The 57671-nt window shown below is 43.3% G+C and carries 63 protein-coding genes and 1 pseudogene (2 of these 64 cut by a window edge); 17 read left to right on the top strand and 47 right to left on the bottom strand.

Annotation, left to right across the window (positions count from 1 at the left end):
* The 30 genes and pseudogenes from JZ787_RS07695 to JZ787_RS07550 all read right to left on the bottom strand — a co-directional run.
* On the bottom strand, window positions 1-1326 hold the 5' portion of the coding sequence (locus tag JZ787_RS07695) for an NAD(P)/FAD-dependent oxidoreductase (RefSeq protein ID WP_346312046.1). It extends 165 nt beyond the left edge of the window; the window shows 1326 of its 1491 coding nt (coding positions 1-1326); the start codon lies at window positions 1324-1326; its stop codon lies off the left edge, out of view.
* A gap of 195 nt (window positions 1327-1521) precedes the next feature.
* Window positions 1522-1887, bottom strand: a complete 366-nt coding sequence (rplQ, locus tag JZ787_RS07690) for a 50S ribosomal protein L17 (RefSeq protein ID WP_004691290.1) — start codon at window positions 1885-1887, stop codon at window positions 1522-1524.
* Between the two features lie 18 nt (window positions 1888-1905).
* On the bottom strand, window positions 1906-2913 hold the full coding sequence (gene rpoA, locus JZ787_RS07685) for a DNA-directed RNA polymerase subunit alpha (RefSeq protein WP_004691292.1): 1008 nt from the start codon (window positions 2911-2913) through the stop codon (window positions 1906-1908).
* Window positions 2914-2929: 16 nt separating this feature from the next.
* On the bottom strand, window positions 2930-3556 hold the full coding sequence (rpsD, locus tag JZ787_RS07680; RefSeq protein WP_004691294.1) for a 30S ribosomal protein S4: 627 nt from the start codon (window positions 3554-3556) through the stop codon (window positions 2930-2932).
* 12 nt (window positions 3557-3568) lie between these two features.
* Window positions 3569-3955 (bottom strand): 30S ribosomal protein S11, encoded by a 387-nt coding sequence (gene rpsK, locus JZ787_RS07675; RefSeq protein ID WP_001040166.1) that lies wholly within the window; start codon window positions 3953-3955, stop codon window positions 3569-3571.
* A gap of 19 nt (window positions 3956-3974) precedes the next feature.
* Window positions 3975-4331 carry a 30S ribosomal protein S13 gene (gene rpsM, locus JZ787_RS07670; RefSeq protein ID WP_004691296.1) on the bottom strand — a complete coding sequence of 119 codons (357 nt, stop codon included), beginning with the start codon at window positions 4329-4331 and terminating at the stop codon, window positions 3975-3977.
* 107 nt (window positions 4332-4438) lie between these two features.
* Entirely contained in the window at window positions 4439-4555 is a 117-nt protein-coding gene (gene rpmJ, locus JZ787_RS07665; protein WP_000867907.1) for a 50S ribosomal protein L36, read from the bottom strand.
* A gap of 19 nt (window positions 4556-4574) precedes the next feature.
* Window positions 4575-5894 carry a preprotein translocase subunit SecY gene (gene secY / locus JZ787_RS07660; RefSeq protein WP_171054269.1) on the bottom strand — a complete coding sequence of 440 codons (1320 nt, stop codon included), beginning with the start codon at window positions 5892-5894 and terminating at the stop codon, window positions 4575-4577.
* Between the two features lie 45 nt (window positions 5895-5939).
* Window positions 5940-6380, bottom strand: a complete 441-nt coding sequence (gene rplO, locus JZ787_RS07655; RefSeq protein WP_004691300.1) for a 50S ribosomal protein L15 — start codon at window positions 6378-6380, stop codon at window positions 5940-5942.
* 3 nt (window positions 6381-6383) lie between these two features.
* Window positions 6384-6560, bottom strand: coding sequence for a 50S ribosomal protein L30 (rpmD, locus tag JZ787_RS07650; RefSeq protein ID WP_004691302.1), 177 nt, complete (start codon window positions 6558-6560; stop codon window positions 6384-6386).
* A 6-nt stretch (window positions 6561-6566) separates the two neighbouring features.
* Window positions 6567-7064, bottom strand: a complete 498-nt coding sequence (gene rpsE, locus JZ787_RS07645) for a 30S ribosomal protein S5 (protein WP_004691304.1) — start codon at window positions 7062-7064, stop codon at window positions 6567-6569.
* Window positions 7065-7066: 2 nt separating this feature from the next.
* A complete protein-coding gene (gene rplR / locus JZ787_RS07640) occupies window positions 7067-7417 on the bottom strand; it encodes a 50S ribosomal protein L18 (RefSeq protein WP_004650473.1) in 351 nt (116 codons plus the stop codon).
* Between the two features lie 14 nt (window positions 7418-7431).
* Window positions 7432-7965 carry a 50S ribosomal protein L6 gene (rplF, locus tag JZ787_RS07635; protein ID WP_004691306.1) on the bottom strand — a complete coding sequence of 178 codons (534 nt, stop codon included), beginning with the start codon at window positions 7963-7965 and terminating at the stop codon, window positions 7432-7434.
* A gap of 13 nt (window positions 7966-7978) precedes the next feature.
* Window positions 7979-8374, bottom strand: coding sequence for a 30S ribosomal protein S8 (gene rpsH, locus JZ787_RS07630; protein ID WP_004691308.1), 396 nt, complete (start codon window positions 8372-8374; stop codon window positions 7979-7981).
* A gap of 12 nt (window positions 8375-8386) precedes the next feature.
* Window positions 8387-8692 (bottom strand): 30S ribosomal protein S14, encoded by a 306-nt coding sequence (gene rpsN / locus JZ787_RS07625; RefSeq protein WP_004691309.1) that lies wholly within the window; start codon window positions 8690-8692, stop codon window positions 8387-8389.
* A 9-nt stretch (window positions 8693-8701) separates the two neighbouring features.
* Window positions 8702-9238 carry a 50S ribosomal protein L5 gene (gene rplE / locus JZ787_RS07620; protein ID WP_004691311.1) on the bottom strand — a complete coding sequence of 179 codons (537 nt, stop codon included), beginning with the start codon at window positions 9236-9238 and terminating at the stop codon, window positions 8702-8704.
* Window positions 9239-9253: 15 nt separating this feature from the next.
* Window positions 9254-9571: a 50S ribosomal protein L24 gene (gene rplX, locus JZ787_RS07615; protein ID WP_004691313.1), complete on the bottom strand. Its 318-nt coding sequence runs from the start codon at window positions 9569-9571 to the stop codon at window positions 9254-9256.
* Between the two features lie 9 nt (window positions 9572-9580).
* Window positions 9581-9949 carry a 50S ribosomal protein L14 gene (gene rplN / locus JZ787_RS07610; protein ID WP_004657680.1) on the bottom strand — a complete coding sequence of 123 codons (369 nt, stop codon included), beginning with the start codon at window positions 9947-9949 and terminating at the stop codon, window positions 9581-9583.
* 92 nt (window positions 9950-10041) lie between these two features.
* Window positions 10042-10299 carry a 30S ribosomal protein S17 gene (gene rpsQ / locus JZ787_RS07605; protein ID WP_004691314.1) on the bottom strand — a complete coding sequence of 86 codons (258 nt, stop codon included), beginning with the start codon at window positions 10297-10299 and terminating at the stop codon, window positions 10042-10044.
* The gene (gene rpmC / locus JZ787_RS07600; RefSeq protein WP_004650482.1) at window positions 10296-10493 is read right to left on the bottom strand and encodes a 50S ribosomal protein L29; all 198 of its coding nucleotides are present in this window, start codon (window positions 10491-10493) and stop codon (window positions 10296-10298) included. Before rpmC ends, rpsQ begins: the two co-directional genes overlap by 4 nt.
* Window positions 10493-10906 carry a 50S ribosomal protein L16 gene (rplP, locus tag JZ787_RS07595; RefSeq protein WP_004691317.1) on the bottom strand — a complete coding sequence of 138 codons (414 nt, stop codon included), beginning with the start codon at window positions 10904-10906 and terminating at the stop codon, window positions 10493-10495. The genes rpmC and rplP overlap by 1 nt, the downstream gene beginning before the upstream one ends.
* Window positions 10846-11662 (bottom strand): annotated as a pseudogene (rpsC, locus tag JZ787_RS07590) (30S ribosomal protein S3). Before rpsC ends, rplP begins: the two are co-directional and overlap by 61 nt.
* Window position 11663: 1 nt before the next feature.
* Complete coding sequence (gene rplV / locus JZ787_RS07585; protein ID WP_004691320.1) at window positions 11664-11993, bottom strand: 50S ribosomal protein L22; 330 nt, start codon at window positions 11991-11993, stop codon at window positions 11664-11666.
* A gap of 9 nt (window positions 11994-12002) precedes the next feature.
* On the bottom strand, window positions 12003-12278 hold the full coding sequence (rpsS, locus tag JZ787_RS07580; protein WP_004281508.1) for a 30S ribosomal protein S19: 276 nt from the start codon (window positions 12276-12278) through the stop codon (window positions 12003-12005).
* 19 nt (window positions 12279-12297) lie between these two features.
* The gene (gene rplB, locus JZ787_RS07575; RefSeq protein ID WP_004691322.1) at window positions 12298-13122 is read right to left on the bottom strand and encodes a 50S ribosomal protein L2; all 825 of its coding nucleotides are present in this window, start codon (window positions 13120-13122) and stop codon (window positions 12298-12300) included.
* 11 nt (window positions 13123-13133) lie between these two features.
* Window positions 13134-13454: a 50S ribosomal protein L23 gene (rplW, locus tag JZ787_RS07570; protein ID WP_004691323.1), complete on the bottom strand. Its 321-nt coding sequence runs from the start codon at window positions 13452-13454 to the stop codon at window positions 13134-13136.
* A complete protein-coding gene (rplD, locus tag JZ787_RS07565) occupies window positions 13451-14053 on the bottom strand; it encodes a 50S ribosomal protein L4 (RefSeq protein WP_004691326.1) in 603 nt (200 codons plus the stop codon). Before rplD ends, rplW begins: the two co-directional genes overlap by 4 nt.
* Before the next feature lie 11 nt (window positions 14054-14064).
* On the bottom strand, window positions 14065-14703 hold the full coding sequence (gene rplC / locus JZ787_RS07560; protein ID WP_010327592.1) for a 50S ribosomal protein L3: 639 nt from the start codon (window positions 14701-14703) through the stop codon (window positions 14065-14067).
* 60 nt (window positions 14704-14763) lie between these two features.
* The gene (gene rpsJ, locus JZ787_RS07555) at window positions 14764-15075 is read right to left on the bottom strand and encodes a 30S ribosomal protein S10 (protein ID WP_000070912.1); all 312 of its coding nucleotides are present in this window, start codon (window positions 15073-15075) and stop codon (window positions 14764-14766) included.
* 264 nt (window positions 15076-15339) lie between these two features.
* Entirely contained in the window at window positions 15340-16077 is a 738-nt protein-coding gene (locus tag JZ787_RS07550) for a type 1 glutamine amidotransferase (protein WP_062032518.1), read from the bottom strand.
* Window positions 16078-16238: 161 nt separating this feature from the next.
* On the opposite strand from JZ787_RS07550, the gene JZ787_RS07545 reads away from it, so the two are divergent.
* From JZ787_RS07545 to JZ787_RS07520, 6 genes are all read left to right on the top strand, one after another.
* A complete protein-coding gene (locus JZ787_RS07545; RefSeq protein WP_346312045.1) occupies window positions 16239-17447 on the top strand; it encodes a PLP-dependent transferase in 1209 nt (402 codons plus the stop codon).
* Between the two features lie 8 nt (window positions 17448-17455).
* Complete coding sequence (locus tag JZ787_RS07540; RefSeq protein ID WP_234964886.1) at window positions 17456-19039, top strand: helicase HerA-like domain-containing protein; 1584 nt, start codon at window positions 17456-17458, stop codon at window positions 19037-19039.
* Between the two features lie 149 nt (window positions 19040-19188).
* The gene (hmpA, locus tag JZ787_RS07535; RefSeq protein WP_346312044.1) at window positions 19189-20397 is read left to right on the top strand and encodes an NO-inducible flavohemoprotein; all 1209 of its coding nucleotides are present in this window, start codon (window positions 19189-19191) and stop codon (window positions 20395-20397) included.
* 89 nt (window positions 20398-20486) lie between these two features.
* Window positions 20487-20936, top strand: coding sequence for an Rrf2 family transcriptional regulator (locus tag JZ787_RS07530; RefSeq protein ID WP_078390010.1), 450 nt, complete (start codon window positions 20487-20489; stop codon window positions 20934-20936).
* 103 nt (window positions 20937-21039) lie between these two features.
* Window positions 21040-21900: a ribosome biogenesis GTP-binding protein YihA/YsxC gene (gene yihA, locus JZ787_RS07525; RefSeq protein WP_010327597.1), complete on the top strand. Its 861-nt coding sequence runs from the start codon at window positions 21040-21042 to the stop codon at window positions 21898-21900.
* A 140-nt stretch (window positions 21901-22040) separates the two neighbouring features.
* A complete protein-coding gene (locus tag JZ787_RS07520) occupies window positions 22041-22985 on the top strand; it encodes a metal-dependent hydrolase (protein WP_346312043.1) in 945 nt (314 codons plus the stop codon).
* A gap of 56 nt (window positions 22986-23041) precedes the next feature.
* Here the strand turns inward: JZ787_RS07520 and JZ787_RS07515 are convergent, their stop codons facing one another.
* Window positions 23042-24301, bottom strand: a complete 1260-nt coding sequence (locus tag JZ787_RS07515) for a dicarboxylate/amino acid:cation symporter (RefSeq protein WP_131230672.1) — start codon at window positions 24299-24301, stop codon at window positions 23042-23044.
* Between the two features lie 230 nt (window positions 24302-24531).
* Complete coding sequence (locus JZ787_RS07510) at window positions 24532-25404, bottom strand: acyl-CoA thioesterase II (RefSeq protein ID WP_346312042.1); 873 nt, start codon at window positions 25402-25404, stop codon at window positions 24532-24534.
* A gap of 291 nt (window positions 25405-25695) precedes the next feature.
* Here JZ787_RS07510 and plsB point away from each other — a divergent pair, with 291 nt between their 5' ends.
* Window positions 25696-28269: a glycerol-3-phosphate 1-O-acyltransferase PlsB gene (gene plsB, locus JZ787_RS07505; protein WP_346312041.1), complete on the top strand. Its 2574-nt coding sequence runs from the start codon at window positions 25696-25698 to the stop codon at window positions 28267-28269.
* A 199-nt stretch (window positions 28270-28468) separates the two neighbouring features.
* Here plsB and JZ787_RS07500 read toward each other — a convergent pair whose 3' ends face one another.
* A complete protein-coding gene (locus tag JZ787_RS07500; RefSeq protein WP_346312040.1) occupies window positions 28469-30085 on the bottom strand; it encodes an arylsulfatase in 1617 nt (538 codons plus the stop codon).
* A 478-nt stretch (window positions 30086-30563) separates the two neighbouring features.
* Window positions 30564-31370 (bottom strand): NAD-dependent epimerase/dehydratase family protein, encoded by an 807-nt coding sequence (locus JZ787_RS07495; protein ID WP_346312039.1) that lies wholly within the window; start codon window positions 31368-31370, stop codon window positions 30564-30566.
* Between the two features lie 33 nt (window positions 31371-31403).
* Here JZ787_RS07495 and recG point away from each other — a divergent pair, with 33 nt between their 5' ends.
* Together recG and JZ787_RS07485 are read left to right on the top strand one after the other, a co-directional pair.
* Window positions 31404-33449: an ATP-dependent DNA helicase RecG gene (gene recG, locus JZ787_RS07490; RefSeq protein WP_346312038.1), complete on the top strand. Its 2046-nt coding sequence runs from the start codon at window positions 31404-31406 to the stop codon at window positions 33447-33449.
* Window positions 33436-34083: a ComF family protein gene (locus tag JZ787_RS07485; protein WP_346312037.1), complete on the top strand. Its 648-nt coding sequence runs from the start codon at window positions 33436-33438 to the stop codon at window positions 34081-34083. The genes recG and JZ787_RS07485 overlap by 14 nt, the downstream gene beginning before the upstream one ends.
* Here JZ787_RS07485 and JZ787_RS07480 read toward each other — a convergent pair whose 3' ends face one another.
* Both JZ787_RS07480 and JZ787_RS07475 read right to left on the bottom strand, forming a co-directional pair.
* Window positions 34084-34488 (bottom strand): NUDIX domain-containing protein, encoded by a 405-nt coding sequence (locus JZ787_RS07480; protein WP_058870364.1) that lies wholly within the window; start codon window positions 34486-34488, stop codon window positions 34084-34086. It lies immediately after the preceding gene.
* Window positions 34485-35084, bottom strand: coding sequence for a TIGR00730 family Rossman fold protein (locus JZ787_RS07475; RefSeq protein ID WP_346312036.1), 600 nt, complete (start codon window positions 35082-35084; stop codon window positions 34485-34487). Before JZ787_RS07475 ends, JZ787_RS07480 begins: the two co-directional genes overlap by 4 nt.
* 152 nt (window positions 35085-35236) lie before the next feature.
* Between JZ787_RS07475 and JZ787_RS07470 the strand changes: the two genes are divergently transcribed.
* Window positions 35237-36250 carry a CorA family divalent cation transporter gene (locus JZ787_RS07470; RefSeq protein ID WP_004691361.1) on the top strand — a complete coding sequence of 338 codons (1014 nt, stop codon included), beginning with the start codon at window positions 35237-35239 and terminating at the stop codon, window positions 36248-36250.
* Between the two features lie 81 nt (window positions 36251-36331).
* Here JZ787_RS07470 and JZ787_RS07465 read toward each other — a convergent pair whose 3' ends face one another.
* The 8 genes from JZ787_RS07465 to dxs all read right to left on the bottom strand — a co-directional run bounded on the left by JZ787_RS07465 (window position 36332) and on the right by dxs (window position 45467).
* Window positions 36332-36619: an STAS domain-containing protein gene (locus tag JZ787_RS07465; RefSeq protein WP_004691363.1), complete on the bottom strand. Its 288-nt coding sequence runs from the start codon at window positions 36617-36619 to the stop codon at window positions 36332-36334.
* An 11-nt stretch (window positions 36620-36630) separates the two neighbouring features.
* Entirely contained in the window at window positions 36631-37266 is a 636-nt protein-coding gene (locus tag JZ787_RS07460; RefSeq protein ID WP_087527364.1) for an ABC transporter substrate-binding protein, read from the bottom strand.
* Window positions 37267-37286: 20 nt separating this feature from the next.
* The gene (locus JZ787_RS07455; protein ID WP_004691366.1) at window positions 37287-37961 is read right to left on the bottom strand and encodes an outer membrane lipid asymmetry maintenance protein MlaD; all 675 of its coding nucleotides are present in this window, start codon (window positions 37959-37961) and stop codon (window positions 37287-37289) included.
* Window positions 37961-38740 (bottom strand): lipid asymmetry maintenance ABC transporter permease subunit MlaE, encoded by a 780-nt coding sequence (gene mlaE / locus JZ787_RS07450; protein ID WP_346312035.1) that lies wholly within the window; start codon window positions 38738-38740, stop codon window positions 37961-37963. Before mlaE ends, JZ787_RS07455 begins: the two co-directional genes overlap by 1 nt.
* On the bottom strand, window positions 38737-39555 hold the full coding sequence (locus tag JZ787_RS07445; protein WP_004691369.1) for an ABC transporter ATP-binding protein: 819 nt from the start codon (window positions 39553-39555) through the stop codon (window positions 38737-38739). Before JZ787_RS07445 ends, mlaE begins: the two co-directional genes overlap by 4 nt.
* A 402-nt stretch (window positions 39556-39957) precedes the next feature.
* On the bottom strand, window positions 39958-41865 hold the full coding sequence (locus tag JZ787_RS07440) for a DEAD/DEAH box helicase (protein WP_242759710.1): 1908 nt from the start codon (window positions 41863-41865) through the stop codon (window positions 39958-39960).
* A gap of 753 nt (window positions 41866-42618) precedes the next feature.
* A complete protein-coding gene (locus JZ787_RS07435; protein WP_004691373.1) occupies window positions 42619-43449 on the bottom strand; it encodes an inositol monophosphatase family protein in 831 nt (276 codons plus the stop codon).
* A 116-nt stretch (window positions 43450-43565) separates the two neighbouring features.
* On the bottom strand, window positions 43566-45467 hold the full coding sequence (dxs, locus tag JZ787_RS07430; RefSeq protein WP_346312034.1) for a 1-deoxy-D-xylulose-5-phosphate synthase: 1902 nt from the start codon (window positions 45465-45467) through the stop codon (window positions 43566-43568).
* Window positions 45468-45772: 305 nt separating this feature from the next.
* Between dxs and ribA the strand changes: the two genes are divergently transcribed.
* Window positions 45773-46375: a GTP cyclohydrolase II gene (ribA, locus tag JZ787_RS07425; protein ID WP_058870370.1), complete on the top strand. Its 603-nt coding sequence runs from the start codon at window positions 45773-45775 to the stop codon at window positions 46373-46375.
* 60 nt (window positions 46376-46435) lie between these two features.
* Here the strand turns inward: ribA and hemN are convergent, their stop codons facing one another.
* The gene (gene hemN, locus JZ787_RS07420) at window positions 46436-47809 is read right to left on the bottom strand and encodes an oxygen-independent coproporphyrinogen III oxidase (RefSeq protein ID WP_346312033.1); all 1374 of its coding nucleotides are present in this window, start codon (window positions 47807-47809) and stop codon (window positions 46436-46438) included.
* Between the two features lie 259 nt (window positions 47810-48068).
* Between hemN and hemF the strand changes: the two genes are divergently transcribed.
* The 3 genes from hemF (at window position 48069) to aroE (ending at window position 50392) form a co-directional block, all read left to right on the top strand.
* Window positions 48069-49010, top strand: a complete 942-nt coding sequence (gene hemF, locus JZ787_RS07415) for an oxygen-dependent coproporphyrinogen oxidase (RefSeq protein ID WP_218288546.1) — start codon at window positions 48069-48071, stop codon at window positions 49008-49010.
* Between the two features lie 286 nt (window positions 49011-49296).
* Window positions 49297-49503, top strand: coding sequence for a hypothetical protein (locus tag JZ787_RS07410; protein ID WP_010327619.1), 207 nt, complete (start codon window positions 49297-49299; stop codon window positions 49501-49503).
* 100 nt (window positions 49504-49603) lie between these two features.
* Entirely contained in the window at window positions 49604-50392 is a 789-nt protein-coding gene (aroE, locus tag JZ787_RS07405; RefSeq protein WP_346312032.1) for a shikimate dehydrogenase, read from the top strand.
* 43 nt (window positions 50393-50435) lie between these two features.
* Here aroE and JZ787_RS07400 read toward each other — a convergent pair whose 3' ends face one another.
* Window positions 50436-52844 (bottom strand): hypothetical protein, encoded by a 2409-nt coding sequence (locus JZ787_RS07400; RefSeq protein ID WP_346312031.1) that lies wholly within the window; start codon window positions 52842-52844, stop codon window positions 50436-50438.
* A 231-nt stretch (window positions 52845-53075) separates the two neighbouring features.
* Between JZ787_RS07400 and JZ787_RS07395 the strand changes: the two genes are divergently transcribed.
* On the top strand, window positions 53076-54899 hold the full coding sequence (locus JZ787_RS07395; RefSeq protein ID WP_346312030.1) for an acyl-CoA dehydrogenase C-terminal domain-containing protein: 1824 nt from the start codon (window positions 53076-53078) through the stop codon (window positions 54897-54899).
* Window positions 54900-55255: 356 nt separating this feature from the next.
* Window positions 55256-56017 (top strand): substrate-binding domain-containing protein, encoded by a 762-nt coding sequence (locus tag JZ787_RS07390; protein ID WP_346312029.1) that lies wholly within the window; start codon window positions 55256-55258, stop codon window positions 56015-56017.
* A gap of 124 nt (window positions 56018-56141) precedes the next feature.
* Here the strand turns inward: JZ787_RS07390 and hchA are convergent, their stop codons facing one another.
* The gene (hchA, locus tag JZ787_RS07385; protein WP_346312028.1) at window positions 56142-57011 is read right to left on the bottom strand and encodes a glyoxalase III HchA; all 870 of its coding nucleotides are present in this window, start codon (window positions 57009-57011) and stop codon (window positions 56142-56144) included.
* A gap of 500 nt (window positions 57012-57511) precedes the next feature.
* Between hchA and JZ787_RS07380 the strand changes: the two genes are divergently transcribed.
* Window positions 57512-57671 carry the 5' end (the start) of a hypothetical protein gene (locus JZ787_RS07380; RefSeq protein WP_148825419.1) on the top strand. The gene runs 218 nt beyond the window's last position, so only the first 160 of its 378 coding nucleotides appear in the window; it begins with the start codon at window positions 57512-57514; its stop codon lies beyond the right edge, outside the window.

Raw genomic sequence — 57671 nt, 5'->3', positions numbered from 1 at the left:
ACGTGCAATATAACCCGAACTTAAACTTCCCATCACAGTATCTTGCATCAGCTCAGTTGCATCACCTTGTGGAATCACTTCGACCCATTGCTTTTGGTCCATATAGTTGAGTAAGCGACAAATATACTGAGCTGCAATATCCACTTTTAATGTCCATGACGCATTAATATAGCCAATAATCATCGCCATATTCGGTACATCACTCACCATCACGCCCTGATACAACATATGTTTAGAGGTATCTAACGGTTTGCCATCAATCGTTGCTTGTATACCACCCAAGATTTGAATTTCTAGACCTGTGGCTGAGACGACAATATCTGCCTCTAAATGCTGGCCAGACTTTAATTGGAGACCCGTTTCGGTAAAGCGTTCAATCTGATCTGTTTCAACACTGGCTTGGCCTGAACGAAGAATTTTAAATAAATCACCGTCTGGCACCACACATAAACGCTGATCCCAAGGATTATATTCTGGGGTAAAGTGTTTCATATCCACTTTACCTTTGAGCTGCATCTTAATCGACTGGAGCAGCAGTCGGCGTAATAATTTCGGTTGTTTCTGCGCGAGTGCGTAAATCCCGCGTTGCATTCCAATATTACGTGCACGGGTAAGTTTATACGCAACATCTTCCGGCAACACTTTACGCATTTTGTCATATACAAAATCGATCGATGGTACCGAAGCAATATAGGTTGGAGAGCGTTGTAGCATAGTGACATGCGCCGCCCCACCTTTGGCCATCGCAGGCACCAGTGTAATCGCTGTCGCACCACTACCAATAATGACGACTTTTTTACCTGTATAATCTAATTTTTCAGGCCAAAACTGTGGATTTACAAACTTGCCTTTAAATACTTCTTTATTTGGAAAATCAGGTTGGTAGCCTTGGTCGTAGTTATAATAGCCTGTACAGCCAAACACAAAATTTGCAATCCAGTTTTCTTTTTTGCCTTTCGCATTCTCAATCACTACCTGCCACTTTTTCTGAGCAGAGTCATAATTGGCGCTGAGTACACGATGCTTAAAATGAATTTTTTCTTTGAGTTTCTGTTCATCAATGACTTCCGCCAAATAGCCCTTAATCGAAGAACCATCTGCCAAAACGCTGGCTTGTTGCCACGGTTTAAAATTAAAACCAAAGGTCGACATATCTGAATCAGAACGAATACCTGGGTATTTAAACAAATCCCATGTTCCACCAAAGCTGTCACGACGTTCAATAATTTCAAACGAACGTTGTGGGCAATGCTTGGTTAAATGTGCCGCAAGGCCAATGCCTGAAATACCAGCACCTACAATGAGCAGATCGACGTGCTTATCCATGTTGTTTTTATCCTGTCTTATATTCTGTTCTTATTAAACCATAAAACTGACAATACACAATGTCAAGTTTAAGCAGATCTGTCGTAAAATATGTCACTACAGGCCAAAATACAAAGATTGTCGAACAAAAACCCATAAAAAAAGACCAGTGAAACACTGGTCTTTTTCTAAGAACAACTGAATAGTTCTACGAAATTATTTAACTTCGCGATCTACTAGTTCAACGTAAGCCATCGGCGCAGCATCACCTGCACGGAAGCCCGCTTTAAGAACACGTAGATAACCGCCGTTACGTTCTTTGTAACGAGGGCCAAGAACGGTAAATAATTTACCAACAGTTGCTGCTGAACGAGTACGAGCAAACGCTAAGCGACGGTTTGCAACAGTATCGTTTTTAGCTAAAGTGATTAAAGGCTCAGCTACACGACGTAACTCTTTTGCTTTAGGCACAGTTGTTTTGATCAACTCGTGCTCAAACAAAGAGTTAGCCATGTTTTGAAACATCGCTTTACGATGGCTGCTTGTACGGCCTAATTTCACACCACTATTACGATGACGCATGGTGATAGTCCTACTTAATTAACGGCTACGATAGGCGAAACGATCGTCCATACGGAGACTAGCTGGTGGCCAGTTCTCTAAACGCATGCCGAGTTGTAAGCCTTTTGAAGCCAGAACATCTTTGATCTCAGTAAGCGATTTTTTACCAAGGTTAGGAGTTTTGAGTAACTCAACCTCGGTGCGCTGTACAAGATCACCAATGTAGTAAATGTTTTCTGCTTTCAAACAGTTAGCAGAACGAACAGTAAGCTCTAGATCATCTACTGGACGAAGCAAAATCGGATCAACTTCTTCACGAGGTTCTTGAGCAACAGGAGCTTGATCTTTCTGAAGGTCAACAAAAATTGCAATTTGTTGTTGCAAGATTGTTGCCGCTTTTCGGATCGCTTCTTCAGGATCAACTGTACCGTTGGTCTCAAGATCAATGACCAATTTATCAAGGTCTGTACGTTGTTCTACACGAGCGTTTTCCACTGTGTAAGACACACGTTTGATTGGGCTATAAGAAGCATCTAACTGTAAGCGACCTACAGGGCGAGTTTCGCCTTCTGGGAAACGCGAGTCAGAAGTTTCATAACCACGACCTTGAGAAACTTTCAAGCGCATTTTTAATGAGCCTGAAGCACTTAAAGTACCGATCAAATGTTCAGGGTTAACCACTTCAACATTATGAGGTAAACGAAGGTCAGCGGCAGTTACGTCGCCAGGACCTTGTTTCTCTAATGTCAAATAAGCTTCATTTTGATCGAACAGCTTAATAGACAATCCTTTTAGGTTCAGCAAGAGCTCGACGATGTCCTGCTGCAAGCCTTCCAAAGTACTGTACTCGTGCTCGACACCTTCAATCTCAACTTCAACCACAGCAGCGCCAGGTAAAGAAGAAAGAAGGATGCGACGTAAAGCATTGCCCAGAGTATGACCAAAGCCACGCTCTAAGGGTTCTAGAATAACTTTTGCCGAGGTCCCGCTAACCGCTTCGACCTTGATCGCTTGCGGAGTTAGAAACTCATTTGCAGTACGCGTCATATTGCTACCTCAAGGATTATTTAGAATACAATTCTACAATCAAGCTTTCGTTGATTTCAGCAGGTAAATCTGAACGATCTGGTGCAGCTTTAAACGTACCTTCCAACTTAGAATGGTCAATTTCCATCCAAGAAGGAATACCACGTTGTGCAGCTAATTCAACTGCGTTTTTGATACGCAATTGTTGTTTAGCACCTTCATGCACAGCAATTACATCACCAGCTTTAACTTGGATAGACGCGATGTTAACACGACGGCCATTCAAAGTGATCGAGCGGTGAGATACAAGCTGACGAGCTTCTGCACGTGTAGAACCAAAACCCATGCGATAAACGACGTTATCAAGACGGCTTTCAAGCAGTTTCAACAAGTTTTCACCAGTTGCGCCTTTCACACGAGCAGCTTCTTTATAGTAATTACTAAATTGACGCTCTAAAACACCGTACATACGACGTACTTTTTGTTTTTCACGTAATTGTAGTGAGTACTCAGATTGTTTACCACCACGCGCTCCGCCATGTTGGCCAGGAGCTTTAGCAGCTTTTTTAGTTTTGACGTCAAATGGTTTAACGCCAGATTTTAATTGCAGGTCTGTCCCTTCGCGGCGAGAGAGTTTGCATTTTGGACCAATATAACGAGCCATGAATGTTTCTCCTTACACGCGACGTTTTTTAGGTGGACGGCAACCGTTGTGCGGGATTGGCGTCACATCGGTAATGCTGTTAATTTTATAACCCACTGCACCTAAAGCACGAACCGCAGATTCACGACCAGGACCAGGACCTTTTACAAGGACGTCCAAGTTTTTCAAACCGTAGTCTAAAGCAGCTTTACCAGCAACTTCAGCAGCTACCTGAGCAGCAAACGGAGTTGATTTACGTGATCCACGGAAGCCTTGTCCACCAGAGGTAGCCCAAGCCAGTGCATTACCTTGACGATCGGTAATAGTCACAATGGTGTTATTAAAAGAAGCGTGAATGTGTGCAACACCTTCAGAGACGGTACGAGTGACCTTCTTGCGTGTGCGAGTATCTTTAGCCATCTTTTAGCTTCCAGAAATCTTATTTCTTAATAGGTTTGCGCGGACCTTTACGGGTACGTGCGTTAGTTTTGGTGCGTTGTCCACGGACAGGCAAGCTGCGACGATGACGAAGACCGCGGTAGCAGCCTAAATCCATTAAACGTTTAATGTTCATGGAAATTTCGCGACGTAAATCACCTTCGGTCGGAACCTTAGCAACTTCTGCACGAATCGCATCAAGCTGGGCGTCATCTAATTCACGGATCTTTGTAGTCGGCGCGATACCAACAGCAGCCAAGATATTCTTAGCAGTGTGGCGACCTACACCAAAGATGTACGTTAGAGAGATAACAGCATGCTTGTTATCCGGAATGTTTACACCGGCAATACGAGCCATTCAATTTTCTCCAAAAAGGCAGTTAAGACAATCAACCGCCCCACAAAAATCTTGAGGGGCGGATAATAACCTAATTAGCCTACTGAAATCAACAGGTCTTGATCAGATTAACCTTGACGCTGCTTATGACGAGGTTCTGCGCTACAAATTACGCGAATAACCCCATTACGACGGATAACTTTACAGCTACCACAAATTTTCTTTACAGAAGCTTGTACTTTCATGATGAAACCTCAAGTGCGCTTATCCCTTAGGATGAGCAGTCGTTTTTCTCATTAACGTTTGATTATCGTACTGATGCGAGGTGAGATGTGCTTGCAGCTGAGCCATAAAGTCCATCACTACCACCACAACAATAAGCAAAGAGGTACCACCTAAAGAGAATGGAATACCAAATGAGCTTTGTAAAATCATCGGCATTAAGCAAATGATGGTGATATAAATCGCGCCAATAAATGTCAAACGGTTAAGAATATGATCTAAGTAACGAGCAGTTTGCTCACCTGGACGAATACCAGGCACATAAGCCCCGCTGCGTTTCAAGTTTTCCGATACTTCTTTCGGGCTAAATACAAGCGCTGTATAAAAGTAACAGAAAAAGATAATTAACGCACCAAAGAGCACCAAATACAACGGCTGACCAGGCGAAAGCACCAATGCCAAATCTTGCAAACTACGTTTGATAATACCCGCATTCGGATCTGCACTACCCACCCATTGACCTAAGCTCGCAGGGAACAAAAGCAATGAACTTGCGAAAATCGCTGGGATCACACCCGCCATATTAATTTTTAATGGCAAATGCGACTGTTGTGCAGTAAATACACGACGTCCTTGTTGTTTTTGAGCATAGTTTACTGGAATACGACGTTGCGCTTTCTCAATAAACACAATTGCAGCTAATACAGCCAGCGACAACACGCCAAAAATTACCAAGCCGATTAGACTGGTTTGACCATTATCTACTGATGATATTGATTGCAGAATTAAATTCGGCAAACCTGCAACGATACCGGCGAAGATGATCATGGAAATACCATTGCCCACCCCACGCTCAGTAATTTGCTCACCTAACCACATCAAGAACATTGTACCTGCAACCAAAGAGGTTACAGCTGGTACGTAGAAAGCCAGACCTGCAGTTAAGGTAATCCCTTGACTGATCAGACCAGCACACATCCCAATTGCCTGCACGAGTGCAAGGAACAATGTACCCTGTCGCGTATATTGATTAATCTTACGCTTGCCTTGTTCGCCTTCTTTCTTTAAAGCTTCCAGCGAAGGAATAACAGTAGACATTAACTGCACGATAATCGATGCAGAAATGTACGGCATAATCCCAAGAGCAAGAATGGACATACGCTCTAATGCACCACCCGAAAACATGTTAAACAAACCAAGGATCGTGCCTTGGTTTGCATTAAAAAGATTTTCAAGTGCGGCATTATTAATGCCTGGTACTGGAATATGTGCTCCTAGTCGAAAAACCAATAATGCACCGATGAGAAACATCATGCGGCGAATAATTTCACGGTATTTCACATGAAATGGCTGGCCTTTCATCATATTGACATGACCTGAAGAACTAGGAGACATAGACACTAGCGATTACTCCTCGACTTTACCGCCAGCAGCTTCAACAGCAGCTTTAGCGCCTTTAGTCACAGCAACACCTTGAACAGTGAATGCACGAGTAATTTCACCAGAAAGTACGATACGAGCACGTAACATATCTTTACGTACAACGTTTGCAGCTTTTAAAGTTTCTAGGCTAACGATGTCGCCTTCCACTTTAGTAAGCTCAGATAAACGTACTTCAGCAGTTTTCAAAGCGATTTGGCTAGTGAAACCGAATTTAGGTAAACGACGATATAACGCAGTTTGACCGCCTTCAAAGCCTGGACGAGTACCACCGCTCTTACGTGAATTCTGACCTTTGACACCACGGCCACCAGTCTTACCAACGCCAGAACCGATACCACGGCCTAGACGACGATTTTCACGTTTTGCACCTTCAGCAGGTGCAAGCTCATTTAAACGCAGAGTCATGGCTTATTCCTCTACACTAACCATATAGTAGACTTGGTTGATCATACCACGGTTAGAAGGCGTATCTTGCACTTCTACAGTATGACCAATACGACGCAGACCTAAACCTTGTAGGCTAAGCTTGTGATTTTTCAAGCGATGCGCAGAAGATTTAGTCTGGGTAACTTTAATCGTTTTCATGATTGATTACCCTTGAATTTGTTCTACTGTAAGACCACGTTTCGCAGCAACCTTCTCAGGAGAAGTCATATCACGCAGACCGTTAAAAGTCGCGTTTACTACGTTTGCAGCGTTAGTAGAACCATAACATTTTGTTAATACGTTACGTACGCCCACAGCTTCTAGAACTGCACGCATAGCACCACCAGCGATTACACCAGTACCTTCAGAAGCAGGCTGCATGTAAACACGGCTTGCACCGTGACGCGCGTTAATAGGGTGTTGTACAGTACCGTTAACAAGGTCAACAGTAATCATGTTGCGACGAGCAGCTTCAAGTGCTTTAGAAATAGCAGCTGGAACTTCACGTGCTTTACCACGACCAAAACCTACACGACCATTACCATCACCAACCACAGTCAATGCTGTGAAAGAGAAGATACGACCACCCTTAACAACTTTGGCTACACGATCAACGGCAACCAGCTTTTCAACAAGACCTTCGTTTTGTTCAACTTTAGCCATGATTAGAACTCCAAGCCGTTTTCACGAGCAGCATCAGCCAAGGCTTTGATACGACCATGATATTTGAAACCAGAACGGTCAAATGCAACTTTAGTAACACCAGCTGCTTTAGCGCGTTCTGCGATTAAAGCACCTACTTTAGTAGCTGCTTCAACGTTACCAGTTGTACCAGCACGTAAAGTAGCATCTAAAGTTGAAGCTTGCGCTAAAACTTTGCCACCATCTGCTGAAATAACTTGAGCGTAGATGTGACGCGGAGTGCGGTTTACACACAAACGAGTCGCACCCAACGCACGGATGTGCAAGCGTGTGCTTTTCGCACGACGCAAACGGGATTGTTTCTTTTCGTTCATAAGAACCTCGCGCCTTATTTCTTCTTAGCTTCTTTACGAAGTACAACTTCGTCAGAATAACGAACACCTTTACCTTTATAAGGCTCTGGTGGACGGTAACCACGGATATCTGCAGCAACCTGACCTAAACGTGCTTTATCAGCAGATTTAAGAACGATTTCAGTTGCTGTAGGAGTTTCAGCAGTTACACCTTCAGGAAGCGTATAGTCGATCGGGTGAGAGAAACCAAGGTTAAGGTTAACAATGTTACCTTTAACCGCAGCTTTATAACCAACACCGATAAGTTGTAACTTACGTTCGAAGCCTTCGCTCACACCTTTTACAAGGTTGTTAAGCACAGCGCGAGCAGTACCAGCTTGCATCCAAGCGTCTTTCGACTCAGCTTTTGGAGCAATCGCTAAAATACCGTCTTCCTGTTTAAGCTCGACCAGCGCATGCAGGGTGAAAGACAAAGTACCTTTGCTACCTTTCACTTCGACCTGCCGGCCGTTCTGAGTAACTGTTACACCGTTAGGTACAGTTACTGGGGCTTTAGCCACACGAGACATGAGGAATCACCTATTAAGAAACAAAAGCAATAACTTCACCACCGATACCTGCAGCACGTGCAGCGCGATCAGTCATGATGCCTTTGCTTGTAGAAACAATTGCAATACCTAAACCTTGCTTAACGCTCGGAAGTGCATCTTTACCACGATACTGACGTAGACCTGGACGGCTTACGCGTTTCACAGTTTCGATAACTGGTTTGCCTTCGAAATACTTTAAAGTCAAAGTAAGAGTTGCTTTGCCTTCAGCATCCGCAACTTCTACGTTTGAAATGTAACCTTCTTGTTGAAGAACGTTTGCAATAGCAACCTTCAACTTAGAGTTTGGCATAGAAACGGTTTGTTTCTTTGCCATTTGCGCGTTACGAACACGAGTTAACATGTCGGCAACGGTATCTTGCATACTCATCTATAGCGCTCCTTACCAGCTTGCCTTAACAACGCCCGGTACATCACCTTGCATTACTGTATCGCGTAATTTGTTACGGCTTAAACCGAACTTACGGAAGTAACCATGAGGACGACCAGTTAAACCACAACGGTTACGTAAACGTACTGGAGACGCATTACGTGGTAATGCTTGGAATTTCATCATCGCTTCGAAACGCTCTTCGTCGCTAGCATTTACGTTTGCAATAACAGCTTTTAATTCAGCACGTTTTGCAGCGTATTTAGCAACAGTAGCTTCGCGTTTCAATTCGCGATTAATCATACTTTTCTTAGCCATATCGACCTCTTATTTGAACGGGAAGCCAAATGCACGCATAAGCGCACGGCCTTCGTCATCGGTGCGAGCAGTCGTAGTGATGGTAATATCCATACCACGAATACGATCAATCTTATCAAAATCGATTTCAGGGAACATGATTTGTTCCTTAAGACCCATTGAGTAGTTGCCACGACCGTCAAATGATTTCGCAGAGAAACCACGGAAGTCACGGATACGAGGGATCGCAATCGAGATTAGACGGTCTAAGAATTCGTACATACGTTCGCCGCGTAAAGTAACTTTACAACCAATCGGCCAACCATCACGGATTTTGAAACCAGCGATTGATTTGCGAGCTAACGTAAGAACTGGTTTTTGACCAGCGATAGCTTGCATATCAGCAAGAGCACCATCAAGGAGTTTTTTGTCAGCAGCAGCTGCGCCAACACCCATGTTGATCGTGATTTTAGTAATGCGAGGAATATCCATCACATTTTTAACGGCTAAAGTCTCTTGTAATTGAGCCTTAAGTTCGTCGTTGTAACGCGTTTTAAGTCTGGCCATTGCCTTTTCAACCTATTACTTCGCTACCGCCACTGATTCACCATTTGACTTGTAAACGCGAGTTTTCACGCCTTCAGTCACTTGGTAACCAACACGGTCAGCCTTTTGGGTTGTAGCATTAAAAATTGCCACGTTAGAGATATGAAGCGAAGCTTCTTGTGTAACTACAGCGCCTTCAGCACCTGTTGCACGGTTCGGCTTTTGATGCTTCTTAACCAAGTTAAGGCCTTCAACCATAACACGGTCATTTGAAACAGACAGAACAGTACCCTGTTTGCCTTTTTCTTTACCTGCGATCACAATAACTTGATCGCCTTTTTTAATCTTAGCCATGATTGCCTCTTATAGAACTTCAGGAGCCAGTGAAATAATTTTCATGAACTGTTCAGTACGAAGTTCACGAGTCACTGGTCCGAAAATACGAGTTGCAATCGGCGCTTTGTTGTTGTTCAAAATAACAGCAGCGTTATCGTCGAAACGAATCACTGAACCGTCTGGACGACGGATACCGAATTTTGTACGAACTACAACAGCATTCATCACGTCACCTTTTTTAACACGTGCGCGTGGAATAGCTTCTTTTACAGTAACTTTAATAATGTCGCCAACAGAAGCATAACGACGGTGTGAACCACCAAGTACTTTAATACATTGTACGCGGCGAGCACCACTATTGTCTGCTACGTCTAGCATACTTTCGGTTTGAATCATTGCCCTACTCCAAAACCGAGCATCACCGGTCACAATTTCGAAAGGCTCAAAGAGTACTCGAAATTAACCGATGATGCAACAGATACGTCTAATTACTCAGCAGCAGCTTCAACAACTTCAACTAGAGTCCAAGACTTAGTTTTAGAAATTGGGCGGCTTTCTTTGATAGTCACAACGTCGCCAGTTTTAGCTGTGTTGTTCTCATCGTGAGCATGTAATTTAGTTGAACGGCGGATTGATTTGCCATACAACGGGTGTTGAACGCGGCGTTCGATAAGTACAACAATAGACTTGTCCATTTTGTCGCTTACTACTTTGCCGGTTAACGTGCGAACTGTTTGTTCACTCATTGTCCGTTCCCCTGTTTTTCGGTAAGGAGTGTCTTAATACGAGCAATTGTCTTACGAGTAAGTGCAACTTCGTGCGATTTACCCAATTGACCAGTTGCTTTTGCCATACGAAGACGGAATTGGTTAAGCTGTTGCTCATCAAGCAAAGCTGTCAACTCTTCTACCGACTTTTCACGTAGATCTTTAGTTTTCATTACATTACCGTCCGAGTCACGATAGTGGTTTTAAACGGAAGTTTAGCAGCTGCAAGCGTAAACGCTTCGCGAGCCAATTCTTCGTTAACACCATCAATTTCGTACAAGACTTTACCTGGTTTGATTTGACAAACCCAGTATTCCACAGAACCTTTACCTTTACCCATACGCACTTCAAGAGGCTTAGAAGTAATTGGCTTGTCTGGGAAAACACGGATAAAGATCTTACCACCACGTTTAATACGACGGCTGATTGTACGACGCGCTGCTTCAATTTGACGAGCAGTCATTTGACCACGCTCAACAGATTTAAGTGCGATTGTACCAAAAGATACCGAGCTACCGCGGTGAGCTAGACCAGTGTTACGGCCTTTCTGCACTTTACGGAATTTAGTACGTTTAGGTTGTAACATGGATTATTCTCCTTTTTCAGCAGAACGATCATTGCGACGACCACGACGCTCTTGACCTTCACCACGACCACGACCGCGTTTAGCTGGACGTTCTTCAGCTGGAGCTGGGTTCATGACTTGTTTCATGCCACCCAAGATCTCACCACGGAAGATCCAAACTTTAACACCAATCGTACCGTAAGTCGTTTCAGCACGCATAGTTGAATAATCGATGTCTGCACGAAGTGTATGCAAAGGTACGCGACCTTCACGATACCACTCAGTACGAGCAATCTCAGCACCACCTAAACGGCCTGATACTTCAACTTTGATACCTTTAGCACCAGCACGCATTGTGTTTTGAACCGCACGCTTCATAGCACGACGGAACATTACACGTTTTTCTAATTGAGAAGCGATCGCTTCAGCAACTAAACGAGCGTCTAAGTCTGGGCGATCGATTTCATTGATGCTTACTTGCGCTGGAATACCCATAATTTGAGTAAGTTCACGCTGTAGTTTCTCAATGTCTTCGCCTTTTTTACCGATAACGATACCAGGACGTGCAGTGCTAATAGTTACTTTAGCAGCGCCCGTAGGACGTTCGATAAGAATATTGCTGATCATTGCATTCTTAAGTTTTTTAGTTAAAAACTCACGAACTTGAAGATCTTTAAGCAAGTATTCAGCGTATTGTTTCGGACTCGCATACCAGTTGGCGTTATGACGTTTTACAACACCAAGGCGGATACCGATTGGATGAACCTTCTGACCCATATCAAACCCCTACCTTAACGGTAATGTGACAAGTACGCTTAGTAATACGATCTGCACGGCCTTTAGCACGTGGCATAATACGTTTAAGGCTAGTGCCTTCATCAACGTAAATCGTAGTAACCTTAAGGTCGTCTACATCTAAACTGTTATTGTGTTCAGCGTTTGCAATTGCAGATTCCAATGCTTTTTTCACCAAAACTGCAGCTTTTTTGTTGCTGAAGTTGAGAATATTAAGCGCGTGAGCAACAGATTTGCCACGGATTAGGTCTGCAACCAAACGAGTTTTTTGTGCCGAGATAGCGGCACCGCGTAATTTAGCAGTAACTTCCATCATAGCACCTTAACGTTTAGATTTCTTGTCAACACCGTGACCACGATAGGTACGAGTTGGCGCGAATTCACCAAGTTTGTGACCAACCATATGTTCAGATACGATCACTGGAACATGGTTACGGCCATTATGTACAGAAATTGTTAAACCAACAAAATCTGGGAGGATCATCGAACGACGCGACCAAGTTTTGATCGGCTTACGGTTATTAGCCGCGATAGCCGCTTCAACCTTAGCGAACAAGTGCGCATCGACGAATGGGCCTTTTTTCAGAGAACGAGGCATTGTCAGATTCCTTTACTTGTTACTTAACGCGACGGTCGCGAATAATCATCTTAGTCGTACGCTTATTGGTACGTGTCTTGTACCCTTTAGCTTTTTGACCCCATGGGCTTACAGGTTGAATACCTTTGCTACGACCTTCACCACCACCGTGCGGGTGATCTACTGGGTTCATCGCCATACCACGAACGGTAGGACGAACGCCACGCCAGCGTGCTGCACCTGCTTTACCAAGTGAACGAAGGTTGCTTTCTTGGTTAGAAACTTCACCAAGAACTGCACGGCACTCAACGTGAATTTTACGCATTTCACCAGAACGTAAACGAACGATAGCGTAAGAACCGTCACGACCCAACAACTGAACTGAAGTACCAGCAGAACGAGCTAATTGCGCGCCTTTACCGATTTTAAGTTCGATGTTGTGAAGAGTAGAACCGATAGGCATGTTGCGAAGCGGTAAACAGTTACCTGGACGAATTGGAGCATCGTTACCAGATTGAACTTTATCGCCAGCGCGAAGGCCTTTAGGCGCGATGATGTAGCGACGCTCACCATCAGCATACAATACTAGTGCAATGTGTGCTGTACGGTTAGGATCGTATTCAATACGCTCTACAGTTGCAGGAATACCATCTTTGTTACGCTTAAAGTCAACTAGACGGTAGTGCTGCTTGTGACCGCCACCAACGTGACGAGTCGTGATGTGACCGTTGTTATTACGACCACCAGTACGTTTTTTAGCTTCAACCAACGGAGCATAAGGCGCACCTTTGTGAAGATGGTCGTGAACGACTTTCTCTACAAAGCGACGTCCAGGAGACGTTGGCTTACATTTTTGAATTGGCATAATTCTCGTCCTTATTCCGCTGCGCTTTCAGCGGTATCGCCCAAGTCAGCCATTTCAACATCTTGGCCAGCTTTCAGGGTGACGTATGCTTTTTTAACATCAGAACGACGTCCTAATGTTTTACCAAAGCGTTTAGTCTTACCTTTAGTGATCGTTGTGTTAACTTTAACAACCTGAACACCAAACAATTGCTCAACAGCTTTTTTGATTTCAAGTTTGTTTGCATCAAGTGCAACTTTGAAAACTTGAACACCAGCAGTTTCGCCTAAAACTTGTGCTTTTTCTGAGAATACAGGTCCTTGTAGGACTTGATAGATACGTTCGTTGTTCATCCGAGTTCTACCTCAATTTTCTTAGCAGCAGCTACAGACATAACAACTTTATCGAACGCAATCAAGCTAACAGGATCGATAGCAGCAGCATCAACCACATCAACGTGTGGAATGTTGCGCGCTGCAAGGTATAGATTCTCATCTACAGATTCTGTAACGATCAATGCGCGAGTAGCATTCAAGTCGTTAAGTTTTGCAAGCAACTCTTTAGTTTTTGGAGCAGCAACAGCAAACTCTTCAACCAATACAAGACGATCTTGGCGAACAAGTTCAGCTAAGATACATTGCATTGCACCGCGATACATTTTGCGGTTAACTTTTTGAGACCAATCTTGTGGGCGAGCAGCAAAAGTTTTACCACCACCTACCCAGATTGGGCTACGAATAGAACCAGCACGAGCGCGACCAGTACCTTTTTGACGGAATGGCTTTTTACCACCGCCAGAAACGTCTGCACGTGATTTCTGAGCTTTTGAACCTTGACGGCCACCAGCTAAATAAGCTGTAACAACCTGATGTACAAGAGCTTCATTGAATTCACGACCGAACGCAACTTCTGATAATTCAACAGCAGAGCCGGAAACAGTATTTAAATTCACGTTATTTCCCCTCAGGCCTTGATCGTAGGACGAACAGTTACGTCACCACCAGTAGCGCCAGGAATTGCACCCTTCACTACTAAAACTGAACGTTCTGCGTCGATAGATACAATTTCTAGACCCTGTACAGTTACGCGTTCAGCACCTAAATGGCCAGCCATTTTTTTGCCTTTGAACACGCGACCAGGAGTCTGGTTTTGACCTGTAGAACCTAAAACACGGTGAGAAACTGAGTTACCGTGAGTCGCATCTTGCGTACGGAAGTTCCAACGCTTAACACCACCTTGGAAACCTTTACCTTTCGACTGACCAGTTACGTCAACTACTTGACCAACTGTGAACATGTCTACACCGATAGTTCCACCAACTTCACGACCTTCAAGATCAGCTTCTGTTGCACGAAATTCTTGAACTAGACGACCAGCAGCAACACCCGCTTTTGCGAAGTGACCTTTCTGAGCATTAGTTACGCGAGATTCGCGACGTTCACCAGTAGTGATTTGAATCGCTTGATAACCATCAGTTTCAAGCGTTTTGATTTGAGTGATGCGGTTAGGATCAACCTCAATCACTGTAACAGGCACAGAAACACCAGCATCTGTAAAGATACGTGTCATACCGCACTTGCGACCGACTAAACCAATAGCCATGTGCATAAACCTCTAAAAAAGCGGCCTAATTAACTTAGAGCGTTAATTAACCCGAAAGCCTTAACCCAATGCGATCTGAACATCAACACCAGCTGCAAGATCTAACTTCATCAATGCATCTACAGTTTTGTCTGTAGGTTGAACGATGTCGATCAAACGTTTATAAGTGCGGATCTCGTATTGGTCACGCGCATCTTTGTTAACGTGTGGTGATGTTAAAACGTTAAAACGTTCAATGCGTGTAGGCATTGGAATTGGACCACAAACTTGTGCGCCAGTACGTTTTGCTGTTTCTACGATTTCTTGAGCTGATTGATCAATTAAACGGTGATCAAAAGACTTCAAACGGATACGAATTCTCTGGTTAGACATACCAGTAAACTCCAAGCCAAATATATAAAGAATCACTCCTGACGCATCTCACCCCACTAAAAGGTAAGTGTCAAGAGCAGTGAAATATCACTAAGGTCATGATCGATGCCACGACTGTCACGATGTTAACTACTTTATTCGCAGTTAACCCCCTTTCATTAAAGGGTCGCTCATTATAGCCATTGTTTAATGCATAAGCAAATCCATTTTTGATTTTTTACAATATATTCAATTTGTTTGGATTATCAGTAGCTTAAAAAAGCATCAATAGATTGTTTGCCGCAACACATAATCAATTGCACTATTAAGAATTTGATTTCCCTCAATAAAATTTAATTTAGGCGATTTTTTCAATTCGGTTTCAGTTGCCACGTATTGCCCCGAAAACTTATTCAGCTCGTCATCATTTTCTAAAAAGAGTGCCAAGGTTTCTGGCACGATCTCTGGGTGAAATTGAAAACCCAATACATTCTTTCCAATTTGGTACATTTGATTGCGACAGACTGTATTTTCAGCCAAATGTACAGCACCTTTTGGAATTTCAAAGGTTTCGCTATGCCATTGCATCACATTAAACTGTTCAGGTAACTCAAAGCATTCTGTTGGGACGTGCTGGATTTTGCGTACTGTCGCCCAACCCAACTCCTGTTGTTCATTGCGACTGACCGCAGCTCCAAGTGCATTGGCAATCAGTTGCCCACCCAAGCATAAACCAATCGCAGGTTTTCCTGCGGCCAAGTAACGCCTTAACCAACGCTTCTCAATCTTTAACCATGGAAAATTCGCTTCATCATTCACACTCATGGTGCCCCCCATAATGATGAGTAAGTCAACATCCTCAACACTCGGTAAAGCTTCTATCTCTAAGGCTTGATCTATAGGTAAAGCAAAAAACTCTGTTGCACTGATCACTGCACCTTGTTGTTTTAAATATGTATAGCAACTGCCGAACCCTTCACCAGCAATATGCTGAAAATAATGTACTTTTAAATGCGACGTCATGCGCTTATGCCTTCTTTTTACTATCCTTGCAGATGATTTAGCAAAATTGAAGCCAACTTTTTATTTTGCTTACCTTTATTCACATTTGTTCAATTTTCTCGCCTATTTAGAAACTTTCTCTTAAGCTAAAAACAATTTATCGCTTTATGATGAGTCGATTCGTGAAAAAAAACCCGCAAACCGCATTGGTTCATGCACCAAGACAAGCGCCTCAGTACATTTCAACGGTCCAACCTCCCCTGTATCGTGCATCGACGATTATTTTTAAAGATACCGATGCACTGTTTAATCGCCATTGGACCGATGACTATGACTATAGTTATGGCACCCATGGCACCCCCACCACCTTTACGTTAGGCGATAACATTGCACAAATTGAGGGTGGAAGGTACTGCCTACTCGCACCGAGTGGTTTATCTGCCATCAACCTAGTGAACTCATGTTTTTTAAGTCATGGTGATGAAGTTTGGGTGGCAGATAATATTTACGGGCCAAACATGGAGCATCTTCGTAATCTAGAAAAACGCTATGGCATTGATGTTCGTGTTTATAACCCTATTGATGTGTCCTCTTTCCAACCGACGGAAAAAGCTAAACTGATTTGGCTAGAAGCCACAGGGTCGGTCACACTGGAGTTTCCAGATTTGGTCGGGCTGGTAAAAAAGGCACAAGCACATCATATGCTCACTGCTTTAGACAACACATGGGGCGCAGGCCTTGCCTTTAATGCTTTTGATTTTAGTGATGAGCACTTAAGTGTAGATGTGACAGTACATGCTTTAACCAAGTACCCAAGTGGCGGTGGAGACATTTTAATGGGCTCAGTCGTGACACGCGAACGAGCTTTACATCATCAACTCTTTCGCACGCATGCCATTCAAGGCATTAGCGTCTCTGGGGATGATGTTGCTCAAGTCCAACGTAGTCTGGCATCAATGCGCGTTCGGTATGCCGCACAGTCTGAAAGTGCGCTACAGCTACTGGCATGGCTAAAACAACAACCCGAATTTGTGCAGGTCTTACACCCTGCTGACTCGAGTGCTGCAGGTCATTCATATTGGAAAGACATTTGTGTCGATCAACACAGTGCAGGTTTAGTCAGTGTCATTTTCAAACCCGAATTTGATCTACAGGATATTCGTCAGTTTTGTGATGCCCTGTCGCTCTTCAAACTCGGCTTTAGTTGGGGCGGTCCTGTAAGTTTAGTGATGCTGTATGACCTCAAAGACATGCGTGCACTTGAGCATACACATTTACAACAAGGTTTATTGGTTCGCTTTTGTATAGGACTAGAACATCCTGCCGATTTAATTCAAGATATAGAAAACGCACTAAAACAACTGAATAACCATCACAAAAAAATTGAATAGGAAGAAGTATGAGCACCCCGATCATCATTGCCAAGAAAACCACGAATACCCAACAAGATGTTGTTCTACACTCGAAGTTTGCCAACCGTCATGGCTTAATTGCAGGGGCAACAGGGACAGGTAAAACCGTAACCCTGAAGGTGTTGGCTGAAAGTTTTTCCAGACTCGGGGTGCCCGTATTTTTAGCCGATGCCAAAGGTGATGTTTCCAGCTTAGCGCAGGCAGGCGCATCCAACCCAAAATTTGATGAACGCATTAAAAGTTTAGGCATCGACAGCATTCCCTTTGCTGCCTCACCCGTGGTGTTTTGGGATTTATTTGCTGAACAAGGTCATCCTATTCGGACCACGATTACCGAAATTGGCCCGCTGTTGCTGGCACGTATGCTCAATTTGAATGACACCCAAGAAGGGGTACTTTCTGCGGTATTTCGTATTGCAGATGATCAAGGCATGTTACTGATCGACTTTAAAGACTTAAAAGCCATGATTGGTTATGTCAGTGAACATGCCGCAGAGTTTAAAGCCGAATATGGCAACCTATCTCCTGCCAGCCTTGGCGCGATTCAACGGAATTTATTGGCACTGGCTGATCAAGGCGGTGATCAATTCTTCGGGGAGCCCAGCTTAAATATTCTTGACTTTATTCAGACCGACAGTAATGGTCATGGTTATATCAATATCTTAGCCGCAGACAAGCTCATGAATACCCCAAAGCTCTATGCCACTTTTCTGCTTTGGATGCTTTCAGAATTATTTGAACAGCTGCCTGAGGTTGGCGATATGGACAAGCCCAAGCTAGTGTTCTTCTTTGATGAAGCGCATTTGCTGTTTGATAATGCCAGTGCAGCGCTGCAAGAAAAAATTGAACAAGTGGTGCGCCTGATCCGCTCCAAAGGGGTTGGTATTTACTTTGTCACGCAAAACCCACTGGATTTGCCTGAAAGCGTGTTAGGGCAGCTCGGCAATCGCGTACAACATGCCTTACGTGCCTTTACCCCGAAAGATCAAAAAGCAGTAAAAACGGCTGCGGATACCTTCCGTGCCAACCCTGAATTTAAGGTTGAGCAAGCCATCACTGAACTAGCTGTGGGTGAAGCTTTAATTAGTTGCCTAGATGAACAAGGCACGCCGCAAGTCGTAGAGCGTGCATGGGTGATGCCACCCTATTCGTCTTTCACTCCGATTAGCTCAGAGCAACGTCAAGCCTTAATTTCTCAAAGTATTGTGGCAGGTATTTATGAAAAAAGTCTAGACCGTGAAAGTGCCTTTGAACTTCTACAAAATAAAGTGGTTGAACGCCAACAACAAGCGGTACAGATAGAGCAAGATAAACAACAAGCCAAAGAACAAGAAGCGCTAGCGAAACAGAAGGCCAAAGAAGCTGAGACTCTGGCCAAGCAACAAGCACGTGAGCAAGAGCGGATTGCGAAAGAACAGCAAAAAGAAGCTGAACGTGAAGCAAAACAGCGTGAGAAGCTAATTCAAGACACAGTAGGAACTTTTGCCAAAAGCGCCGCACGTAGTCTCGGGGGCAGTACGGGACAAAAAATCGTCCGTGGTTTACTCGGCTCATTGTTTGGTCGTAAGTGATCTACTTTTTAAATCTAAAAATCAAAATTTATGGGATATTCATATATCCCATATAAAAGTTAAGCTTTTACCAAAAGATGTATTTACATTACATCTTTAAAGGTATATTTTAAATACATCTTATAAATGATAGCCAAGAGAGATCAAACATGACTCCGCAGCAAATTGAACTTGTAAAAGCAACTGTTCCTGTCCTTCGTGAAAATGGTGTTGCACTCACAGGTTATTTTTATAACCGCATGTTAGGCAACAATCCTAATTTAAAAGAAACCTTTAATATGGGACATCAACGCAGTGGTGCTCAAGCCCAAGCTTTGGCGGGTGCTGTGTTGGCCTATGCAGAAAACATTGAAGATCCTTCAGTATTACTCCCTGTGGTTGAGCTGATTGCCCACAAACATGTCAGCTTGAATATTCAAGCACCCGACTACAATATTGTTGGGGAAAACCTCCTCCATTCGATTAGTGAAGTTTTAAGTATTTCAATGGAGGATCCATTGATTGATGCTTGGGCTGCGGCGTATGGTCAATTGGCTGATTTATTCATTAGCACTGAAAAAGCGATTTATGAGCAACATCAACAAACCAAAGGGAGCTGGTTAGGCTGGCGCAACTTTAAAATCGCGAAGAAAGTGGTTGAAAGCGATGAAATCACTTCTTTCTATCTTGCCCCTGTGGACGGTGGTGATTTACCAAAATATGAAGCAGGTCAGTACATTTCAGTACGTGTATTTGTTGAGGAACTTGGTCTAAAACAACCTCGCCAATACACCCTTTCAACTAACCCTCAAGCTGACTATTTACGTATCTCGGTTAAACGCGAAGATGAAAAAGGTGATTTGGCGGGAGGCTGGGTGTCAAATACTCTGCATGGTTTAGCCGAAGGTGCTGAAATTGAAGTGTCTGCACCAACAGGTAACTTCTACCTGATTGACCCAAATAAACGCAATGTCTTTATTAGTGGTGGTGTAGGCCTCACGCCAATGGTGGCGATGCTGAATCAATTGGTGACTTTGGATATGCCAGAGCCTGTGACTTTTGTGCACGCCTGCCGTAGCAAACAAGTGCATGCCATGAAACAGCACATTCATGACTTAAAAGCCAAATACCCACGCTTAAGTACCTTTACTGCATATGAGTTCCCACATCAAAGCGATGTTTTGGGTCAAGATTATGATGCGAAGGGTCGCCTTGATTTGAGTACCATTGATAGCGCGATTTTACCTGTTCAAGCAGACTACTACTTATGTGGCCCAATGCCATTTATGGCAGAACAACAAAAAGCCCTGATTGCCCGTGGTGTTCCTGCTGAAAATATTCACAGTGAAGCTTTTGGTACAGGTGGTGTTCACCACTAACCCATGCCATCAGCATAAAATAGAGAGGGTTAGTCAGGTTATGCTAGACTAGCCCTTTGTTTTTTTGCTTATCAACGATCAGTACCCTCATGCAGCTCAATAAATTTACCGATTATGCTTTGCGAATTCTGATGTATGTTTCACAGCCGAAAGCGCTGCCGCATACCATTGCAGAACTGGCGCAAGCACTACAAGTGTCTGAAAACCACTTGATGAAAATCGTACACTTTATGGCGAAACAGCAGTGGATTATTACTGCACGCGGTCGTGGCGGTGGGATTCGACTCAATCCAGAAACCCTACATTTAAGACTGGGCGAGATTGTACGCATCTTGCAAGCGGATCAGAACATTGTGGAATGTAACACCCCGCCTTGCGTACTCCGTTCGAATTGCGGACTGAAAGGGATCTTAGATCAAGCGTTGGATCAGTTCTATCACAGCTTAGACCAATATACCTTAGCGGATGTACTGGGTACTGAGGCTCAGAATAAGTTCACAACCCACTCGCCGATTAACCTGATCAATCTTGCCGATTAAGGTCTTTTATAGACAAGATTACGGACTTTACGCTGCAAAGGTCGATTGCCTGCTCGACTTCCATTATAATGGCTGATTGTAGATCATAAATTGAAGTTGAGTTATGCACCACAGCCGAGGAAAATCCAAAAACAGTAAAATTGCTGCTGCCCCAAAGCAAAAAATTAGCTATGAAAAAAAGGTAGATTCTGCAGTTACTGAATATGCTGTGCGCGCTCTCAACTGGCTGCGTAAAGCAGAGTTTTTAATGAGTGCCCCGAAGCTCAACCTGTGTGTAGAAGATACAGGCTATGAAATTGCCTTTGCGGGTCGTTCAAATGCAGGTAAGTCTAGTGCGATCAATGCCTTAACCAACCAAAAACAATTGGCTCGTGCCTCGAAAAGACCGGGTCGTACGCAGATGATTAACTTTTTCAGTCTGGGTAATCCTGACCAACGTCTCGTCGACTTACCTGGTTATGGTTATGCAGCCGTGCCTGAAGCAATGAAAATCGTGTGGCAAAAAGAGTTAGAAAATTACCTGATTCAGCGTAAAAGCTTACAAGGCTTAGTCTTGTTGATGGATATTCGTCATCCACTACAGCACTTTGACGTGATGATGTTGGAATGGGCTTATTCACGTAAATTGTTTGTGCATGTACTGCTAACCAAGTCCGATAAACTCAACCGTGGCCCTGCCTCTAAAGCATTGCAAGAAGTTAAAGCCCAATTGAAAAAGATGAAACTGGATTTCTCAATTCAATTGTTCTCTTCCCTCAATAAACAAGGCCTAGAAGAACTGGCAAGTGTGATGGGCGGACGACTGAATTTTACTTTAGACCAAGCCCAACATTTTGACTTAAGCAGCATTCCAGATGCAACAGCCGATGAGCTGGATGCAGACGAGTTCGATGAAGATCCTGAAGCCGCGATAGATCTTGACGCTGAAGACGATGTGGAAACCAAACCACAGTCTGAGGCTTAAGTTTTAAACGCCAACCTATAAAAGCATCATCTATTGCTGTATCTGTGTCCCCTATTGCTAATCGCAATCGGGGACTTTTTTTTATACTGACTTTATTCAGCTCGTGAAAAAGTTCAACACATATAAAAATAGGTCAGCATATGAAATTATGGTCTCGATTGAAAAAAAACAAAACTCGTTCCTCTATTGCCTACACAATTAAGCCTCGCAAAGTTAAATTTGAGTGGCAAGACAGTCCGATTGATTGGATTCCCAACCACCCTTTTGCCAGCTATTTCATCAATGAAATTAATATGATCCTGCCCGCTGGTGAGTTCTGGTTCTGCCGCCTCTATAACAAAGTCTTACCACAAATTAGCGATGAAAAGCTGAAGCAAGATGTACAAGCCTTTATTCGCCAAGAAGCCATGCATGCGCAGGCACACAACTCAGCCAATAAAGAGTATCTCAGCCAAAGAAAGATTGATGTCTCCCGTAATCTAGCGTTGATGGATTTCTTATTTGGAAAATTACTGGCCGATAAACCACTTGATCTCACTGTACCTAAAGCACTTGAGCACCAGTGGGATCTGTTTCGACTCGGTATTATTGCCACGGTGGAACACATGACCTGTGTCCTTGGAAAATATGCACTGGACAACACCGAATGGGAAAAAATGGGCGCTGACCCTGCGATGCTAGACTTAATCAAATGGCACGGCGCAGAAGAAATTGAACACCGTACCGTCGCATTTGATTTGTACCGACATTTAGGTGGAGGCTATATTGCGCGCTATTATTTGAGTCTGGTGGTGATTGCTGCCGTGCTGGGTTTATGGGTTGATGGTGCAGCTCATATTATGAAACAAGATGACCGCTTTAAGTCGATTCAACCCAGTCTGTTTAAACCTTGGATTTGGCGTGAGTGGCTGTCTATTTCTAAACGAAATCATCAAGTGCTGCCAAGTCCATTATGGCTCATTTCACAGCAATTTGGCTATTTGGTGCCATGGTATGACCCTGTACATGAAGCCAAAACAGAAGATGCGATTGCCTACTTAGACCAATCCCCTGCAGCTAAACGTGCCATGCTCAAAGTCGCTTAATCCCCTAAAATAAAAAAGCAGCTCAATCGGCTGCTTTTTTTATTTTAGAGCAAAACTTAAGACGGATTCGATAAATTGGGCAAAGGTGCATCCAGATCCTTGGTATGTCGATCCACCACCACACTAATCATCATGTCACCTTGTACATTCACCACAGTACGCACGGTATCCAGCAAGCGATCAATCGGCAATAAAATCGCAATTGCTTCAGCAGGAAGCCCGACAGACTGCAATACCATAATCATGGTGACCATGCCCGCACTCGGAATCCCTGGAGCACCTAAAGAGGCAATCATCGCCGTCAGACACACCACCAACTGCTGACTCAAAGTCAAATCTAGTCCCATCAAGTTGGCAATAAACAAAGCTGCCGCTGCCTCATACAGCGCAGTACCATCCATATTGAGCTGCGTCCCCAACGGAATCACAAAGCCCGCTGTTTGCGGACGTACACCGAGATTTTCTTGCGCACATTTCAGTGATAAAGGCATGGTCGCCGAGCTTGAGCTGGTGGCAAAAGCAGTAATTAACGCCACACGCGTGCCTTTAAAAAAGGTCATCGGATTCATCTTGCCAAAAATCCACAGTAATAGCGGCAAGACCACCAGACCATGAAAAATGGTAGTGCCTGTTACCACAGCCGCAAACTCAGCCAGACGACTCAATACCGAAATGTCTTCAGTGGCAATCAACTTAGCAAGTAAGGCAAAAATTCCTAGCGGGGCTAGCTTCATCACCCAACCAATCATCAACATCATGATGTCAAAGAACTGTTGACTCAGCTTACGCACGGTGCGGAATTTTTCTCCGCCCTTGACGAGCGCCACACCTATGAACAACGCAAAAACCACCACTGCTAAAACATTGCCTTCAGCAAAAGCTTTGAACGGGTTAATCAACGTATTTTGAATAAAGTTGGTGAAGAACGAAGATGGGGTGAGCGTATCTGGAGTTTGATGAGAGGCCATGGCGTCTTGGAACATGGCGATATCGACACCTTTGCCAACTTCAAATAAATGCGCGCAGCTTAAACCCAATATCAAGGCCAAAGTCGTGGTGGTGACACAACATGCCAGCGTAATTTTCCAAACACGGGAGAGTTGTCCGCCCGCTTGTAAGTTAGATACCCCCACCACAATTGAGCTAAAAATGAGGGGAATCAAGAGCATTTTTAACAGACCAATAAAAACACTGCTGACCACCCCGATTCCATACAAACTCATGTCTAAAAAAGCGGTACCCGGGAAAAGATTGAGAATAAATCCGAAGATGACCCCAAAGATCGCTGCAATTAGAATTTGCGTGTTTAAGCTCATAGCTTCATGCTTTTCAAAGATTTCTTTGGGAAACTATGCCATGTGAACAGGTGAGAATCGAGCATTTTTTTGTCACAAGTACTGCACATTTCCCCATATACCTCTCCCCAAAAGATGAGACCATTACAATTCAAGCTCAACTTCTAGCTCTGCTCTGACCACCTTTCAGTCATAAAGTCGGTCATAAAAAAAGCTGAGTGATATCACTCAGCTTTTTCTGTACTTAGGCTTTATTGGGCTTCGATTTCACGAAGCCGAATCAAACCTTCTTGCGTGGTACTACACACCAACTCACCGTTTTGCCACATTCGTCCAAAGTTTAAACCACGTGAACTGGCACTGACTGTGGCGTCCATGTCATACAGCATCCAGTCATCCACGCGAAAGGGTTTATGGAAATACATAGCATGATCGATACTCGCACACTGCAAACTTGGCGAAAGATAACTTAAACCATGCGGGCGCAGTGCCGTGGTCATTAAAGTGAAATCTGAATAGAATGCTGCGATCGCCTGATGCAACGAAATCTCATCCACTTCTGCTGCAATGCGGTCATGCGTGCAAATATAGTGCGCATACACAGGTGCTTCAGGCTGTGGTTGATACGGGTTCTGTGGATTGATGGGACGAATTTCCACATGACGATCCCGCATGAAACTTGCACGCACATTTTCAGGCACAAATTCCACCATCATTTTTTTCAGTTCAGCCTCAGACTTTAAAGACTCTGGTGCTGGATACTCAGGCTCACCGATTTGATAATTCAGGCCTTCTTCATTGTCAGCAAAAGACACCATGCACATAAAGATAGTTTTACCGTGCTGAATAGCGCGCACTTGGCGACTGACAAAACTACGACCATCACGAATTCGATCAACTTCATAGATAATCGGTGCGTTCACATCGCCACCAAATAAAAAGTATGCATGTAAAGAATGAGCTGGACGATCCGTCGTATATGACGCCGCACGTAGGGCCTGACCTAAGACTTGTCCGCCAAAAACACGCTTCCCAACCAAATTACGGCTTTGTCCACGAAAGATATTTTCCTCAATTTTTTCGAGGCTCAGTAATTCAACCAACTCTTGGGTTAAGGCATTCATAAGCAACCTACTTAATGGTGAGAGACCAGATTTTTCTGTAAAGTGATGAGGTATGATATCGATATTAAAATCTATTTTGCCATAAATTCAGACTAAAACCCTATAGATTGCTTGACTGAGTTGTCATAAGTTTTTTTCGTTATTTCCGACTAAAAATACGATTTTTAACGATAAAATTCACCATATAAAACAAATTTGTCAGGAAATGACATACGGTTTATGTTTACAATTACGCAAAATAAATACCCCTTCAGACAAACTGCGGGATTGGTCATTTAAGCAGGAGTGTATATGTCCAAAAGTGGCTTTGGTCAAATGTATAGAAAGCTTTCAAGTAAGCTTCTTGACCTCATAGTAACCCCACATGTATTGGGTGAGGTTCCAACAGAACCGACAGCAACAGATGCTGACCCAGCAGCTGCAGGCCATCCCAAAAAAATTGTCTGTTATGTGCTTCAAAATCACTCACGCAGTAATGCGCTGTTGGTGGATGGCGAAACACGTCGTTTAAAGCTTGCTCCTGCACTCGATCCTTTGGTCGTGGGGACACATCAAGAAAAAGCATCGATCGTGTTTTTACAGCATAGCGATGAAAATAATTTACTTAACCCTTCACCACACACCTTTCCACCGCGCCTGTTACGTCTAGTTGAAGCTTTAGAGCAACAACCCGATTTAGACGTGGAGCTGGTGCCTGTGACGGTACTGTGGGGACGTTCACCAGACAAAGAAGACTCTTGGTTTAAATTGTTATTTACCGATACTTGGGCGACACCTAGTACGGTGAAGCAGCTGATGAATATTGGTTTGCATGGTCGTCAGTCATTTTTAGAGTTTCATGAAAGTCAGTCTTTACGTGCTTTGGTCGACTTTGCAAAAACCACCTATCCAAATTTATCGCCTGCAACGTATATTCTAAATACCTTAAATAATCAGCTTGATGCACACCGTGAAGCAGTACTCGGTCCTGACCTTTCAGATCGCCGCAATGTGATGCACTCACTGATTAAATCGAATGACGTACAAGAAGCCATTCGCCGCGAAAGTATTCGCGGCAAAATTAGCATGTTAGACGCAGAACGTCGTGCCATTGGTTATGTCAATGAAATCGTATCGGATTACTCACATTCAACCATCCGTTTTGCGGAAATGGCGCTGGCACGATTATGGACGCAGCTCTATGACGGGGTTGAAGTTCATAACTTCAATACGGTTCGTGAGCTGGCTAAAGACTACGAAATTGTGTATACCCCATGTCACCGCAGCCATATCGACTATTTACTGCTGTCTTATGTGGTGTATAACCGTGGTTTGATGGTGCCTTATATTGCTGCGGGCGATAACCTGAATATGCCATTTGTTGGGCAAATTTTACGTGGTGGGGGTGCATTTTTTATTCGCCGTACTTTCCGCGGTAACGCGCTCTACACTTCGGTCTTTAAAGAATACCTATACAGCATTTTGTCGCGCAACACGCCTTTAGAATACTTTATCGAAGGTGGTCGTTCACGTACAGGTCGTCTACTACCACCAAAGACAGGTATGTTAGCCATGACCGTGCACAGTCACTTGCGTGGTCGTGCCAAACCGATTGTCTTTGTTCCGACCTATATCGGCTATGAACGCTTGATGGAAGGTGCAACCTACGTCGGTGAGATGAACGGTAAACCCAAAGAAGCCGAATCTGTCTTTGGGATTCTGCAAACTTTACGCAAAATTGAACGTATTTTCGGGAAAGTGCATCTCAACTTTGGTGAGCCCGTTTTCCTCGATGACATGCTGAAAAAGCATGGCGCTGAGAATGTACAAATTGCTAAAAATGATGATCCTATTCCGCAAGAAGTCTCTGATGCAGTCAACAGTTCAGCACATGCAATTTTAGAAAATATTAACCGTGCAGCTGTGGTGAACCCTGTTTCACTCTTGTCTTTGGTTCTGTTGGCCACTGAGAAGCATACGCTTGATGAAGAAATCTGTATCAAACAGCTCGATACCTATCGCAAGCTTTTGACGACACTTCCTTATGATGAGCGCCTCTTGGTCACGCCATTATCAGGTAAAGAAATCATTGCTTATGGTTTAAAGCTAAAACTGATCAAGCGTGTCAATCACGTTCTTGGTGACATTATTGCGATTGCGGACAATCAAGCGGTACTGCTGACCTACTTCCGTAATAACATTTTGCATGCCTTTGTATTGCCATCTCTTGTTGCCGCTTTGGTTGAACATAATGGAACCATTGGCCGTGGTGATTTAATCAATGTAATTCGCACGCTATATCCATTCTTAAAAGCAGAACTGTTTTTAAAATGGGAAGATGCTGAACTCAAAGATCAAATCTGTGCCTATGTAGATGGTTTAATTCAAGCCAAACTGATTTCTGAAGATGCCGAAGGCCACTTGATTTCTCCTGCTCCAAACAGCGAAGATCATAACCAGTTGGTGGTCTTGGCTGCGCCAGTCATGCAGAGTCTTGAGCGTTACTACATGACGCTTGCGCTGATTACACAGCGCGGCTCTGGGAACATTTCAGCACGTCAGGTTGAAGAACTCAGTCATTTGGTCGGTCAGCGTCTATCTGTCCTATATGAGTTCAATTCACCTGAATTCTTTGATAAAGCCCTGTTCCAAAGCTTTATTAAAGTGCTGACGCAACAGGGTTATATCAGCACCAACTCGGACAACGCGATTGTGTTTGATGAGAACTTCCAAAACGTTGCGCAATATGCCAACTTGGTACTAGATGATGTCACGCTACAAATGTTGCAACACATCACCACTTTCAGCGATGAAGAACTGAAAGACACGCTAGACAAAGTCGCTGCTGAACAAGCAAAGAAGCGTTTGAAACGTAAGAAGAAGTAATTTCTTTTTAAAAGCATAGGTATCTACAAAAGGTAGGTGCCTATGCTTAAACCCATGAATAAAAAATAAAATCTATGTTTTATAAACTTCATTATGTTAGATAGCAATTCTAATCGGTCATTCAGCTTATAATTGATGTTAAATGCCCTAAAACTCGTTTTAGGGCATTTATTTAGTTGATGAAATTAATTTGAAATGTTTAGTGAGGTATTTCTAAACCTAGACTTTTCATTGGATATTTTTGGTACGTTGCAGCATGTGCTTTAGCAAAATTAATGGTCTGAGGTAGACCCCATTCAAAGAAACGATGTCCTGTACTTACTTGTTCCTTCGGGTCTGTATAGAGGTTATAAATCCAAGGTGCAGAACCTGTTGCCATCAAATTCGATTGATCGATATTTTTACGTGGGGCATCTGTTTGGAATACTTTAAAGTGTACTTTATATTCCATCCAGCGTAATGCTGTGAGCGTTGTCTCAGAATACATAAAGACCGTTTGTCGCGCAGATTTACCATCATCTGACAATAAGAATCCTGACTGGTCTATACCATCAATATATTGCTTTTTAGAGATACGGTTTTTTTCACCCGCAACTGCAAGTGAGGTATTGAACAGGTCCATTTGATCAAATAAACCATCGCTTTCACGACCTGCTTTAATCATACCTGGCCAATATGCAATCCCTGGAACACGGACTCCACCTTCCCACGTTGTTCCTTTACCGCCACGCCATGGTTGATAACCTGAATCTGGCCAAGTATCTTCATTTGCGCCATTATCCGACGTGAAGAAAACTAAGGTATTTTCAAGCTGACCTGTATCTTTTAAAGTTTGTACTAGGCGGCCAACAATGTCATCGACTTCAACAATTGCATCTTTTACAGGGAAACCTGCCGGGCTTTTGCCTTTATACCCAGGTGCTGGGAAGTTGTCATTATGGATTCGAGCAAAGGAATGAATAAGGTAGAATGGCTTGTTTTCACTTGCACTGCGTTTCATAAAATCGACTGAGAAATCAGCAAACATTTGATCCATTTTGGAAAGATCATCTGGAGATTCAATACGTTTTACAACGCGAGTTTCTCCATTTTTAACACCCGCCACCACATCTGGATCAGAAATTTTATGCAAGGCTGCAAGACGTTCAGGTTTATTCACTAAATCCGGGTAAAGTCTGCTATCAACGCCTTGAGACAATTCAGAGGTTACAGAAAGAATCCCTAAATATTCATCATATCCGACCTCATGAGGGCGAGTACCTTTTGCTTCACCTAAATGCCACTTTCCAGCAAGTGCTGTACGATATCCTGCTGCACTGAGGAGTTTAGCAGCTGTATCTTCACCAGCCCATGGATTTACTTTAGGGTTTTCACCTGTTAGTAATGGTCGAGTTAACCCAGTTCGAGCAGGTAATCGACCAGTCATCATCGCTGCGCGTGAAGGCGTTGAGAGGGATTGACTGTAGGTGGAAGTAAAGTTTATCCCTTCATGTGCTAATCGGTCGATATTTGGTGTTGGTGCACCAACAGCAACACCACCTCCATTTACACCAACATCTCCCCAACCCATATCATCAACTAGAATAATCAGAATATTCGGTGCACGTCCTGTTTTTGCTTTAAGTGCTGCTAGGCGATCCTTAGCTATTTTTTCTTGTTCTGGCATTGGAATTGCTGGTTCAAGATTATCAGCAATTCGTACAGTTTTATCGAAAGGACTTTTTGTGGTCTTGGCTTCTTCAGCAAATGCTGAAAAACTCATGATACTCATTGCAAGCACTGAAGTTGTGGTCAAAAGCTTGATTGGTAGCTGCATTTATTTTCACCGTTTATCATGTTCAAAAGTTGATTATTAAATTGATTATTGTGATTAGTATTTATTCACTTTTTTGTAACACGCGCGAGAATATAAATCAAACTTTTACGCGAAGATCTTTTATTACTTATATATTGAGAAAATGATTAAAAATTAAAAAAACTGAGAGAGTGCTAAACTTATTTCCATTAGATTTAACTCCATTTGCTTCATCACTTGTGCATAAAGCAAAAACACTCGTAATACAAACTTATTTAAGTCCGTTTTATATATGAAAATCCGAATATACTGTGTTTATTAATATATTAGCCTTTTTAATTTCATCTAAAAGAAACTCCCCCACATTAAATAATTATTTCACAATAAATATCAAAATCTTATAAATTAAAATGGTTTGTTCATGCTTGCTCACACTCCGCAACTATTTTCTCAGCTACGCTTCACATTTTTCATTACTGGAAGTAAAAAATTATTTTTACTAACGCTCTGCTAACAACGCCAAATAATCATCAAAACAATGTGGATGCTGTAATTCAAAATTCATCTGCTGCATCCGCGTAGCATAAATTTGCTTGCCTGAAGGCATATCACTTTCCAAAACCAAAACTGTGAGTCCTAACTGCTGTTGAAACCATTGAATAATTTCATGTAAAGGCAATGGTTGGCTATTGCTGCAAATGTAAGACTTTTCAGTATGTTCCACGTAAAGCAAGTGCGCTAGAAAAGCAGCCAAATCCTCAATATGAATTCGGTTCGACCAATGCAGTTTTGGGTAAGTTTTTGTGGTTTCCGCAAGTTTAATCATCCGACTAACCGAGGTTCCATAAATGCCTGTTGGACGAACAATCACACATTCAAATGGATAAGCCTGTTGCCACAAAGTTTCCATGTTCAATAGCACTTGCCCTTGCGCATCGCTCGGTTGGGGACACGTGTCATCATCAACCCGCTCCCCTGCACTTTCACCATAGACACGTGTGGAAGAAACCACCATCACTTTTTTTAAAGGATGACTTTCTAAGGCTTGTAGCATGGGTGCAATCGAGTCTACAAAAGTTCGCTGATACGCCTCCACCGTACTGCCCTCAGGCGAGAGTAAGATATACACCGCATCAATCGGTGCGACTTGGGACAAATCCAAATAATGAATATCTTGGATCAAATGCTCAGCCCAATCATCTGATTTCGGACTTCTGCTAATTGTGGTAATTTGGTGGCCTTGCTGAAATAACTGTTTAGCAACACGCTGAGATGTTTTACCATAACCTATAAATAAAATATGCATTTAGCACCAAATCACAGACAAAGTTGAGGGGACATGGCTGCAGTCCATCAGTTGCAGGGGGTCGGAGCTGCCTCTGCTGCACTACTTGAAAAGTTGAATCTCTTCACTACAGATGATCTGCTGTTTCATCTGCCACGAGACTATGAAGATCGTAGCACGATCATCCCGATGAACCAATTGATGGTTGGGCGTAGCTACCTACTCGAAGGCACAATTCAAGGTGTGGACTTCCCGCCGGGTAAACGTAAATCGATGGCAATTGGACTGCAAGATGACTTCGGCAAAGTGACTTTGCGCTTTTACCATATTTATAAAGGCTTAACGGACCGCGCAAAGATCGGTAATCGTCTACGCATTTTTGGTGAAGTCCGTGTGGGTGCGCGTGGCTTGGAAATGTATCATCCCGAAATTCAACTCATTACAGAACATACCCCGCTTCCACAAACCCAACTGACTGCGATTTACCCCAGCACAGAAGGTCTGACTCAGCCTAAGTTTCGCGAATACATCAAACAGGCTTTAGCCAAGCACAGTGATGATTTACCTGAACTGCTGCCCGCAAAATTTACCAATGGCTATGCACTTAAACAGGCATTGGACTACATCCATCACCCCCCAGTCGATGCCAATATGCTGCAACTGAGCCAAGGCTCACACCCTGCCCAACAACGACTGATTTTTGAAGAGTTGGTTGCGCATCAGGTCAGTCTATTAAGCCGTCGTGCCTATATCCAACAAATTGAAGCCCCACGTATTTCTGCCAGTCGTCAGTTTGCTAAACAACTGCTCAACAGTTTGCCTTTTGAAATGACCAATGCACAAAAGCGTGTCTCCAAAGAAATCGTACAAGACTTAAAACTCAATAAACCAATGTTACGTTTGGTTCAAGGCGATGTCGGTGCAGGCAAAACCTTGGTTGCAGGAGTCGCAGCCTGTCATGCCTTAGAAGAAGGTTGGCAAGTAGCGTTAATGGCACCGACTGAAATTTTGGCGGAACAACATTATCTCAATTTTAAAAAATGGTTTGAGCCTTTGGGACTCAGTGTATCTTGGCTCTCAGGTAAACAAAAAGGCAAAGCCCGTGCCGCAGCCGAACAAGCCATTGTCAATGGCACAGCACATCTGGTGGTAGGTACACACGCCCTGTTTCAAGACAATGTCCGCTTTGCCAAACTTGGATTAGTAATTATTGATGAGCAGCACCGCTTCGGGGTCGATCAGCGCTTAGCTCTCCGCAATAAAGGCGCGCAGAATATGACCCCACATCAATTGGTCATGACCGCAACCCCTATTCCACGAACTTTAGCCATGTCTGCCTATGGAGACTTGGACACGTCTGTGATCGATGAACTTCCCCCCGGACGAACGCCAATTCAAACCGTGACTATTCCACTCGACCGCCGAGAGGAAGTCCTACAGCGTATTGCCAGTAACTGCCTAGAAGGCAAACAAGCTTACTGGGTCTGCACCTTGGTTGAAGAGTCTGAAACCTTAGATGCTCAAGCTGCTGAAGCGACCTATTTAGAAATTAAAGACCGTTTCCCCGAACTCAACATTGGCCTTGTACATGGCAAAATGAAAGCCGACGAAAAACAAGCCGTGATGCAACAGTTTAAAGCCAATGAATTACAACTCTTGATTGCGACCACAGTGATTGAAGTGGGAGTCGATGTACCAAATGCCTCGATCATGGTGATTGAAAATGCGGAACGTTTAGGACTCTCTCAATTGCACCAATTACGTGGCCGTGTTGGTCGAGGCGCCAAGGCCAGTTTTTGCGCCCTGTTATATAAAAGCCCGCTGTCTCAAAATGGACAAGAACGCTTACGCATCATGCGTGAAACCAATGATGGCTTTTTAATTGCCGAAAAAGATTTGGAAATTCGCGGTCCCGGTGAATTGCTCGGTACCAAACAAACGGGTGATATGGGCTTTCGCGTAGCCAAACTGGAGCGTGATGATCATTTGCTGAATCAAGCCCATTTTGTCGCAGCGCAGATTTTAAAGGACTATCCTAAAAACGCTGAAGCCTTACTGAAACGCTGGCTGCCTGAAGCACCACGCTATGCCTATGTTTAGTCATTTACTGCACACCGCCAAACAGTTGCTACACAAAGCACAGCCTTGTCAGTTGTGTGGCATTGTACGCGCAGATCTGCATTCGGTCTGTCTGGACTGCTGGCAACAACTCCCACTGCATCCACAGACCATTGAAAAACAAGAACTGAGTATTCATGTCGCAGGACAGTATCAATATCCTTTAGATCACCTTATTCAGCAGTTCAAATATGAACAACAACTGCATTGGCAGCCTCTACTGTCAGGCATTATTCAGCAAATTCGCTTACCTAAAATACAAGCAATTGTTCCGATGCCGATTTCGACTCAGCGTTTAGCAGAACGTGGCTATAACCAATCAATGATCCTCGCCAAAGACTTAGCCAAGCAGTTCAATGTTCCCATTTGGCAGCCTGTGATACGACTGCATCAACATTCGCAAAAAGGACTCAGTCGACTGGAACGCTTAGATCAAATTCATCAACAGTTTAAAATCGATCCACAGCAACGTCAGTACGCAAAACTCTATCGGCGTGTTTTGATTTTGGATGATGTCGTGACCACAGGCAGCTCGATTCAGGCACTGACTTTACAGCTTGAACAATTGGGTTGTCATAAAGTCAGCGCCGCGTGTATTGCCTATGCACTAAAATAATTAGACTACGTCAATCAGCAAATGTTCACGTACCCATGGCATGACCACTTCGGTGGTTAGCGGTGCAAGTACAGTCTGCTGATCATTCAAACTGACCCATTTCATTTCTGCAATTTCAGCCGCAATTTGTGGCGCTTGCTGAAGCTGAACATGGTAAACATAGCTCACCAATTTAAAATCAGGTTCATTGGCGGTGGCTGTTTCAAAACGACCAACAAACTGTTCAATCGTCGCATCACTTCCAATTTCCTCCCGAATCTCACGCAGCATGGTTTGCTCAGGTGCTTCATTGGGCTCAAGCTTACCGCCAACTTGCATAAAACATGCGGTGTTTTGCTTGCGCACCAACAAAAGCTGCTGCTGTTCATTCACAATAATAGCCGCAGCGACCGTAATCACCTTCATGCTTTGACATCCAACAACTCAGGATCAACCATACCCCACTTCGGTTCAGGTGCTTGGAATTGATCCATCTGCTTTAAAATTGCTTTCACCGAATCCGACACAATCAGACTGTCGGTAAAGCGCGCATGTGTAAAACCTTTGTCGGTGGTCATGTTCAGAAATTTAAGTAAATCATCATAAAAGCCATTTACATTTAAAAAGGCATTCGGCTTGAGGTGAATGCCGAGCTGCGCCCACGTCCATTGTTCAAAGATTTCTTCTAAAGTCCCTGCGCCGCCTGGCATTGCAATAAATCCATCCGACAAGGCTGACATTTTCAGTTTACGCTCTTGCATGTCTTTGACGACATGTAACTCGGTCAGGCCTTGATGTGCCAACTCACGATCTACCAGCACGTGTGGAATCACGCCAATCACTTGACCGCCTGCCTCTAAAGCACTGTCCGCCACAATACCCATTAAGCCCGAACGACCACCACCATAGACCAAGGTTTTGCCTTGTTCTGCAATGGCGTGTCCAACCTGACGTGCTGTTTCGGAAAAGATTTGATCTGAACCTAATGCGGAACCACAAAAGATCGCAATTGAATTTGTCATTTTTTACTCTGATATTTAATTGTCATGCAACTTCACTAAAATGAATGGATATTTTTTAGCAATTTAACCATTCGATCAGTGTTTTTATTGCAATCCTTGTCTAAAATACACCCATCCACTTCAACCATTACTGCGCAAAGGAGAAAGACGGCATGCTTGAAGCCTTTTACGCCACAGAGCGCGGTAGCTTAGAAGACATCACCATTAATGGCGATTTCGATCTTCAGCCCGATTTGGTCTGGCTTGACCTCATTGCTCCCTCCCAAGAAGAACAACAGTGGATTTTAGATGCATATGAACAAAATTTACCTACGCTAAAATCACTCGAAGACATTTCATCTTCAGCTCGATTCTACCGTGATGACGACGGTATTTTGCATATCAGTACGTATTTTTTAACGAAAAATAAAAACTATCAAGTCGATGGTGAGCCTGAAGAAAGCAGCGGTGCCCTTGCCACGGTACAAACTGTCGCTTTCATTTTACATAAAGAACGTCTCTTTACCCTTCGTGGGGAAAAATTGGTGGCGTTCCGTGCCTTTCGTGCGCGTGCGCGCCGCAATGACTACGAAATTGACTATAAAGATCCAACGTGGATCTTACTCGGTTTACTGGAGGCGAAGCTGGATGAGCTTGCTGATATCTTAGAAGATATCCACAAGGACTTGGAAAAGTATTCCACAGAAGTACTGAATAACCGTCACCGCGAGATGATTCTCGACTTAGATGACATGATTACCCGTCTGGCACACTTGGAAGATATGCTTGGAAAAGCACAGTTGTGTTTGATTGACTTACGCCGTGTACTGACCTTTCTATCACGCCCACGTGCTTTAGGCAGTCATATTTATGATGCGGATATTCGAGAGCTCAGTGAAGACGTTCGCTCACTAGTTGAGCACGATGCCTTCTTGTTCCAAAAAGTGAGATTCTTACTGGATACCACCTCAGGCTTCATTAACACCGAACAGAATGACACGATTCGTCGCTTCTCTATCTTACCCAGTATGCTCGCTCCACCAATGCTGATTGCCAGTATTTACGGCATGAACACCGATGTGTTGCCTTTTGCCAAAGGCGGCACCAGTTTTATTGTGGTGAGCCTGATCTTAATGGCGTTCCTGATTGGTCCGCTCATTTACTTCCGCTGGAAGAAATGGATTTAAGTAAAGCTTAAAACACTTATTTTCCTCATAAATTTAAGAAACGCAACATATAAAAAAAGCACCTTAAGGTGCTTTTTTTATTTAAGGGATTAACTTTAAGTCATCCTGTAAATGACAGGCTTGAATTACCTTCATCATTTTTTCAGGTACAGCTTTAAAATGTAAACTATGTGCATCGGGTGTTTGACGTAACCAACGCACCAATACTGCTAATGCCAATGTACTACCATGCTCAAGCTGGGCCAAATTCACCACCACAGGATAAGACTGTGACTGAATCACCTTCAGACCTTGTTGATAGTAGCTTTCAGCATTGTCATATGTAATCTGACCTGAAAGCTGCATTTCCTGATTGCTAAAGTTAATCACCTTTCACCTACTTATTTTTTCTTTTCAACCGCTGCTTCTGCATCAGGTTGGAAATTTGCAATCGCTTTATCTAGGTCGCCACCATTACGTTTAACCGTTGCCGCGAACTGATTACGGAACTGTAAACCAAGGTCGATACCCGACACATTGATATTACGGATTTTCCATTGGTTACCTTTATCCGCCAACTGGAAAGACACTGGGATTTTTTCGCCTTTGTTATTAAAGTCGATCGTCACCACAGGGTTTTTGCTATTGGTTTCTTTATACGGACGAATGGTATATGTCTGATTGCTGAATTTCGCGAATGCAGAACCGTAGTTTTCAATCAGTGTTTCACGGAAATTATTTTCAAACTTCGCGCGTTGTGCAGCAGTACTGTATTGATTGGTTGCATAAGTCCCCATCACAATACGAGAAAACGCTTGTGAATCCACATACGGGTCTAAGTTTTGACGAACAATCGTTTTCACAGCAGCTGGGTTGTTTTGTAGCTTGGCATGATCCGCTTTTAAACGCGCAATCAATCCATCTGCCACTTTTTTAACAAAAGCAGGTGGTGCTTCACTTGGTGCTGCAAAAGCAGTACCTGCAAACATTGTAGTTAAAATGCTAGCTGTCAGTGTTTGTTTCAATAAAGTATTCACTACAATTGGTCCTCTTCAAATCATTCAACAAATGACACATTGGCATCTGCTGTTTCAGCGGTTTCAGGTTGCTCAGTTGTTGCTGAAGCATCTTTCGATTTACCTGCACCGCCCGTAATAAATTTAGTAATTAAGTCTTCTAGGTCCATTGTGCCTTGGGTATTGCCAATGCTTTCACCACGTTTCACGTAGTTCAAACCACCCCCTGGAACAATTTTCAAGTACTTCTCACCTAGCAGACCATTGGTTGCCACCATAATATAAGCATCTTCATCAATGCTAGTGATGGACTTCATGTTCGCAATAAGTTGCTTTTCCATTTCTTTTTGTTGCGCAGCATCCGCAGCGGTATAGTCGCTACTGTAACGAAGCTCTTCAAGTGCATTCTTTTCAACTTCTTTGAGTTGTGCTGCATTAAAGGTCGTTAATTTACCATCCAAAGAAAAAGAAACCGTCGCTAAACGTGTCACAGGGTCTAAGCTAATTTGATCAACTTGACCAATTTTTACCCCACTCATCGTCACTTTCGCACGTGGTTTTAAACCATTTACATTATCGAAGGTTGCACTCATTTCATAGCGATCACTGAGATTCGATCCCACCAAGCCACTCACACGCATCGCGATAAAAAACAAAGCAATACCGAATAAAATGACAAATATGCCGACTGCCAGCTCACTTGCACGTGATTTCATTAAACACCTCCAAACATGACCGCAGTCAACACAAAATCAAAACCTAAAACACAGAGCGATGAATACACCACAGTGCGTGTGGTTGATGTCGCAATACCTTCAGATGTCGGTTCACAGGCATAGCCTTGATACACCGCAATCCATGTACAAATTAAAGCAAAAACAAAACTTTTAATGATGGTGCCATTCAGGACATCTTTATAGAACTCTACGCTACTTTGAATGCCACTCCAGTAAGAGCCTTCATCTGCACCCAAGAAGTCCACACCCACCATTTTACCGCCCATAATCCCCACCGCAGCGAAGATGACAGACAACATCGGCAAACTAAAAATACCCGCCCAAAGTCGCGGCGAAATCACACGTTTAAGTGGATCAACCCCGATCATTTCCATACTGGACAGCTGCTCTGTGGCTTTCATTAAGCCAATCTCAGCCGTTAACGCAGAACCCGCACGACCTGCAAACAGCAATGCTGCAACCACAGGTGCTAACTCACGAAGTAAGGTCAAAGCAACCGCTGTACCCAGCATCGCTTCACTACCAAAGGTCACCAAGATGCTATACATCTGTAACCCGAGGACAGCACCAATAAATAGCCCTGACACCACAATAATGAGCAGCGATAACACACCAACACGGTACATTTGGTAAACAAATAACCGAACACCTAAAGCAGTGGGCATCGAAAATAAAATTTGTAATAACATCAGGCTGGCAAAACCAATGCCGCGAACCCGTTCAATCACGCGTCGACCCAAGAGTGCTATCGCATTCATGCTTGCACCTCAGTATTTAGATATGCCTTATGGCTAAATTGATAATCGACAGGCCCTTCAACTGCACCTGTTAAAAACTGTTTAACAAACGGAGAGGCATTCGCCTGTAACTGTTCAGGCGTGCCTTCACCTTGCACCTTACCTTCAGCAACAACATAGATATAGTCTGCGATCGATAAGGTTTCAGCCACGTCATGCGAGACAATAATTGTTGTTAAATCAAGAGCTTCTCGCAATGATCGAATCAGACGTGTGAGTACACCCTTCACAATTGGATCTTGTCCTGCAAATGGCTCATCGTACATGATCAGCTCAGGATCCAGTGCAATTGCACGTGCCAAAGCCACACGACGATTCATCCCGCCTGAGAGCTCAGAAGGCATCATCTGTTCTGCGCCACGTAAGCCAACAGATTCTAGTTTTAAAGATATAATTTCTGACAGTAAATGCTCAGGAAGCTTGGTATGTGCTCTTATCGGAAAGGCCACATTTTCATACACCGACATATCGGTAAACAATGCGCCACTTTGAAAAAGCATGCCCATACGCGCACGCGCAGCGAATAACTCTTTGCGTGACATTTTCGCAATATTTTGCCCATCAAAAAGCACTTCACCTTGGTCGGGAGTCAATTGACCGCCAATTAAACGCAGTAAAGTGGTTTTACCTGTACCCGATGGTCCCATAATGCCCGTAATTTGACCCTGTCGAATTTTTAAATTGACCTGATCATAAATGACACGTTCCCCTCGCTTAAAGCTCAGATCTTTGACCTCAATGAGGGCTTGAGCAGTCAGAGGCGCTTGATTATTCATAGCTGTGCGTTTTCCTGCATTTTTTCAGCATGCATACTATAAAGGATTAAAAAACGATATGTTAGCGTATTCCGTGTCTAATTTTGTGCACGAATTGATTTCAGTTGGTTGTATTTATATTTATTTGAACGGCGAAAACAAGCTACATAAGATGAATTGCTTCATCCATAACGACTATAGACAAAGAAAAGAATGTTGCAAATCAGCAAAAAGAGTCCGAGATAATGTGCCATATTGACCTCTTTCACGTCAGAGAGTGTGGCGATTGATTCAACCTCATTATTGTGCATCATTATTATCAATACAATTAAAATATGACTCAGTATACATTTTAATTTATTTTTTTACAGCCGTAGACAAAAAAAAACCAGTGTTTCCACTGGTTTTTTTATTCATTCAGACTTAGTCGTTAAACTTACGACGTGGGCGGTCAAAACCACCTTCAGTACGTGGACGATCTGAATTAAATTCACGCTTCGGACGGTCTTCGCCACCAAAAGTACGCTTAGGACGGTCTTCACCACCGAAAGTACGTTTTGGACGGTCATCACCAAAAGAACGTTGTGGACGGTCGCCAAAACCACCTTCACGACGTGGCGCTGGACGATCACCAAAATCACGTTTTGGACGGTCACCAAAAGAACCTTCACGACGTGGTTTGTAGTCTACACGGTTACCGCGGTTGTCATCATTCGAGTCAAAACGTGGTTTATCGTTGAAACCGCCTTCGCGACGTGGACGATCAGAGTTGAATTCACGCTTTGGACGATCATCAAAAGAACGTTGCGGACGATCACCGAAACCACCTTCACGACGTGGCGCTGGACGATCACCAAAATCACGTTTTGGACGGTCATCAAAAGAACGTTGTGGACGATCACCGAAACCACCTTCACGACGTGGACGATCATTATTAAACTCACGACGTGGACGATCTTCACCACCAAATGATGGACGATCACCACGAGGTTTGTCATCGTAGCTACGACGTGGACGGTCATCACCACCTTCACGACGTTTAAAGTTAGACTCACCTTCGAAACGAGCACGACCGCCGCCATCGCGACCACCGAAACCACCGCGACCACGACCGCCGCCATCACGACCACGACCGCCGCCATCACGACTACCGCGTGCAGGAGGTGGAGATGGCTCAAGGCCTTCAATTTCAGATACATTCAAACGCGCATCTAAGAAATCTTCTAAAGCACGGATTTTACCGCGTTCACGGTAAGTTGCTAAAGTGATTGCTTTACCAGTACGACCCGCACGACCTGTACGACCAATACGGTGTACATAGTCTTCGTTCTTCATTGGAAGACCGAAGTTGATTACGTGTGAAATGGTTGGTACGTCGAGACCACGAGCAGCAACGTCAGTCGCAACTAAAATTTTTGCACGACCTTCACGGATGCTACGTAAACGACGGTTACGCACAGTTTGTGGCATAGCACCATGAAGTGCTACAACTGATAAACCTGCTTCAGCAAGTTCTTCAGCCAACATATCGGTGTCTTCTTGAGTAGAAGCAAATACAACAGCTTGATCTAAGTCTTCAGCACTTAACCAATGCGTTAGTAATTTTTTCTTATGCTCAAAGCCATCAGTCCAGTGTAAAGTCTGAGTGATGTCAGTATTCGTAGAGTGACCAGTTTCGATTGCAATACGTTGTGGATCATTCATCATGCGTTCAGCAAGTGTAATGATACGACCAGCAAATGTTGCAGAGAACATTAACGTCTGTTTACGGTTTGCAGCAAGATCGCTGATTGCTTCTAAGTCTTCAGAGAAACCTAGGTCAAGCATACGGTCTGCTTCGTCAACAATAAGCGCATCAACTTGGTCTAATTTAATTTGACGACGGTTTACAAGGTCAAGTAAACGACCTGGTGTTGCAACAACAACTTGCGCACCTTTTAACTGTTGGATTTGCTTACCAAACGGCATACCACCCATGATCGCTGCAATACGTGCACCTTTCATGTGACGGACAAATCCAATCGCGTCTTGGCTTACTTGCTGCGCCAACTCACGAGTTGGGCAAAGAACCAAGATATTTGGTTGTGTAATTGCTTTCATACGTTCTTTGAACGGAACGAAAGTCTCTTGGGCTGCAAGTGCGTTTAACGTTGGAAGTAAGAACGCAGCAGTTTTACCTGAACCTGTTTGGCTAGATACTAAAAGGTCTTTACCTTCTAAAGCTGCAGGAATCGATTGTTCCTGTACAGGTGTAGGAGAAGTAAAACCTAAGCTTTGTAAAGCTTGTTGTAACGATTCATGTAAAGGAAAATCAGCAAAAGTTTTGCTCATAGAGTATTTCACCCGAAAAATGGGTGCTCCATTAAATATATGGTCTGATGGACATCGGCAAAAAGCGGCACAGCAATAATCGCTGAAAATATAGAATCAGCGGCGATCCGAGAACGACGATGCGTATAACGCACATTTGATTACAGCCGCAACCTGAAGGAATCGCTTAAGCGATTGGGTGGGGCGCGAAATAATGTCCTCTCTTTGGACCGGACGCGCATACACAATGATAGAAGAGAATGTTCAGGTAATGAACGAAATTTAGTGCGTGGGCGGAGTATAGCAGGATATTTTTAAAAGTCACCTCTTTTCGTGAAATTGATACAATATTTTCCTCAAAGATTGAATAAATACAGGTTTTCACTTTAATTTTTTTGACCATCTAGAAAAATATTGAATAGTATTCTTTGCTCTTTCCTCAACTGATCTAGCATGAGCTGCAATTCATTGCTCGAACTCTTGTTCTAATGCTGCCGTGATTTGACATGGTATCTGACCTGTAATGAACATTACACACAGCAAGTTTAAATAGGTGTCTATATCCTGGCTAATTGTAACCCAATTTATTTCTGAGATAGAGTGATCTTCATTCAGAGGTGATCAGAATCTGGTGCAGGCTATGTTTTACAATCTATAGAGGGCAAAGCCATAAAATAAATCACTACAAAGCCTTTATTTTTTTCATGTCTCATCAAAGAAAAAGCCCTCTTAATGAGGGCTTTTTCAATGTCTTAAAACACGATCTGCATGCTATTACTTAGCCGCTTCACCCCAAGCAGGAACAACTGCTTTCATCAGAGGTTTCAACATTTTCATAGAACATGCCAGTACTTGGCCATTTTCCATAGATTCGCTACCACCACGTGCATCAACCACTGTGCCGCCCGCTTCTTTCACGATCAACTCACCAGCTGCGATATCCCAAGGCTTTAAGCCGAGTTCGAAGTACGCATCGAAACGACCTGCTGCAACATACGCCAAATCTAATGCTGCAGAACCTGTACGACGGTATTGCGCGCCAGCTTCAGTCACATTTAACAACGAATCAAAATGATTTTTTGCATAAGAAATCACTTCACCATTACGTTTTGCACGGTAAGCATGACCCACAGACATGAATGTATTTTCAAGGCTGTCTTTCACATTTACACGAATACGGCGTTGGTTCATCATGGCACCACGACCACGACTTGCAGAGAACAATTCATCTTTCACAGGGTCGTAAATTACGCCGTGTTGAGTAATGCCTTTATGTTGAACTGCAATAGAGATACAGAAGTGAGGAACACCGTTAATGAAGTTTAGAGTGCCGTCAAGTGGGTCGATGATCCAACACCAATCTGCGTCGTGACCTTTACCTTCTTGAAAACCAAACTCTTCACCAAGGAAGCTGTGATTTTTATAGCTTTTACGTAGGGTATCGATAGCCAATTGTTCCAAATAACGGTCTACACGCGTTACAGGACCATCAATTCCTTTTTCTTCGACTTGTAGATCGAGCTTATGACGATTTTGATGCGCTTTTAAAAGCTCTTGACCGACTAATTGAGCCGCACGCGCAGCCATCACCACCATAGGTTCCATTGAACACCCACTACAATTTGAAGATATTGATAAAGAATAATGCATAAAAGCCCGCGCATCTTATCAAAGATCGGGGCTTTTAGGGAAAAAATGTTTCTAAAATTTAAAAACGGTGCTTAAACCATATGTACAAGTTTTGACCACGCTTGGCGCACCGAGCTTTCTATGCCTTCTGCATCTAGTCCCGCCTGATGCAACATTTGCGCATGCGTGGCTTGATGCATGAATGTATCAGCTAAACCGAGATTTAACATCGGTTTCACGATTTGAGCCTGTGCCAAATATTCATTGACTGCACTGCCCGCACCCGCCATTACTGCATGTTCTTCAACCGTAACAAATAAAGCCGTTGATGGTGCTAAAGTCGCTATCATCTTTTCATCAAGCGGTTTAACAAAGCGCATATTCACCACACGAACCGCTAAATCTTGTTCAGCCAATGCCTGTGCTGCCTCTACTGCGGCCTGAACACGACTACCAAAAGCGAGAATGCTAATAACGTCGTCTTGGGCATCATTAAAGCTCGCTACAATTTCAGCCTGACCAATTTCCATCGGGGTCATCTGTTGTTGAATCTCAACACCCAAACCATTGCCACGCGGGTAACGCACTGCGGCAGGACCATTGTATAAATAAGCGGTATGCAACATTTGACGACATTCATTTTCGTCTTTAGGCGCCATAATCACCAAATTCGGTACGGTGCGCATAAAGGCATAGTCATAGGCCCCAGCATGAGTCGGCCCATCTTCACCCACTAAACCTGCACGGTCGATACCAAAGGTAACATCCAGATTTTGCAGGGCCACATCATGAATCAATTGATCATAGCCACGCTGCAAGAAGGTCGAGTAAATTGCAACCACAGGTTTTAAGCCTTCACATGCCATACCCGCCGCCAAAGTTACAGCATGCTGTTCTGCAATCGCGACATCAAAAAAGCGCTGTGGATACTGTTTGGCAAAACTCACCATCCCTGAGCCTTCGCACATGGCAGGGGTAATCGCCAGTAAACGCTCATCTTGTGCCGCTTCATCACATAACCATTGACCAAAGACATCTGAATATTTGGGCGCTGTTTGTGGCGCAGACTTGGCATTTATTTTGGTAATCGCGTGATATTTGATTTGGTCAGCTTCAGCAGGGGCGAAGCCTTTGCCTTTTTTGGTATAGACATGGATCAAACGTGGACCTTTACGTTTTTTCAATGCGGTAAAGACTTGTGTCAGTTGTTCGACATCGTGCCCATCGAAAGGCCCAAAGTAATCAAAACCAATCGCTTTAAATACGTTGTCAGCCGCATCTGTCGCTGCGCTATGTAAACGTGAGTTATAGGTCCATTCAGGGTGTGGCTGCACATAAGCTTCGCCATCCGCTGAAATATTAATGGACTGACCACTTTCCCAAATCGAAGCCAGATGTTTTGCAAAACCACCAGTACTACATGAAATCGACATATCATTGTCATTCAACACCACCATCAAGTCCGCATCATGCGCAACTGCATCGTTCATGGCTTCAAAGGCCATACCCGCTGTCATCGCCCCATCACCAATGATCGCGACCACTTCACATGGATTGTTTTGATAACGACGCGCCAGCGCCATACCTAGGCCTGCTGAAATCGCAGTCGAAGAATGTCCGACTCCAAAGGTATCAAACACCGATTCATCACGCGCAGGAAAGGCAGCCAAACCATCTTTGGCACGAATCGTCGTGAGCTGTTCACGGCGGCCCGTTAATGCTTTATGCGGATAAGCTTGATGACCGACATCCCAAATTAAGCGGTCATTCGGCGTGTTGAAGCAATAATGTAATGCCACGGTGAGCTCGACTACACCGAGGTTTGCACCAAAATGTCCCCCACTTTGTCCTGCGGCATACAGAATAAATTGACGTAGCTCGTCTGCCACTTGTGCTAATTGACTTTGCTCAAGCAAGCGAAGTTGTTGAGGATGATCAATCGTATCCAACAACGGTGTTACAGGGCGATGAGCTGGTATTTCTGTATACAACATAATATGGCAAAGCCTTCTAAAGCCTGGCAAATCTAGCTAGGTCAAATGGGTAATTCGATCATATCGTCGAATGCTATCACCTTCAATCAGCCATATTTCTAGCGATGCAGTTTTGAGCAGTGCTCTCACTGGGTGTTCGTTTAGTGCAGGTGATTATCCTGAATAATCTTACTATTTATCAACTATTATCGTTCGCTTTATACAAAAAAGAAAATCTTCTGCATAAATTCATGGATGCAATTCTACCAATGTCGATGCATTACGCTATACTTTAGCCAATTTCTGAACTATTTACAGGTTTAGCTGTGCCGATTGAATTTGTTGCTACATCCCGTTTACCGACTGCTTTTGGTGAATTTAACATCACCGTATTTCAAGATCCTAAGACCGGTGAAGAACATGTTGCACTCTCAAAAGGTTTGGATCAGCCGATCACAGAACCCGTTTTAGTCCGTGTTCATTCTGAATGTCTCACGGGCGATGCCTTTGCGTCACTGAAGTGTGACTGTGGCCCACAATTGCAAGCCACACAAAAACTGATCAATGAAGCTGGGCAAGGCGTGATTCTATATTTGCGCCAAGAAGGTCGTGGCATTGGGCTGACCAATAAAATTCGTGCTTATGCGCTACAAGATCAAGGGCATGACACAGTTGATGCCAACCTAATGCTCAATCTCCCTGCCGATGCACGTCGTTATGACATGGTCAGCATTATGTTGGATCATCTCAATATTCAACAAGTCCGTTTGATTACTAACAATCCATTGAAGATTGCAGCATTGCAAGAGCAAGGGATCAATGTGGTAGATCGTGTGCCTTTGACGGTCGGTTTAAATCCTTTCAATGAAGAATATTTAAAAACCAAGCATGAACGCATGGCACACTTGTACAAGAAAGATGATTTTTAAAATTTGAAAACATACTCTAAGCCTGCTTGAAAAAGGCCGGCTTAGAGCGCTTCAATCAGATTAGATGGTCATGGAGAAAATACGACTCTCGGGTCGACGGCGTTTTAAATGTAAATCGAACGCCATACAAATATTGCGCACAAAGGCTTTACCCTGCTCAGTCACTCGTAAACTCTGTGGCCCAATCTCTAATAAACCATCGTCCCGCATTTCTTCCAGTTGTCCCAAGACCTCAGCCAATTCAGGAAATTGCATATCTGATTCTGCCCACGACGTCTGAAAGCTACACATCAAATTTAAAATGTGACGACGAATCATCAGATCTTCAGCACTTAAAATATGCCCACGATAGACAGGAAGTTCATTGCTTTCGAGTCGCGCATAATAATCTTCGAGTTTTTTTTCATTTTGCGCAAAGCTATACCAGCTGTCGCTGATGGATGAAATACCTAAACCTATCATCACTTGGGTTTTTGATGCGGTGTAGCCCATAAAATTGCGATGCAAAGTGCCTGCCTGAAATGATTGATACATCGCATCATTTTCTAAAGCAAAATGATCCATACCAATTTCATGATAACCCTGTGCCAGTAATTTATTCTTCCCTTCTTCATAGCACTGGCGTTTTACTTCATCTTTCGGCACATCATGGTCTTTAAAACCACGTTGCCCATTGCCTTTGATCCATGGCACATGCGCATAACTATAAAATGCCAAACGGTCTGGACGTAAACGATTGGTTTGATCAATGGTGTTGAGCACATCATCTAGGTTTTGAAAAGGCAGACCAAAGACCAAATCATGTGAAATTGAGCTATAGCCTATTTCACGTGCCCACTGCGTCACTTGCTCGACATGTTCAAAAGGCTGTATCCGATGAATGGCTTTTTGTACGGTTTCATTATAATCCTGCACCCCATAACTGACACGGCGAAAACCCAAGTCATACAAGGCTTGCAAATGCTCCCGTGTGGTATTATTCGGATGCCCTTCAAAGCTAAACTCATACTGCTCGGCAATCTCTGCTTGCGCAAGGATGCCTTCAATTAACTGAGTTAAATGCACTGGAGAAAAGAAAGTCGGCGTTCCGCCACCCAAATGAATTTCTTTAATGCACGGCTTTTCTTCAAGCAAGTCACAATAAAGAGACCACTCTTTTAAAACCGCCTGAATATAAGGCTGCTCCATCTCATGCTTTTTGGTCACGCGTTTGTGACAGCCACAAAAAGTACAGAGACTTTCACAAAAAGGCAGATGAATATACAAACTTATGCCTTCAGTCGAATTCGATTCAGCAAACGATGTTTTCAGCGTCTGTTTCCATTGCTCTAAAGAAAACTGTGGCTCTTCCCAATACGGCACCGTTGGGTAACTGGTATAACGTGGACCAGGAACATTGTATTTTTGAATCAATGAATCGCTCATATTTACCATCAGCTATTCCGCATTCAGAAGATGCAGCCTATTCTGCATCGCTAAACTCGGGTCTGTACTGTGGTTATTCTGCTGAGCTTAGAATTAGAATTCAACCTAGCAAATTGGTCAGGTTATTTTGCACATAGCAGCATTTTCATTTTTAACTTGCTTCACAACAGCGAATGTTGCGGTAGGACTCTTCGGAAAATATTCTTAATCTTTTTGCTGTTTTATGTTTTGATGTAGGCAGTTTTCATCTTTTCCCATGAGGCTTTTCATGCAGCATCCAACGTCTGCGGATATCCAACGCGTTCGCGAATTTCTCCTCGACTTACAGGCTCGTATTTGTGCCGCACTTGAACAACAAGAGTGTGCTGGTGGCGGGACTGCGCAGTTTGAAATAGATGATTGGGAGCGTCCTGAAGGTGGTGGGGGTCGTTCACGCGTACTGCAAAATGGTACGGTGATTGAAAAAGGTGGAGTGATGTTCTCACACATCAACATTTCTAAACTCCCCGCTTCAGCGACTGAACGCCATCCGCAAATTGCAGGTGCCAAAGCGCAAGCCATGGGTGTGTCCTTGGTGATCCATCCGAAAAATCCAAATGTCCCAACTTCACATGCCAATGTGCGCTTATTCGTGGCTGAAAAAGAAGGTCAAGATCCAATTTGGTGGTTTGGGGGAGGCTTCGATCTCACTCCATTTTATCCCAACGATGAAGATGTGCTGTCATGGCATCAGACAGCGCATGACTTATGTGCGCCCTTTGGCGCTGAAGTCTATGCCGAACATAAACAATGGTGTGATGACTACTTCTATTTAAAACACCGTGACGAACAACGTGGTGTCGGTGGATTGTTCTTTGATGATCTCAATCAATGGGACTTTGAAACCTGTTTCCAATATATCCAAGCCGTGGGCAATGGCTACCTAGAAGCTATTCTTCCGATCTTCCAGCGTAACCAAGACAAGCCATTTAGCGAGGCGCAACGCGACTTTCAAATCTATCGTCGTGGTCGTTATGTCGAATATAACTTGGTTTATGACCGCGGCACGCTCTTTGGTTTACAAACAGGTGGCCGGATTGAATCGATTTTAGTGAGTTTGCCGAATTTGGCTGGTTGGTCATATCGACCTGAATGGGAGGCCGATTCCGCTGAGAAAAAACTGACCGCCTTTTACCTCAAACCGCAAGATTGGCTCAACCTACTCAAATAGACACACAGACTTACAATTCTAAATTCCCTACACATGCCCTTTTCACTAGGATTAGGGCAGCTTATCCATTAAATTTTATATATTTCCCGATCAATTCCCCGTAGAATAGCTACTACACAAAGCGTCATTTCTTTGCATTTATTAAAGCATTGTCACAGGTTTAACACAGTAATTGGGTTCTTTTGAGTTCATTGAAGTCGTAAGCTAAATCAAGTCATTTGCAATAAATTCATTTTAATGACATCAATATTTAGTATCCTCCTTTGTGTTCTATGAGGCCCCAAACATGTTCGCAAAAAGAGTTAGCTCGACCACCATGGTTCTTTTCTGCTTTGCTATTGTGTTGCTAAGCTCGATCAGTACTACTATTTTTTCTGAAAGTGCGTTTAATGACAATGCATCCATCAGCATCACTGTATTTGCAGGTATCGGCTTAACCCTGACTGCAGCAAAATTATTGTTTGATGCGATTCACAGCATCTGTAACCCATAAGTCACCTTTCTTTTCTCTGTTGATAAAAAACTACTGAATGCTTTAGCCTGTGTGTAATTTGCCGTATATTGAACAGCATTTATCACATGGACTTGGTGCGATGAGCAAACAATTCGCTGTCATTGGCAACCCGATTGAGCAGTCTCGCTCACCTGAACTTCACCATGCGTTTGCACAAAAAATGGGGCTCAACCTCAACTATAGTAAACGTCTTGCGCCACTCGATGGCTTCCTCGCCAACATCCAAGAATTCTTCTCACAGGGTGGCATGGGTCTTAATGTCACTGTCCCATTTAAAGAACAAGCCTTTGCAGCCTGCGCAGTCCTCACTGAACGCGCTAAAATCGCAAAAGCAGTCAATACGCTGTGGATGATCGATGGTCAATTACATGGTGACAACACTGATGGACAAGGCTTAGTCGATGCCATTCGTGCGTTGGACTGGAACTTAGACCAGACAGATGCACTGATCATCGGTGCAGGTGGTGCAACTCGTGGCGTCATTTATCCACTGGTCCAAGCAGGGGTGAAAAAAATTGTGATTGCCAATCGTACCCTTGCCCGTGCTGAGCAACTGGTTGCTGACTTAAAAACAGCTGTACCGCAAGCCGAATTGCAAGCCATCGGCTTAGATGCGCTCGAAGGTCAGTTTGACTTGGTGATTAACGCAACCTCTGCCAGCCTAAGCGGCGATGCCTTAATTCTGCCTGAAGCCCTACAATTTCAACATGCCTATGAAATGGCCTATGGCAAACCCTCAACCTTTTTAGATCAAGCCAAAGCTCGCGGCGTACCCACCTCGGAAGGCTACGGTATGCTGGTTGGTCAGGCGATTGAATCTTTTTCGATTTGGAATGGCATTAAACCCAACCTGAAAGATTTTTTATAAGCACAAATAAAAAAGAACCTCCGCAGAGGTTCTTTTTTTCAGATTAGTTCATGTGTTTCTGTACGGCTTTATAGGTCTCGTAATAGGTCGAATCGCTAAAGAAGTCGATATGTTCAAGCGTCATACCCTGAAGTGACTTTTCGGATTGCTGACCTTTTAAATCATCGGCAAATGCTTTAGCAAAGATTTGTGCAGCCTGAGCTAACTTTACAGTTTGCTCTGAATCTACACTATACATGTCCTTAAATTCATCTTGGTAAACCTGTGCAAATACAGCTTGTTTGGTCTTGTATTTCTTCACCAAATTTTTCCAGTGCTGGTTTTCTTTTGCATCTTCCAACGCATCATCAACTATATTCGCTACAGATTTGCCCAGCGCATCAAAATCTTGCACCTGCTCTAAGGCATGTTTTTGACGTAGTTTCTGCAAACGTTTAAGTGCTGCACTCTTTGGTTCCTCAATATCGAGGAACTCATAAGCATAGACTTCTGAAATTTCATTGATAGTCGCTGAGCTATAGTAACGAATATACTCTGGACGCTGAGCGGCAAATACCAAAGCAAATACCGTTTGGTACGCTTTGACTTCAGAATGGTAACGTGCATAACTTTTCTGTGCAACCTGCTGATAATATTCAGAAATATCTTGAGATAAAGCTGTCGAGCCTGATGATGCGCTCTCTACACTTGATGAATCTGCACCTAACGGGCCCAGCATGCCTTTCACTACATTTTCCAGCAGTGAACCTTTAGACACTTCCTCAATCGATTTGGCATTTCTTAAAGCTTGACGGTCAATGGCGGTCGCACTGCCATAATTAAACACCTGATTGGTGCTCTTAATTTGTAGCTTACCAATTTGCTCGTCGCTAATCACAATGTTGTAATCCATGTTTTGCGCACGGCCTTTTTGGTCCAGTCCAACATCCATCACAAACGGTGAACGCTCACTACCTAGCTGTGCCATGATTGGTGTAATTTCAGCCTGATGTTTTTGCCAAAGTTGTTTAAATATTTGTGCGTCTACCAGTTGCTCTGTTTGATACGCGCTAAAGAGTGGTTTCAACGCTTCCAAAACATTGGTCGCCGTTTGTCCAAAAGTCTCTTCTTCTACAACTTCATTGGCTGCTTTAGGTGCAAGTACATCAATCTCTTGATAGTCACGACAAACTGTTACTTTACCAATTGGAATATTTTTATTGTTTATCAGCGCATCGCAAGCTTCTTCAGACAGGGTATTTGATGTTACAGCATCAGATTCTTCAGTTTCTGTTTCTTCTGTCTCAGCTTCGGCATATTCATCCACTTCTTCATCATCAGCCTCACCATGAGTATGAGCATCCGCCTCAGTTTCTGGTACATCTTCATACACATACAAATTAAGTGAATGTGCCTTTTGATTAATCAACTGAGTCACACGCTCTAGTGATTCATGAGCTAGATCTTCACTTGTGCTAGTCGCAGTACCCTCTGCTTCTTGTTCCGCCTGCATTGCTTCATTCGCGGCACTTGATGATTCTTCCGATGCTTCAATCAGACGCTCAGCATCAAAAGCTTGTATCTGCTGGGTATAGTGCAGCTTATTGACGTATTCAAATAAGCCCAATTGTACTTGTGCTGTTTCTAAGTCACCCATATAGCGAATTTTTTTGCTTAGCCCTGCTTCTTTTTCTGACTTGCTTAAATCAACACTATGCACCTGATTTGGCTCTGCCAAAGCATATGGCAGTGCATTCATCTGCTTTAAGTATTCAGCAAACTTTTTAAAATCAATATGACCGAATGCGTCTTTATGCTTAGAAAAGTCAATGTAGGCAAAACGATCCTGACTTTCACGATTCACCATAAACGGCATAAAGGCAAAGTAGTTGGTGTAAAATTTATAGTCATTAAAATCAATCACCATCGGCAACTGTGCTTGCACTTGTAAGGTTGGTTTTTGATAGCTTAACTGCAAAGTCAATGCCGCCAATTTTTGACGGAAATGCACAGAACCTTGATAACTAAACTGTAAGTCATTCAGTAAATTTACCAAAGATTCTGCGATTTGAACCTTAGCAGAACGTGATTCACCACTGCCATACAACGATGCATACGGATTTTGTTCACGCGCAAGTGCATCATATAAGGCTTGTTTTTCTTTGGACGTAAAAGAAATCTTTTGATTTTTTAATAGTTGATCTAATTGTTTTTTCAACTCTGGATCTAAGTTCGTCCCATTTGACTGAGTATTCGACTTAGAATTTGGCTTGGACTCATTAAAATTAAAGTCAGATTGAATAGAGAACTGACCTTTAAAATCATAGCTGGTATTTTCAAACATGGCATTAAGGCCTTGCGTGGCTTGTTGCCCGAGCTGCTGATCTGAAGAGGCATTGGATTTAATGACATGCTGAGTACACCCACTGATACTCAAACCCAATAAACAAAGTGTTATATATTTTAAGCGCATAATACTTGCTGAAAACCTGAGTTAATTATAGTTTATTAAAAAAGTACATGATCAAAAGACCACCGAGTCAGTGTAACAGAACTGTCTTTTTAGATTGATGATTTTATCTACCAATTCGCCTTTCTGACATTTTCTCAAGTCGGATCTATCAATGTATTTTGATACGATGTATGAATAATGAAATGATCGATTTAAATAATCCAATACTATTTCTAAATTAGGATTACACACATGCCTGCATATAAAGCTCCCTTACATGATATTCGCTTCTTAATGAATGAAGTGCTGGACTATCCTGCACATTATCAAACCCTATCGAATGGTGAAGCTGCCGACGCTGATACGGTAGATATGATCTTAGAAGGCGCAGCAGATTTTTGTGAAAATATTTTATCTCCCTTAAACCAATCGGGCGATGAAGAAGGTTGTACCTTCGACAACGGTGAAGTGAAAACACCAAAAGGCTTCAAAGACGCTTATGACCAGTTTGTCCAAGGTGGCTGGCAAGGTTTGTCTTTCCCTGAAGAATTTGGCGGTCAGAACCTGCCACAATCATTAAACCTGATTAAATCGGAAATGATGGGCACAGCAAACTGGTCTTTCCAAATGTACCCAGGTTTAAGTATCGGCTGTATGAACACCATTTTACAGTTTGGTACAGACGAACAGAAAAATCTGTATATGCCGAACTTAGTGGCAGGTACATGGTCAGGTACCATGTGTTTAACTGAACCTCAGTGTGGCACCGACTTAGGTCAAGTAAAGACCAAAGCTGAATTAAATGCCGATGGCACTTATAACATCTCAGGCACCAAAATCTTCATCTCTGCGGGTGAACAAGATTTAACTGAAAACATCATTCATATCGTACTTGCTCGTCTTCCAGATGCACCTGCAGGCACCAAAGGAATTTCACTGTTCATTGTGCCTAAATTCTTGGTCAATGCAGACAGTAGCCTTGGTGAACGTAACCCTGTGACCTGTGGTTCAATTGAACATAAGATGGGGATTCGTGCTTCTGCAACCGCAGTGTTGAACTTTGATAATGCTATCGGTTACTTGATTGGTGAACCAAACAAAGGCTTACATGCCATGTTTACCTTTATGAACACCGCACGTATCGGTACAGCAATTCAAGGTATTGCACATGCTGAGCTTTCATTCCAAGGTGCACTGCCATATGCCAAAGAACGTATGTCGATGCGTGCACTTTCTGGCAAGAAAGACCCTGAAAAAGTCGCGGATGCCATTATTCATCACGCTGACGTTCGCCGTATGTTGCTCACACAAAAAGCGATTGCTGAAGGCGGCCGCTCAATGATTTATTATGCCGCGCAAATTGCCGACAAAATGGCAGATGCGCTTGAACGTGGCGATACTGCTGCATTTGAAGCACATGATGATCACTTAGGTTTCTATACCCCAATTTTAAAAGGCTTCTTAACTGAATTGGGCTTGGAAGCTGCAAACCACGGTATGCAAGTCTATGGCGGTCATGGCTACATTAAAGAATGGGGCATGGAGCAAATTGCACGTGATGCACGTATTGCAACACTGTATGAAGGCACTACAGGAGTTCAAGCACTGGACTTGATTGGTCGTAAAGTACTTCTGACCTCTAAAGGTAAAGTCATTCGTGATTACACTGCTGAAATTCTGAAATTCTGTGGCCAACATGCTCGCAACAAATACATGCGCCGTTTTGCTTGGGACTTAACTAAGCTTTGCGCGCAATGGAATGCTTTAACTGTTCGTATCATGCTGGCCGCTCGTAAAGACCGTGACATCGTGTCATCTGCATCTGTCGATTTCTTGATGTTCTCGGGCTATGTAATGATGGCTTACTTCTGGGCTCAACAAGCGGCTGTAGCTTCTGCTAAATTGGCATCAGGTGAAGGTCAAGAAACACCTGAATTCTACAAAGCAAAAATTAAAGTAGCTGACTTCTATTTCGAACGTTTATTGCCACGTACCCAAGGTCATGCCGAAGCAATGGTCAATCCTTCAAAAACCATGACGTCATTGGCTGCTGAACACTTTAGCTTTGATTACTAATTAACAGTATTAGACCGATAAAAAGAGCGCCTAGGCGCTCTTTTTATTTCCTGTCCGACCTTAAAATTCAACTCCCCCTGTAATTTAGCCGTAGCTCCAATTTTCTGGCCTCATCCTTAGACTTTGGTAAAAGTGCCCCCCTACAGTTAAAAAGGGTTCTCTACGCTTCCAGATAGTTTTTTAGAGTTAGTTCGTTAAAAATTTTGTCAGGGCTCTGTCTTTCTACAACTTAAATTTAAGTAAGAAAATCGCGCTAATATTTTAAAAACCATTTAACAAAAAAAATAATATAAATATTCAATTACATCAGAAAAACAAATATGATCAGCATTCAAATATCAGTAAAGGAAATAACGATGTTAAAAATATATAAGCTGAGCTACTATATCTTTCCGCTCATGCTGGGCTTTTTATCAATGGACACTATTGCGGCAATCAATGTTTATGGCCCAGGTGGGCCAGCACCAGCGATGCATGAAGCAGCGAAACAATTTAAAAATAAGACAGGGATAGATGTCCATGTAACCGCTGGTCCTACTTCACAATGGGCCGACAAAGCCAAACTCGATGCCGACATCATCTATAGCGGTTCGGAAGCGATGATGTCTGATTTTGAAAGCGTATTTGCCAACAAAATCATAAAGGACTCAATTGAGCCACTCTACTTACGACCTGCTGCCATTTTAGTCAGAAAAGGTAATCCCAAGCATATTCAGGGATTTAAAGACCTAAGCAAACCAAACACCAAAGTTTTGGTCACACATGGCGCAGGCCAAGTGGGCATGTGGGAAGATATTGCAGGTAGAACAGGCAACATTCATCTCACAAAATCCTTCCGTAAAAATATCGCCATGTATGCGCCCAATACAGGCGCAGCGAAAAAAGCATGGGAAACAGACAGCAGTTATGATGCATGGTTGGTATTTAATATTTGGGGAGTCAGTAATCCAGACATTGGGCAAATTATTCCGATCGAACCTGAACTGGTGATTTATCGTGATGCAGGTGTTGCACTGACTCAGCACAGTCTAAAAAATCCTGAAGCAAAAAATTTTGTTACGTTTTTAAGCTCTCCACAAGGCCATGCGATTTTTAAACAGTTTGGTTGGAACAAATGAGTGCTTAATTTTAATCTTTCTTCCACATTCAAGATCAGTTTCCAAGCTTAAAAAATCGAACTTTTAATAAGAAAATTGGACATAAAAAAGAGCGCCACGGCGCTCTTGATTGAAGAAGATATAACTACTGAACCTCAGCCAAAAGCGCTTGTGCTGCCATTTTACCCAAGGTATTCGATGCTAAAGGACTATCTCCTGTAATTAACTTACGGTCTTGAATACACTGTCCCGACATCTCTTTATTGACCACTTCAACACCCAACTTTTCTAAGCGATCTGCCAACAACCACGGTAATTCTCCTGGCATATAACCTATGTCTAAGTTTGCCCCTTGATCGAGTGCATCTGGGAACACACACATTTTATAGCCTTTAAAAATATAGTTTTCAGGCGCTTCATTAACCGCGGCAGCCAATAAGCCTGCTGGCCCATGACACAGTGAAATGACAAATTTATCTTTTGCCACTGCCCACTTCAGTAAAGTTTTTAAGTCTTCACTGTCAGGTAAACCAATTAAAGCACCATGCCCACCGGGAATAAGAACAGCCAAATAGGGAGAGTCGTCACCTAAACTGTTTTTCAGTACATCTGCCAGTTTCAAAGGTTTCTTAAATTGGGCCAAGTATTTTTGGAATGTTGCAGGCACAACAGCATCTTCATGGGGCATCGCCCACATTTCAAGTTTAACGGGATTGCCCGATAACGTAACAATATCAATATCAAAGCCTGCGCGATCTAAATGATACATAGGCAGTAAAGTTTCTACAGGATGGTTGCCTGTGGAGAAGAATTTACCATTTTTCATCAGTAAATAACGCTCATCGCTTGCGACCATCAAAACTTTTTTATGCCCAATATAGGGTGTTGGATAGTCGGTTCCATCGAAGTCAGTTTTACTGGCGGTGTATTGGGAAAGTGAATAAGGTGATGGAAAAAAGGCATTATCTTCAGCTAAATCAGGGCTTGGATTACGGTCTTGGCTGGTCTGTGCCATGCTGATTCTCCTTTATTATTGCTTGGATATTTTCAGTTTTACGAAACCTAGAGTTCTGTACCACAGCTCATTTATTCAGCATAACAAAGTTTCAACGTGGCTCTGTTTTAAGATGTAAATATAAGCTTGCCTGTATGACAAGATAAAAATTTGAACAATAAAAAACCCCGACATCCTGTCGGGGTTTTTCGTATTAAGTGCTGAGGTATAACTCCTGTCGTACCTTCGTCCTTGAGCTGATCTTTATTGTTATTCTATTGGAGCATCCTGCTCTCTATGGTTCTATATTAGAAAACTTACAGGCAGGCGTATATGCGCAAAAAGCGGGAATTGATGTAAGCTAATTCGTACAAATGAATCAACGCTATTCATAGCGGCTGAATCAAAAAGGGCTGACCATTTAAAGCCTGATGATTATTAACTCTCTTAATTTCACGCGCAGGTATTCTTTTAGACTTTATGTTTTAATTCTTTTGTATTTTTAGCTGAGTTTAATCCTGATGAGAAAGCAATATCATTTTAGAAAAGTTGAAAATGATACCTATATTTGGGATGTCGATCACTTGGTCGAACTCACTCAATCTTTTAAAGTCAGACAAGTTCCGCTATCAGACATCAAGGAATTAGACGAAGCTTATTGGTATCCAGATACTCACCCAA

The organism is Acinetobacter sp. BWR-L5 (assembly GCF_039655985.1).
In the GTDB taxonomy this organism is placed as follows: Bacteria; Pseudomonadota; Gammaproteobacteria; order Pseudomonadales; family Moraxellaceae; genus Acinetobacter; species Acinetobacter johnsonii.
The sequence above is the reverse complement of the archived record's forward strand: the minus strand, read 5'-3'. Positions and strand labels throughout refer to the sequence as shown.

Bases quoted from the DNA above. Each gene is read 5' to 3' on its own strand.
- rplQ (WP_004691290.1), bottom strand. From the start codon at position 1,887: ATGCGTCATCGTAATAGTGGTGTGAAATTAGGCCGTACAAGCAGCCAT.
- rpoA (WP_004691292.1), bottom strand. From the start codon at position 2,913: ATGACGCGTACTGCAAATGAGTTTCTAACTCCGCAAGCGATCAAGGTC.
- rpsD (WP_004691294.1), bottom strand. From the start codon at position 3,556: ATGGCTCGTTATATTGGTCCAAAATGCAAACTCTCTCGCCGCGAAGGG.
- rpsK (WP_001040166.1), bottom strand. From the start codon at position 3,955: ATGGCTAAAGATACTCGCACACGCAAGAAGGTCACTCGTACCGTCTCT.
- rpsM (WP_004691296.1), bottom strand. From the start codon at position 4,331: ATGGCTCGTATTGCCGGTGTAAACATTCCGGATAACAAGCATGCTGTT.
- rpmJ (WP_000867907.1), bottom strand. From the start codon at position 4,555: ATGAAAGTACAAGCTTCTGTAAAGAAAATTTGTGGTAGCTGTAAAGTT.
- secY (WP_171054269.1), bottom strand. From the start codon at position 5,894: ATGAAAGGCCAGCCATTTCATGTGAAATACCGTGAAATTATTCGCCGC.
- rplO (WP_004691300.1), bottom strand. From the start codon at position 6,380: ATGACTCTGCGTTTAAATGAGCTTGCACCTGCTGAAGGTGCAAAACGT.
- rpmD (WP_004691302.1), bottom strand. From the start codon at position 6,560: ATGAAAACGATTAAAGTTACCCAGACTAAATCTTCTGCGCATCGCTTG.
- rpsE (WP_004691304.1), bottom strand. From the start codon at position 7,064: ATGGCTAAAGTTGAACAAAACGAAGGTCTTGTTGAAAAGCTGGTTGCC.
- rplR (WP_004650473.1), bottom strand. From the start codon at position 7,417: ATGAACGAAAAGAAACAATCCCGTTTGCGTCGTGCGAAAAGCACACGC.
- rplF (WP_004691306.1), bottom strand. From the start codon at position 7,965: ATGTCTCGTGTGGCTAAAGCCCCAGTAACTGTACCTAACGGTGTAACA.
- rpsH (WP_004691308.1), bottom strand. From the start codon at position 8,374: ATGAGTATGCAAGATACCGTTGCCGACATGTTAACTCGTGTTCGTAAC.
- rpsN (WP_004691309.1), bottom strand. From the start codon at position 8,692: ATGGCTAAGAAAAGTATGATTAATCGCGAATTGAAACGCGAAGCTACT.
- rplE (WP_004691311.1), bottom strand. From the start codon at position 9,238: ATGGCCAGACTTAAAACGCGTTACAACGACGAACTTAAGGCTCAATTA.
- rplX (WP_004691313.1), bottom strand. From the start codon at position 9,571: ATGGCTAAGATTAAAAAAGGCGATCAAGTTATTGTGATCGCAGGTAAA.
- rplN (WP_004657680.1), bottom strand. From the start codon at position 9,949: ATGATTCAAACCGAAAGTATGCTAGACGTAGCAGACAATAGTGGTGCT.
- rpsQ (WP_004691314.1), bottom strand. From the start codon at position 10,299: ATGAGTGAACAAACAGTTCGCACGTTAACCGGCAAAGTAGTAAGCGAC.
- rpmC (WP_004650482.1), bottom strand. From the start codon at position 10,493: ATGAAAACTAAAGATCTACGTGAAAAGTCGGTAGAAGAGTTGACAGCT.
- rplP (WP_004691317.1), bottom strand. From the start codon at position 10,906: ATGTTACAACCTAAACGTACTAAATTCCGTAAAGTGCAGAAAGGCCGT.
- rplV (WP_004691320.1), bottom strand. From the start codon at position 11,993: ATGGAAGTTACTGCTAAATTACGCGGTGCCGCTATCTCGGCACAAAAA.
- rpsS (WP_004281508.1), bottom strand. From the start codon at position 12,278: ATGCCTCGTTCTCTGAAAAAAGGCCCATTCGTCGATGCGCACTTGTTC.
- rplB (WP_004691322.1), bottom strand. From the start codon at position 13,122: ATGCCAATTCAAAAATGTAAGCCAACGTCTCCTGGACGTCGCTTTGTA.
- rplW (WP_004691323.1), bottom strand. From the start codon at position 13,454: ATGAACAACGAACGTATCTATCAAGTCCTACAAGGACCTGTATTCTCA.
- rplC (WP_010327592.1), bottom strand. From the start codon at position 14,703: ATGGCTATTGGTTTAGTCGGTCGCAAGTGCGGTATGACACGTATCTTT.
- rpsJ (WP_000070912.1), bottom strand. From the start codon at position 15,075: ATGTCTAACCAGAGAATTCGTATCCGTTTGAAGTCTTTTGATCACCGT.
- JZ787_RS07550 (WP_062032518.1), bottom strand. From the start codon at position 16,077: ATGACGTCGCATTTAAAAGTACATTATTTTCAGCATATTGCTGGTGAA.
- JZ787_RS07540 (WP_234964886.1), top strand. From the start codon at position 17,456: ATGAGCACCCCGATCATCATTGCCAAGAAAACCACGAATACCCAACAA.
- hmpA (WP_346312044.1), top strand. From the start codon at position 19,189: ATGACTCCGCAGCAAATTGAACTTGTAAAAGCAACTGTTCCTGTCCTT.
- JZ787_RS07530 (WP_078390010.1), top strand. From the start codon at position 20,487: ATGCAGCTCAATAAATTTACCGATTATGCTTTGCGAATTCTGATGTAT.
- yihA (WP_010327597.1), top strand. From the start codon at position 21,040: ATGCACCACAGCCGAGGAAAATCCAAAAACAGTAAAATTGCTGCTGCC.
- JZ787_RS07520 (WP_346312043.1), top strand. From the start codon at position 22,041: ATGAAATTATGGTCTCGATTGAAAAAAAACAAAACTCGTTCCTCTATT.
- JZ787_RS07515 (WP_131230672.1), bottom strand. From the start codon at position 24,301: ATGAGCTTAAACACGCAAATTCTAATTGCAGCGATCTTTGGGGTCATC.
- JZ787_RS07510 (WP_346312042.1), bottom strand. From the start codon at position 25,404: ATGAATGCCTTAACCCAAGAGTTGGTTGAATTACTGAGCCTCGAAAAA.
- plsB (WP_346312041.1), top strand. From the start codon at position 25,696: ATGTCCAAAAGTGGCTTTGGTCAAATGTATAGAAAGCTTTCAAGTAAG.
- JZ787_RS07500 (WP_346312040.1), bottom strand. From the start codon at position 30,085: ATGCAGCTACCAATCAAGCTTTTGACCACAACTTCAGTGCTTGCAATG.
- JZ787_RS07495 (WP_346312039.1), bottom strand. From the start codon at position 31,370: ATGCATATTTTATTTATAGGTTATGGTAAAACATCTCAGCGTGTTGCT.
- recG (WP_346312038.1), top strand. From the start codon at position 31,404: ATGGCTGCAGTCCATCAGTTGCAGGGGGTCGGAGCTGCCTCTGCTGCA.
- JZ787_RS07485 (WP_346312037.1), top strand. From the start codon at position 33,436: ATGCCTATGTTTAGTCATTTACTGCACACCGCCAAACAGTTGCTACAC.
- JZ787_RS07480 (WP_058870364.1), bottom strand. From the start codon at position 34,488: ATGAAGGTGATTACGGTCGCTGCGGCTATTATTGTGAATGAACAGCAG.
- JZ787_RS07475 (WP_346312036.1), bottom strand. From the start codon at position 35,084: ATGACAAATTCAATTGCGATCTTTTGTGGTTCCGCATTAGGTTCAGAT.
- JZ787_RS07470 (WP_004691361.1), top strand. From the start codon at position 35,237: ATGCTTGAAGCCTTTTACGCCACAGAGCGCGGTAGCTTAGAAGACATC.
- JZ787_RS07455 (WP_004691366.1), bottom strand. From the start codon at position 37,961: ATGAAATCACGTGCAAGTGAGCTGGCAGTCGGCATATTTGTCATTTTA.
- mlaE (WP_346312035.1), bottom strand. From the start codon at position 38,740: ATGAATGCGATAGCACTCTTGGGTCGACGCGTGATTGAACGGGTTCGC.
- JZ787_RS07445 (WP_004691369.1), bottom strand. From the start codon at position 39,555: ATGAATAATCAAGCGCCTCTGACTGCTCAAGCCCTCATTGAGGTCAAA.
- JZ787_RS07440 (WP_242759710.1), bottom strand. From the start codon at position 41,865: ATGAGCAAAACTTTTGCTGATTTTCCTTTACATGAATCGTTACAACAA.
- JZ787_RS07435 (WP_004691373.1), bottom strand. From the start codon at position 43,449: ATGGAACCTATGGTGGTGATGGCTGCGCGTGCGGCTCAATTAGTCGGT.
- dxs (WP_346312034.1), bottom strand. From the start codon at position 45,467: ATGTTGTATACAGAAATACCAGCTCATCGCCCTGTAACACCGTTGTTG.
- hemN (WP_346312033.1), bottom strand. From the start codon at position 47,809: ATGGTAAATATGAGCGATTCATTGATTCAAAAATACAATGTTCCTGGT.
- hemF (WP_218288546.1), top strand. From the start codon at position 48,069: ATGCAGCATCCAACGTCTGCGGATATCCAACGCGTTCGCGAATTTCTC.
- JZ787_RS07410 (WP_010327619.1), top strand. From the start codon at position 49,297: ATGTTCGCAAAAAGAGTTAGCTCGACCACCATGGTTCTTTTCTGCTTT.
- aroE (WP_346312032.1), top strand. From the start codon at position 49,604: ATGAGCAAACAATTCGCTGTCATTGGCAACCCGATTGAGCAGTCTCGC.
- JZ787_RS07400 (WP_346312031.1), bottom strand. From the start codon at position 52,844: ATGCGCTTAAAATATATAACACTTTGTTTATTGGGTTTGAGTATCAGT.
- JZ787_RS07395 (WP_346312030.1), top strand. From the start codon at position 53,076: ATGCCTGCATATAAAGCTCCCTTACATGATATTCGCTTCTTAATGAAT.
- JZ787_RS07390 (WP_346312029.1), top strand. From the start codon at position 55,256: ATGTTAAAAATATATAAGCTGAGCTACTATATCTTTCCGCTCATGCTG.
- hchA (WP_346312028.1), bottom strand. From the start codon at position 57,011: ATGGCACAGACCAGCCAAGACCGTAATCCAAGCCCTGATTTAGCTGAA.